This is a genomic window from Hirschia sp. (genome assembly GCF_058892565.1).
Genome location: NZ_JBZXVU010000008.1, coordinates 1 through 57,671, shown reverse-complemented (window position 1 = coordinate 57,671; position 57,671 = coordinate 1). Strand labels below are relative to the sequence as shown.

Annotated in this window: 47 protein-coding genes and 1 tRNA gene (1 of these 48 running past the window's edge); 24 read left to right on the top strand and 24 right to left on the bottom strand. The window is 45.3% G+C overall.

Features of this window, described 5'->3' with window-relative positions:
* Nucleotides 1-817, top strand: partial view of a DMT family transporter gene (locus AC5EF3_RS03035; protein ID WP_493546980.1) — the 3' portion only. The gene continues 80 nt to the left of window position 1, outside the view; 817 of the gene's 897 nt are visible here — the last part of the coding sequence; its start codon lies beyond the left edge, outside the window; the stop codon is at nt 815-817.
* Between the two features lie 10 nt (nt 818-827).
* Here AC5EF3_RS03035 and AC5EF3_RS03030 read toward each other — a convergent pair whose 3' ends face one another.
* Nucleotides 828-2,810, bottom strand: a complete 1,983-nt coding sequence (locus AC5EF3_RS03030) for a methylmalonyl-CoA mutase family protein (RefSeq protein ID WP_493546979.1) — start codon at nt 2,808-2,810, stop codon at nt 828-830.
* 201 nt (nt 2,811-3,011) lie between these two features.
* Between AC5EF3_RS03030 and AC5EF3_RS03025 the strand changes: the two genes are divergently transcribed.
* The gene (locus AC5EF3_RS03025) at nt 3,012-3,335 is read left to right on the top strand and encodes a SemiSWEET transporter (RefSeq protein ID WP_012778150.1); all 324 of its coding nucleotides are present in this window, start codon (nt 3,012-3,014) and stop codon (nt 3,333-3,335) included.
* Between the two features lies 1 nt (nt 3,336).
* Here the strand turns inward: AC5EF3_RS03025 and AC5EF3_RS03020 are convergent, their stop codons facing one another.
* Nucleotides 3,337-3,930 carry a hypothetical protein gene (locus AC5EF3_RS03020; RefSeq protein ID WP_493546978.1) on the bottom strand — a complete coding sequence of 198 codons (594 nt, stop codon included), beginning with the start codon at nt 3,928-3,930 and terminating at the stop codon, nt 3,337-3,339.
* A gap of 231 nt (nt 3,931-4,161) precedes the next feature.
* Here AC5EF3_RS03020 and ccrA point away from each other — a divergent pair, with 231 nt between their 5' ends.
* Nucleotides 4,162-5,403, top strand: coding sequence for a crotonyl-CoA carboxylase/reductase (gene ccrA, locus AC5EF3_RS03015; RefSeq protein ID WP_493546977.1), 1,242 nt, complete (start codon nt 4,162-4,164; stop codon nt 5,401-5,403).
* A 121-nt stretch (nt 5,404-5,524) separates the two neighbouring features.
* Nucleotides 5,525-6,649 carry an aromatic ring-hydroxylating oxygenase subunit alpha gene (locus AC5EF3_RS03010; RefSeq protein ID WP_493546976.1) on the top strand — a complete coding sequence of 375 codons (1,125 nt, stop codon included), beginning with the start codon at nt 5,525-5,527 and terminating at the stop codon, nt 6,647-6,649.
* 26 nt (nt 6,650-6,675) lie between these two features.
* Here AC5EF3_RS03010 and AC5EF3_RS03005 read toward each other — a convergent pair whose 3' ends face one another.
* Together AC5EF3_RS03005 and AC5EF3_RS03000 are read right to left on the bottom strand one after the other, a co-directional pair.
* Nucleotides 6,676-9,054 (bottom strand): TonB-dependent receptor, encoded by a 2,379-nt coding sequence (locus tag AC5EF3_RS03005; protein WP_493546975.1) that lies wholly within the window; start codon nt 9,052-9,054, stop codon nt 6,676-6,678.
* 163 nt (nt 9,055-9,217) lie between these two features.
* Nucleotides 9,218-9,583 (bottom strand): Mpo1-like protein, encoded by a 366-nt coding sequence (locus AC5EF3_RS03000; RefSeq protein WP_493546974.1) that lies wholly within the window; start codon nt 9,581-9,583, stop codon nt 9,218-9,220.
* 221 nt (nt 9,584-9,804) lie between these two features.
* On the opposite strand from AC5EF3_RS03000, the gene AC5EF3_RS02995 reads away from it, so the two are divergent.
* The 4 genes from AC5EF3_RS02995 to AC5EF3_RS02980 all read left to right on the top strand — a co-directional run bounded on the left by AC5EF3_RS02995 (nt 9,805) and on the right by AC5EF3_RS02980 (nt 14,362).
* The gene (locus AC5EF3_RS02995; protein ID WP_493546973.1) at nt 9,805-12,039 is read left to right on the top strand and encodes a TonB-dependent siderophore receptor; all 2,235 of its coding nucleotides are present in this window, start codon (nt 9,805-9,807) and stop codon (nt 12,037-12,039) included.
* A gap of 3 nt (nt 12,040-12,042) precedes the next feature.
* On the top strand, nt 12,043-12,618 hold the full coding sequence (locus tag AC5EF3_RS02990; RefSeq protein WP_493546972.1) for a hypothetical protein: 576 nt from the start codon (nt 12,043-12,045) through the stop codon (nt 12,616-12,618).
* Between the two features lie 3 nt (nt 12,619-12,621).
* Nucleotides 12,622-14,085 (top strand): PepSY-associated TM helix domain-containing protein, encoded by a 1,464-nt coding sequence (locus tag AC5EF3_RS02985; RefSeq protein ID WP_493546971.1) that lies wholly within the window; start codon nt 12,622-12,624, stop codon nt 14,083-14,085.
* A 200-nt stretch (nt 14,086-14,285) separates the two neighbouring features.
* Nucleotides 14,286-14,362: transfer RNA gene (locus tag AC5EF3_RS02980), tRNA-Arg, on the top strand.
* Between the two features lie 28 nt (nt 14,363-14,390).
* Here the strand turns inward: AC5EF3_RS02980 and AC5EF3_RS02975 are convergent.
* From AC5EF3_RS02975 to AC5EF3_RS02955, 5 genes are all read right to left on the bottom strand, one after another.
* Nucleotides 14,391-16,493, bottom strand: coding sequence for a putative bifunctional diguanylate cyclase/phosphodiesterase (locus tag AC5EF3_RS02975; RefSeq protein WP_493546970.1), 2,103 nt, complete (start codon nt 16,491-16,493; stop codon nt 14,391-14,393).
* 199 nt (nt 16,494-16,692) lie between these two features.
* Nucleotides 16,693-17,646, bottom strand: coding sequence for a Gfo/Idh/MocA family protein (locus AC5EF3_RS02970; protein ID WP_493546969.1), 954 nt, complete (start codon nt 17,644-17,646; stop codon nt 16,693-16,695).
* Between the two features lie 73 nt (nt 17,647-17,719).
* Complete coding sequence (locus AC5EF3_RS02965) at nt 17,720-20,632, bottom strand: patatin-like phospholipase family protein (protein WP_493546968.1); 2,913 nt, start codon at nt 20,630-20,632, stop codon at nt 17,720-17,722.
* A complete protein-coding gene (locus AC5EF3_RS02960) occupies nt 20,632-21,972 on the bottom strand; it encodes a hypothetical protein (protein ID WP_493546967.1) in 1,341 nt (446 codons plus the stop codon). Before AC5EF3_RS02960 ends, AC5EF3_RS02965 begins: the two co-directional genes overlap by 1 nt.
* Nucleotides 21,973-22,086: 114 nt before the next feature.
* Nucleotides 22,087-22,515, bottom strand: coding sequence for a VanZ family protein (locus AC5EF3_RS02955; RefSeq protein ID WP_493546966.1), 429 nt, complete (start codon nt 22,513-22,515; stop codon nt 22,087-22,089).
* Between the two features lie 180 nt (nt 22,516-22,695).
* Here AC5EF3_RS02955 and AC5EF3_RS02950 point away from each other — a divergent pair, with 180 nt between their 5' ends.
* Both AC5EF3_RS02950 and AC5EF3_RS02945 read left to right on the top strand, forming a co-directional pair.
* Nucleotides 22,696-23,607 carry a tetratricopeptide repeat protein gene (locus AC5EF3_RS02950; protein ID WP_493546965.1) on the top strand — a complete coding sequence of 304 codons (912 nt, stop codon included), beginning with the start codon at nt 22,696-22,698 and terminating at the stop codon, nt 23,605-23,607.
* 16 nt (nt 23,608-23,623) lie between these two features.
* Entirely contained in the window at nt 23,624-24,286 is a 663-nt protein-coding gene (locus tag AC5EF3_RS02945; protein ID WP_493546964.1) for a hypothetical protein, read from the top strand.
* 2 nt (nt 24,287-24,288) lie between these two features.
* Here AC5EF3_RS02945 and AC5EF3_RS02940 read toward each other — a convergent pair whose 3' ends face one another.
* Nucleotides 24,289-24,867: a thymidine kinase gene (locus AC5EF3_RS02940; protein ID WP_493546963.1), complete on the bottom strand. Its 579-nt coding sequence runs from the start codon at nt 24,865-24,867 to the stop codon at nt 24,289-24,291.
* 152 nt (nt 24,868-25,019) lie between these two features.
* Here AC5EF3_RS02940 and AC5EF3_RS02935 point away from each other — a divergent pair, with 152 nt between their 5' ends.
* A complete protein-coding gene (locus tag AC5EF3_RS02935; protein WP_493546962.1) occupies nt 25,020-26,018 on the top strand; it encodes a hypothetical protein in 999 nt (332 codons plus the stop codon).
* Here AC5EF3_RS02935 and AC5EF3_RS02930 read toward each other — a convergent pair.
* From AC5EF3_RS02930 to AC5EF3_RS02915, 4 genes are all read right to left on the bottom strand, one after another.
* Nucleotides 26,015-26,434 (bottom strand): hypothetical protein, encoded by a 420-nt coding sequence (locus AC5EF3_RS02930; protein WP_493546961.1) that lies wholly within the window; start codon nt 26,432-26,434, stop codon nt 26,015-26,017. The two genes, AC5EF3_RS02935 and AC5EF3_RS02930, sit on opposite strands and share 4 nt — an antisense overlap.
* Nucleotides 26,435-26,528: 94 nt before the next feature.
* Entirely contained in the window at nt 26,529-27,626 is a 1,098-nt protein-coding gene (locus AC5EF3_RS02925) for a MaoC family dehydratase (RefSeq protein ID WP_493547091.1), read from the bottom strand.
* 78 nt (nt 27,627-27,704) lie between these two features.
* Complete coding sequence (locus AC5EF3_RS02920) at nt 27,705-28,052, bottom strand: ArsC/Spx/MgsR family protein (RefSeq protein WP_493546960.1); 348 nt, start codon at nt 28,050-28,052, stop codon at nt 27,705-27,707.
* Between the two features lie 76 nt (nt 28,053-28,128).
* Nucleotides 28,129-29,022, bottom strand: a complete 894-nt coding sequence (locus AC5EF3_RS02915) for an HpcH/HpaI aldolase/citrate lyase family protein (RefSeq protein WP_493546959.1) — start codon at nt 29,020-29,022, stop codon at nt 28,129-28,131.
* A 161-nt stretch (nt 29,023-29,183) separates the two neighbouring features.
* On the opposite strand from AC5EF3_RS02915, the gene AC5EF3_RS02910 reads away from it, so the two are divergent.
* The 3 genes from AC5EF3_RS02910 (at nt 29,184) to AC5EF3_RS02900 (ending at nt 31,791) form a co-directional block, all read left to right on the top strand.
* Complete coding sequence (locus tag AC5EF3_RS02910; RefSeq protein WP_493546958.1) at nt 29,184-29,660, top strand: GNAT family N-acetyltransferase; 477 nt, start codon at nt 29,184-29,186, stop codon at nt 29,658-29,660.
* Complete coding sequence (locus AC5EF3_RS02905) at nt 29,657-30,532, top strand: bifunctional hydroxymethylpyrimidine kinase/phosphomethylpyrimidine kinase (RefSeq protein ID WP_012778127.1); 876 nt, start codon at nt 29,657-29,659, stop codon at nt 30,530-30,532. Before AC5EF3_RS02910 ends, AC5EF3_RS02905 begins: the two co-directional genes overlap by 4 nt.
* A gap of 86 nt (nt 30,533-30,618) precedes the next feature.
* Nucleotides 30,619-31,791 carry a serine hydrolase domain-containing protein gene (locus AC5EF3_RS02900; RefSeq protein WP_493546957.1) on the top strand — a complete coding sequence of 391 codons (1,173 nt, stop codon included), beginning with the start codon at nt 30,619-30,621 and terminating at the stop codon, nt 31,789-31,791.
* Nucleotides 31,792-32,029: 238 nt separating this feature from the next.
* On the opposite strand, the gene rarD (AC5EF3_RS02895) is transcribed toward AC5EF3_RS02900, so the two are convergent.
* The 3 genes from rarD (AC5EF3_RS02895) to AC5EF3_RS02885 form a co-directional block, all read right to left on the bottom strand.
* On the bottom strand, nt 32,030-33,001 hold the full coding sequence (gene rarD / locus AC5EF3_RS02895; RefSeq protein WP_493546956.1) for an EamA family transporter RarD: 972 nt from the start codon (nt 32,999-33,001) through the stop codon (nt 32,030-32,032).
* Between the two features lie 29 nt (nt 33,002-33,030).
* On the bottom strand, nt 33,031-33,945 hold the full coding sequence (rarD, locus tag AC5EF3_RS02890; RefSeq protein WP_012778124.1) for an EamA family transporter RarD: 915 nt from the start codon (nt 33,943-33,945) through the stop codon (nt 33,031-33,033).
* A gap of 158 nt (nt 33,946-34,103) precedes the next feature.
* Complete coding sequence (locus AC5EF3_RS02885) at nt 34,104-35,165, bottom strand: aspartate-semialdehyde dehydrogenase (RefSeq protein ID WP_493546955.1); 1,062 nt, start codon at nt 35,163-35,165, stop codon at nt 34,104-34,106.
* 142 nt (nt 35,166-35,307) lie between these two features.
* Between AC5EF3_RS02885 and AC5EF3_RS02880 the strand changes: the two genes are divergently transcribed.
* From AC5EF3_RS02880 to AC5EF3_RS02870, 3 genes are read left to right on the top strand one after another with little or no spacing between them, the layout of a single operon-like run.
* The gene (locus AC5EF3_RS02880; RefSeq protein WP_012778122.1) at nt 35,308-35,685 is read left to right on the top strand and encodes a nuclear transport factor 2 family protein; all 378 of its coding nucleotides are present in this window, start codon (nt 35,308-35,310) and stop codon (nt 35,683-35,685) included.
* 21 nt (nt 35,686-35,706) lie between these two features.
* Entirely contained in the window at nt 35,707-36,633 is a 927-nt protein-coding gene (locus tag AC5EF3_RS02875; RefSeq protein ID WP_493546954.1) for a class I SAM-dependent methyltransferase, read from the top strand.
* Complete coding sequence (locus tag AC5EF3_RS02870) at nt 36,630-37,373, top strand: pseudouridine synthase (RefSeq protein WP_493546953.1); 744 nt, start codon at nt 36,630-36,632, stop codon at nt 37,371-37,373. Before AC5EF3_RS02875 ends, AC5EF3_RS02870 begins: the two co-directional genes overlap by 4 nt.
* On the opposite strand, the gene alaS is transcribed toward AC5EF3_RS02870, so the two are convergent.
* The 6 genes from alaS to fliQ form a co-directional block, all read right to left on the bottom strand.
* Nucleotides 37,370-40,063, bottom strand: coding sequence for an alanine--tRNA ligase (gene alaS, locus AC5EF3_RS02865; protein WP_493546952.1), 2,694 nt, complete (start codon nt 40,061-40,063; stop codon nt 37,370-37,372). The two genes, AC5EF3_RS02870 and alaS, sit on opposite strands and share 4 nt — an antisense overlap.
* Nucleotides 40,064-40,274: 211 nt before the next feature.
* On the bottom strand, nt 40,275-41,369 hold the full coding sequence (gene recA / locus AC5EF3_RS02860; RefSeq protein WP_012778118.1) for a recombinase RecA: 1,095 nt from the start codon (nt 41,367-41,369) through the stop codon (nt 40,275-40,277).
* Nucleotides 41,370-41,599: 230 nt separating this feature from the next.
* Complete coding sequence (locus tag AC5EF3_RS02855; RefSeq protein WP_012778117.1) at nt 41,600-44,218, bottom strand: PAS domain-containing hybrid sensor histidine kinase/response regulator; 2,619 nt, start codon at nt 44,216-44,218, stop codon at nt 41,600-41,602.
* A gap of 96 nt (nt 44,219-44,314) precedes the next feature.
* Nucleotides 44,315-45,379: a flagellar biosynthesis protein FlhB gene (gene flhB / locus AC5EF3_RS02850; RefSeq protein ID WP_493546951.1), complete on the bottom strand. Its 1,065-nt coding sequence runs from the start codon at nt 45,377-45,379 to the stop codon at nt 44,315-44,317.
* Between the two features lie 10 nt (nt 45,380-45,389).
* The gene (gene fliR, locus AC5EF3_RS02845; RefSeq protein WP_012778115.1) at nt 45,390-46,133 is read right to left on the bottom strand and encodes a flagellar biosynthetic protein FliR; all 744 of its coding nucleotides are present in this window, start codon (nt 46,131-46,133) and stop codon (nt 45,390-45,392) included.
* 17 nt (nt 46,134-46,150) lie between these two features.
* Nucleotides 46,151-46,414, bottom strand: coding sequence for a flagellar biosynthesis protein FliQ (fliQ, locus tag AC5EF3_RS02840; RefSeq protein WP_012778114.1), 264 nt, complete (start codon nt 46,412-46,414; stop codon nt 46,151-46,153).
* Nucleotides 46,415-46,610: 196 nt separating this feature from the next.
* Between fliQ and AC5EF3_RS02835 the strand changes: the two genes are divergently transcribed.
* From AC5EF3_RS02835 to AC5EF3_RS02815, 5 genes are all read left to right on the top strand, one after another.
* Nucleotides 46,611-48,509, top strand: a complete 1,899-nt coding sequence (locus AC5EF3_RS02835; RefSeq protein WP_493546950.1) for a DUF885 domain-containing protein — start codon at nt 46,611-46,613, stop codon at nt 48,507-48,509.
* Nucleotides 48,510-48,755: 246 nt separating this feature from the next.
* The gene (locus AC5EF3_RS02830) at nt 48,756-51,380 is read left to right on the top strand and encodes a hypothetical protein (RefSeq protein WP_493546949.1); all 2,625 of its coding nucleotides are present in this window, start codon (nt 48,756-48,758) and stop codon (nt 51,378-51,380) included.
* Nucleotides 51,381-51,525: 145 nt separating this feature from the next.
* Nucleotides 51,526-52,386 (top strand): TerC family protein, encoded by an 861-nt coding sequence (locus AC5EF3_RS02825; RefSeq protein WP_012778111.1) that lies wholly within the window; start codon nt 51,526-51,528, stop codon nt 52,384-52,386.
* 193 nt (nt 52,387-52,579) lie between these two features.
* Complete coding sequence (locus AC5EF3_RS02820; RefSeq protein WP_149037344.1) at nt 52,580-52,873, top strand: hypothetical protein; 294 nt, start codon at nt 52,580-52,582, stop codon at nt 52,871-52,873.
* 131 nt (nt 52,874-53,004) lie between these two features.
* Nucleotides 53,005-54,735, top strand: a complete 1,731-nt coding sequence (locus AC5EF3_RS02815) for an acyl-CoA dehydrogenase family protein (RefSeq protein ID WP_493546948.1) — start codon at nt 53,005-53,007, stop codon at nt 54,733-54,735.
* Between the two features lie 26 nt (nt 54,736-54,761).
* On the opposite strand, the gene AC5EF3_RS02810 is transcribed toward AC5EF3_RS02815, so the two are convergent.
* Nucleotides 54,762-56,495 (bottom strand): PQQ-dependent sugar dehydrogenase, encoded by a 1,734-nt coding sequence (locus AC5EF3_RS02810; RefSeq protein ID WP_493546947.1) that lies wholly within the window; start codon nt 56,493-56,495, stop codon nt 54,762-54,764.
* 296 nt (nt 56,496-56,791) lie between these two features.
* Between AC5EF3_RS02810 and AC5EF3_RS02805 the strand changes: the two genes are divergently transcribed.
* Nucleotides 56,792-56,995: a twin transmembrane helix small protein gene (locus tag AC5EF3_RS02805; protein ID WP_012778107.1), complete on the top strand. Its 204-nt coding sequence runs from the start codon at nt 56,792-56,794 to the stop codon at nt 56,993-56,995.
* 59 nt (nt 56,996-57,054) lie between these two features.
* The gene (locus AC5EF3_RS02800) at nt 57,055-57,645 is read left to right on the top strand and encodes a cob(I)yrinic acid a,c-diamide adenosyltransferase (protein WP_012778106.1); all 591 of its coding nucleotides are present in this window, start codon (nt 57,055-57,057) and stop codon (nt 57,643-57,645) included.
* Nucleotides 57,646-57,671: the final 26 nt, after the last annotated feature.

The window sequence follows — 57,671 nt, the reverse complement described above, 5'->3', positions numbered from 1 at the left end:
TATATTGGCCGCCATGTGTATTGGTCTTGCTCCTATCGGGCTACGTTTTTCCCAAATGGAGCCAAGCGTTACAGGCATGTGGCGCTTCACATTTGCGCTACCAATATTATTTGCTTTTGGAATCATATTCAAACAAACCATAGGCCGTCCTTCTCCTGCAATCATTGCATCAGGTGCTTTTTTTGGATTGGATATCTGCCTTTGGCATACAGCCCTCACACACACATCTGTGGCAAATGCGACATTTTTCGTCAATTTAGGTTCGGTAGGGGTTGGTCTACTTGCGTGGGTCTTTTTACAGCAAAAGCCAAGTAAAATATGGCCAATAGCCGCCATTTTGGCCTTATCGGGCGCTGCTGCAATGGCAATAGGTGCGCCTACAGATCAACAAAGTGGCCTACTTGGTGATGGGTTAGCATTATTGGCGTCATTCTGTGTTGCCGGATATCTATTATGTGCCACGATTGCCCGTAATAAAGCCTCAGGCTTCCAGGCTGCATTCTGGCTAACCGCAAGCGCAATCCCCGTGACATTTATTTTTGCACTCTTTACAGGAGAGCAATTAATTCCATCAGATGTCAGCCATTTTGGCGCTCCACTATTTCTCGCCGTTATGGCGCAATGCATAGGACAAGGGCTACTCATCTACGGCGTAGGTCTTACCAAGCCAGCCATAAGCGGCGTTATTTTGCTTATTCAGCCCGTTGTCGCTGGTGTCTTAGCTTGGCCTTTATTTGATGAAGCTTTAGCACCCATTCAAATTGCTGGTGCTGGAATAATCTTATGCGGCGTCTGGCTAGCAGGCCGCAGCCGCTAGCCAAACACAATTATGCTAAGTGGGCTTTTTCAACCAACTCCACAATATCTCCCATTAGGTCTGTTATCTGAAAATCTTTCGGTGTGTAGACACGCTTAATGCCCATTTGTTTAAGCGCTAAAGCATCTTCATTTGGGATAATACCGCCCACAACCAATGGGATATTCTCTAACCCGCGTTCACGCATCAAGCGCGCTGTTTCTCGGGCGAGATCCAGATGAGAACCTGATAGAATAGACAGACCCACAACATGCGCATCATTATCTATGGCCTGCTGCACGATTTCTTCCGGTGTGAAACGAATGCCTTCATAAATCACTTTCATCCCGCATGCGCGCCCACGCGTCGCTATCTGTTCAGCACCATTTGAATGCCCATCAAGGCCCGGTTTACCCAATACATATGTCAATGTGCGACCAAGAAGATCAGACACGCGTTCCACATTAGCTTTTACCGCCTCAATATCTTCATCACCTTCAGTCGAAATGACAATCGAAACGCCTGTTGGTCCGCGATATTCCCCAAATACACCCCGTAGAGTTTCTCCCCATTCACCAATCGTAACGCCCGCTTTGACCGCTTCAATAGCGGACGGCATAAGGTTTCGTCCTTCAGAAGCCGCCGCGCGCAATTCTTCCACAGCCCTATCACACCCAGCATTGTCGCGATCTTTGCGCCACTGCTTTAAACGTTCAATCTGGGCGTATTCTTCGGCTGGATCGACTGTCATTATCGCATCATCACCTGTCGCCAACGGGCTAGGTTCAGTTGATGTAAATGCATTCACACCGATGACTTTCTGATCCCCGCCTTCAATTCCCATAACGCGATTTTTCTGAGACACAACAAGCTCACCCTTCATAAACTCAACCGCATTGACCGCCCCGCCCATCGCATCAATCTCAGCAAGCTGTTTGCGAGCACCGTCTTTTAGTTCATCCGTTTTACCTTCAACAACATGGGAGCCATCAAAGAGATCTTCATATTCTAAAAGGTCTGTTTCAAACGCCATTATCTGCTGCATACGCAATGACCATTGCTGATCCCAAGGTCTAGGCAAGCCCAGTGCTTCATTCCAAGCTGGCAATTGCAAAGCGCGACACCGCGCACGTTTTGAAAGCGTCACAGCCATAGCTTCTAACAAAATACGATAAACATTATTTTCAGGCTGCTGCTCAGTTAAACCCAACGAATTAACCTGAACCCCATAACGAAAACGCAGCGCTTTTTCAGATTTGACACCATAGCGTTCTCTGCCAATCTCTTCCCATAAATCAACAAACGCCCGCATTTTACAAAGCTCAGTCACAAAGCGCACACCCGCATTTACGAAGAAGGATATCCGCGCAAACACGGTTTCAAAATCTTCATCAGGCACCTGACCACCCGCTTTGACTGCATCAAGCACAGCACAAGCAGTCGCTAAGGCATAAGCAAGCTCTTGCTGAGGCGTCGCACCTGCTTCTTGTAAATGGTAAGAACACACATTCAGCGGATTCCATTTGGGTGTTTCTGTATAACACCAAGACACCATGTCAGAAATCAAACGCATGGAAGGCTCTGGCGGGAAGACATAAGTTCCCCGTGAAAGATATTCTTTGATAATATCGTTTTGTGTTGTCCCCATCAGAACGGAGCGATCAGCCCCCTGCTCATCAGCAAGCGCAACGTAAAGCGCCAACATGTAACTTGCCGGCGCATTAATCGTCATGGAGGTATTCATCTGAGCAACAGAGATACCATCAAACAATGTTCGCATATCACCAAGATGACCGACCGGAACGCCAACTTTACCGACTTCGCCTTTCGCCAGAATATGATCAGAATCATAAGCAGTCTGAGTTGGTAGATCAAAAGCAATAGAAAGACCTGTCTGGCCCTTTTCTAAATTGCTGCGATATAAAGCATTCGACTTAGCTGCCGTTGAGTGTCCCGAATAAGTGCGGAAGATCCACGGTCTATCTGCGGCATGTTGATAGGTTTTATTACCCATTCTCATTTCCTCCATGTTGCATTGCAGCATGACAGAATTTATAAAAACAACAAGCCCTTATGCCTAAAAGTAGAGATATGCATTTTTAGCGATTATGTATGCACAATTATTCACTTTCGCATATCTTATGCTTATGATATGATTGCGCTATCATCTCGGATGCAAATTGAGCATCCGTTACAAAAATGAGAAGAGAAAAGTATGCCAATTTCAGAAATCATTGGTCTAATCGCCGCCAGCTTAACAACAGGGTCCTTCCTACCGCAAGCCATATTGGCGCTAAAGACAAGAAACACTGACGGTATATCATTAGCGATGTATGCTCTGTTTACTCTTGGTGTCGCTCTATGGTTTGTTTATGGCCTAATGGTGATAAGCTTACCAGTGATCATTGCAAACCTGATTACATTCCTTCTGGCCGCAAGCATTCTCACCATGAAAGTTTTGAACACTAAATCAGGCAAAAAGAATGAAAGTCATACAATTGATTTTGACGTTCAATCTGTCCTGCCCTCGGCGCATTAAATTACTTTATGCGTGTAACGCGGATCAATCGACCGCCTCCAATACTCATCATGTGACTGCCCATCAATTTCTTTTTGATGATGGCTTCTTTTCCGAGTGATGATTTCTCTCGAATTTTATATGTATCAGAGTCCAGCTGCCGCCAAATCTGACCATTGTCTAAATACACAATCGCCTTCTTAAGGGGCGTAAACTCTACAGTTTTGACCATAGAGGCAATCTCCTTCAATTCATCTATTGTCGCAACTGCATTTTCGTTAATTTGAGCACTAGAAACCTCATCTTTGGACTGGTCTTCCAGAGTCTTTCCAAACACAGCTTCGGCGGCGGCCTTCTGTTGAATTTCACTGCGGATCATTGCTTGAGCAATTTCTTCTGCCGACAATGCCGAACGGGGAAACGCCGCTGATAAAGCTGGAATAGCTGCATCAAAACAGCTTAATCTCTCAACACCATGCACAAGCGCCTGACAGGCTAAGACGTCTTGAATTGCAGTGTCACTCTCGACAGAATCTTGAGCACTCGCCGCACCATCCACGACCAGTATCGCGGCAAAACAACAAACGACTTTGGCATTCAGCTTAGCTAATTTCATACGCAAGTTTCCTTATATTCAGTGTTGAAACCAACGGGCAATTGTCAGCCAACACCCCCTTTTACACGATAAGATTATTTTATGCACGCCGCTCATTTTGCTGCATCACAACAATCACCCTTGATATTTTTGCTGCATCGCAATATAGTGTTGGAAACGAGGAAACAAATTCGGCTCTGACCGCATAAAAACAAACAAAATCAGTGCGGCCAAATCTTAGGACACAATTTCATGCTAGATACACCAAAGAAAGATCTGTACGATTTAGGTGAGCTTCCGCCGCCTTATCATGTGCCAAAACAAATGCACGCTTGGGCAATCCGTCGCGAACGCCACGGCCGCCCTAACCAATCCATGCAGCTGGAAGTCGTTGATACACCAGAACTGGGTGAACATGATGTCCTTGTTTATGTTATGGCGGCAGGTGTAAATTATAATGGTGTTTGGGCAGGCCTTGGTGAACCTATCTCCCCTTTTGATGTACACAATCAAGACTACCACATTGCCGGTTCTGATGCCTCAGGTATCGTTTGGGCTGTTGGTAAAAGCGTAAAACGCTGGAAGCCCGGCGATGAAGTTGTCATCCACTGTAATCAGGATGATGGCGATGATGAAGAGTGCAATGGCGGCGACCCAATGTACTCCGATTCCCAACGTATCTGGGGATATGAAACACCAGATGGCTCGTTTGCTCAGTTTTGCCGCGTACAAGACAGACAACTAATGAAGCGCCCAACCCATCTTTCTTGGGAAGAGGCCGCCTGTTATACGCTTACCTTAGCAACAGCTTACCGCATGCTATTTGGACATGCACCACATGAAATCAAACCAGGCCAACACGTACTTGTATGGGGAGCTTCAGGTGGTCTTGGGTCATTTGCTGTTCAGCTTGCTACAATTGCTGGAGCCAAAGCAATCGGTGTTGTTTCATCAGAAGATAAGAAACAATTCGTGCTCGATCAGGGGGCTGTGGCCGTTCTCAACCGCAAAGACTTTAATTGTTGGGGCCAATTGCCAACAGTGAACGGTCCTGAATTTGGGGATTATATGAAGGAATGCCGCAAATTCGGCAAAGCCATTCGTGAAATCACAGGCGGCAAAGACCTAGACATGGTGTTTGAACACCCAGGCGAATCAACAATGCCGGTTTCAGTTTTCCTTGTAAAACGCGGCGGCATGGTTGTCATATGTGCAGGAACAACAGGCTTTAACCTAACAATGGATGCTCGCTTCCTGTGGATGCGCCAAAAACGCGTTCAGGGTTCTCACTTCGCCAATCTAAAACAGGCAGCCGCAGCAAACGAACTTGTGTGTCAGGAACGCATCGACCCATGTATGTCAGAAGTCTTCCCTTGGGCAGAAATTCCAGCAGCGCATGAAAAAATGCTCGATAACAAACACCTTCCAGGAAATATGGCTGTTTTGGTGAACGCACCCAAAGCCGGAATGAAAACCCTTGAAGGCATGAACTGACATTAGAAACGACATGCTCGCGCTTTTCGTTATTGTGCATCTTGCCTTGATCAGCACAAAAGCGCATGGAAGACTACGCACACCCAAACTTACCCATTAGCGTAGTTTAAAGAGCGCGAGCATGCCAGCAGACACAACAGATATTCCACCTTCACCTTCTCCGGCCAAAAAGAAAATTGGCATGACAGAAGAGGGCTGGCTGACCGATTGTTGGTATTTTGCAGCCACATCCAAAGAACTACTCGCAGGAAAGCACATAAACCGTGAAATTCTCGGCCAACCCGTCCTGCTAGGGCGATCTGGCGATGGCAGGGCATTTGCACTGCGAGATATCTGCCCACACCGCCTTGTGCCGCTATCTTCTGGTAAACAGATAGATACTGAAGGCACTCCAACAATAGAATGCCCCTATCATGGCTGGCGCTTTGGCACGAATGATGGCGTGTGCAAACACATGCCCTCGCTCACGCCCGAAGACAAAACAGAACCATCTCGCGTGAAGGTACGCAAATATCCGCTGCATGAAGCCAATGGCGTTGTATATATCTATGTGTCGCATAATCCGCGTTTTGATGGCGAACCTGTTATTGCTCCACCCGAATTTGGCAAACTTCCAGATGCGCCCAGTTTCATAATTGAAGAGGACTTTAACGCACATATGGATGACGCCGTCGTTGGATTGATGGATCCAGCACACGTGCCGTTTGTGCATAATCAATGGTGGTGGCGTCCGCCGTCTTCCGGTTTCAAAATCAAACAAAAACCCTTTGAACCCCGCACACGTGGCTGGGCCATTGCACGCCACAAACCATCAGGCAACTCCAAACTATACTCCATGGTTTTTGGTGACGAAGTAACAACAGAAATCGTTTTTCAATTGCCGGGCATGCGTTGGGAAGTTGTTGAAAATGAAAAAGCCCGTTTTTTCACACTTACCTGCCTAACGCCGCAACAGGAAAAGCTAACCAAAGTGACGCAAATCACTTGGATAGAAAATGCACCTTTGTTGAAATTAGCCTCACCAATTGTGAAACGCATGGGTCGCACTTTCTTACTGCAAGATAAGGAAATGGTGAATCTTCAAAACAGAGGTATGAAATATCAAAAAGCCATGCTGTGGATTGACGACATAGACATTCAGGCCAAATGGTATCAACAGCTTAAACGCGAATGGGCCACTGCACGCACAGAAAGTCGTGAGTTCAGCAACCCTATCGAACCAAAAACCCTAAGCTGGCGCAGCTAAACCAAAGCCGCTGGCCAGCTATTTATTTAAAATATCAATTTTCGAAACTTTATTTCAATAACTCGGCCCAACGGATCGAGAATATCAGGTTGATAGCTGATAGGTACACTTCCATCAGCACTTGTGACATTACGCTTTTCATTGAAAATATTATCAACACTTAATGAAATACTCGTCGCACTTAGCAATGGATATTTCGCAATCAACTTAGGTTTATTGTCAAAATCATAGCGTATCCGCGCATCTATTGTCAGTAATGGATCAAAATCTAGCGTCCCTAACTGACTTCCATTTACCTGCGTGCCACTTTCCCAATTCATGCGCGTATTCAAACCAATTGCACCTTTGGAATACCCGCCTCGCGCTGAAAATGTGTGCTCGGATGTACCACCAGCAGAACTAATCGTATTTCCATTTAACAAATCTAGTTTTGTGCCACCTTCAGAGATTAACAGCGTGTCCTCTAAGGCAAGATCATAAGATGCTGAGAAATAAATACGTCCTTGACCGCGCCCTCCTGGACCGGGGCCACGACCTCTACCAGGAGGTCCGCCTCGTCCTACCCCACCGCGCGCCGAAGCAGCCTGTTTAGGAGGAGCCCCACTCGCGTCTGGACTACCCTCCTCTGGCGGCCCCTCGCTTGGTGGTGCCTCATCTTTACTGCGGCGCTTACTCATTACCGCACGTAATTTCTGGCGCTCTTCAGTTGATAATTCAGGACGCTCATTTGCCTTTAATGATTTGGACCAATTTAAACTAAGGCTCAGCTTTTTCTCAATTTTTTCGGCAAAATTCAAAGCACGTGTATCGATAGATACGAGCTGTCCATCATCATCGCGCACGACACGGTCAGCATATGCCTCTTCTATAATGGGGGTTAAATCAGGAAAGGAAGAGATAACATTCTCAATGCGCTCATCAGTATATGTCGCAACAATATTGACGCGTCGCTCAGAAAATGGCTCCCACGATGCATTCAAACGTAGAAGCTGGCTTTCTTCATTTTGCAAATCAGCATTTCCACCAGTTATTTTCTCTACATTTTCAATAGTCTGCCCGGTTGAGAAATCAAATACACGCGAATTGGGTGTCACCTGATAGGCTGCTCCCAATTGTGAAACAGTTGGTGCATTCTCTGAATATGTCGACGAAGCCATAAGCTGCAACTGGCTAAAGGGTTGCCATGTCAGCCCATAACCATACGACAGCAATTCACCGGCATCAGAGACGTCACTCAATTGACCATTAAAGTTTGTTGAAATGGCTCCCAAAACAAACTCTTCAGTTAGAACCGGCACATCGAGACTAATCTGAGCATTTAAATTGTCTCTCGATAATTCCGTTTGCTCCTCTTCCCCACCAGACATGGATGAACTTGAAAGCTCAGTTTTGCTATACCCACTTTGAATCGTCGTGCCGACAAATCCTGCTGGCAATGAAAACAAATTGCGGAAATATACAGCGTCAACCGACAGGCCATCCGTCGTCGTCTGGGACGTAGAATCATCTTCTGGAGAAGTGGCTATTCCTGTGACCCGATCTACATTTTCATAGGAATACGCGCCATTCACCGTCCAGTTTCCAGTATCAAGCATTTTGTTCAGAACGAAGCTGGCCTCACCAGTTAAAGTGTCTTGTTCCCGAACATTTAGATTACCGTCATTATCCGCACCCAACACACTATTGGCATTTTCATTCACAATAGAGCCAAGATATGTTGCGCTTATTTCACCGGGAAGCATGTGTGAGAAGCTGCCAACCAGATCAAGCGTATCTTGTTCTGGTTCCAATGTACGCATTGTTCCATCTTCACCATCAGCATATACAATATCGCGATCACTTTCAAAAAGTGCATCCTGAGTATTGTATTCAAAATCAGTATTCCATCGCCGGTTTTCACCTGAAAGCTGAAGATTATTTAGCTCAATTTCTGTTATAAACTGCCCACCATCAGAGGGAGCTTCAACACCTGCTTCTGCTGTTAAAGAATGAAAATTTTCTTTTAAAATGAAATTGATAACTTTTTTATCTGGACGAAACCCATAGCGAAGAGCAGCATCTTCTGAAAGAACTTCAACGCGCTCCAAAGCTTCAGGCGGATATTTACGGATCTCTCTAAATCCTGAAATACGTTTGCCGTTCAGCAACATTTCTGGGCGCCCGCTTCCTCCACCTGTCACTGTCGAGATTTCAGTAAGAAGGTCCTCTAAACTAGTTACCCCATACGCACTGATATCCGAAGAATCCAAAGTGAGTTCAGGTTTGATAATACCCAATTCAGGATTTAATATTCTTGAGCTTTCAATTACAATCGTATCTAAATTTAATTCATCCTGCGCCACTGCTATGCCAGTCAAACCTACTGAACCAGCACACAAACTCACAACAACAAGTGATTTCTTCATAAACGCAATTCTCTACATCAAACGGACTAAACAAACAGGCTTTAAAACTTAAACGTCTGTATTAGCCTGCATCCGTCGTTCAATGTAAAAAATAGTCATGTAAAATTTGTGTCTAACTCATTTTTTTCAGGCTTTTAAATCCAAAAACAGCAATTAATAATTCCTAAGTTTCAGAAACGTTATCTGCAGGCGCATCAACAATGCCAGCAGCCATTAATTGTGCCGGTAATTTACCAGTCAACCAACTAAAAAACATCTTGTAATCCCCCATCAAGGACCATACCGGATATGTAAATGTCGCTGGCCTGTTTTTCTCGATTTTAAAATGAGCAAACCAAGCAAAGCCATATCCGCCTAGCGGGGCTGCAATCAACCAAAAGGGATTTATAAAAATTGCCGCTATTACAGCAAGGATAGAGAAAAACGTACCGACATAATGCAGTTTACGGCAATCAGGATCTGAATGCTCAGTGAGGTAATATGGATAGAAATCTGCAAAGCTAGAAATACGCACATCTGGTTTTGGCATATCAAACCCTCCCTTATTTTTTTCATTCTAACCTGTCTCAATTACATAGGATGTCAACTTTGGGATAATCTGGAAGCTCCAACCACCGACCGTATACAAGGATGATGGAGCAAAAAATCCGTTATTCACCACAATTTTACCAGTTGGTTCTCGAACTTTCCGCGCTCATCACGACAGTAAATTTCCAGCATAAATAAATTACCCACCAGATGAGAATGAGAATGCTTTACAAGTTCAGTGAGCAAGTGTACGAACTCCTCGAAATTAAGAATGCTTATCATTGTCAAGGTTACATTATGCTCAAATACGGACTTTTAATCACTTCAGCACTTGTCGCTATCAGCCCAGTGTGTGCGCAAACGACAAAAGCAGATGAAACGTCTGTGCAAGAAACAGTTGTTGTTACCGGTACGCCTTCAATTTTTGGTGCGACTAAATCTGAAATACCCCTTCTAGAAACACCTCGCTCACTATCCATTATTACGGCAGAGGAATTTCTTGATCGCGGTGCTTTGTCTTTAAGCAATACGCTAAACTACACAGCCGGTGTGACTGGGAATGCATTTGGATATGCAACACGCGGCGATTTTACCAGTATTCGCGGCCTTGACGCACCAGAATACCAAGACAACCTTCAAGTTCTATTTGGTAACTATAACAATGCACGCGCAGACATATACACATTAGATCAGGTCGAAGTTCTTAAAGGACCAGCATCTGTTCTTTATGGTCAAGCGGCTCCCGGTGGTATTGTGAGTACTATATCTAAAGTCGCCGGTGCCGATAAACTCGGTAAAGAAGTCGTGCTGACTGCTGGAACAGATAATCGTCTACAAGCATCAACTGATCTTGGCTTTGATCTATCTGGCGATGGCAAATGGACTGCGCGCTTTGTAGGTCTTGTGCGTGATAGTGAAACACCAATTGATTTTGTCGAAGACAATGCAATCGTGCTCGCGCCATCTCTAACTTACACAAATGATAAAACCACGCTTACGGCACTGATCAACTACACTGACCGTGAAAGTGATACATCTTCACAATTCCTACCTTTGGCCGCGACAGCGTGCGGAAGTAGCGACGTGACAATTTCACTGGCGGATGTGTGTGCGGGATCAACGGGCCAGGAGGTTGACCCATCTGTGTATGTAGGCGACCCAAACTTCAACAAATACAACACTGAAGCGACAACGATTAGTCTAATCGGAACACACCAGATCAACGATATTTTCACGTTTGAAGGCACAGCACGCTACCGTGACAATGAAGCAGATTATGATCAAACTTGGATTTCTTTCCTGGGTGCCGGCACGCCAAGGGTTTCCCCTGATGGAGTTGCATTCGGACGCACTTGGTCAAGTTCTGACGCTGGTTCAACACAATATGCGTTCGACGCGCGTTTGCGGGCTAAATTCCAAACCGGTGCAATTGCGCACGAAATTCTTACAGGTGTGAACTATCAAGATGTTGAATCATTCAACAACTCAGCTTCTTTCTACGCTCGTCCAACAACATTCAACATATTTGATCCAGTGTATGATGGTTCAGAAGTACCAACAATGGCCGAGTTTGATGCCGCAAGAACGCTGGCAGAAGATGCAACAAAGGCAACAGATGTTTATCTGACAGACTATATGTCTGTTGGTAATCTTATTGTGAATGCTGGTGTGCGTTTCTCCGCTGTTGAATCCAATGACGCAGCGAGCACCCAAGATGACAATGAAACACCGCTTACATTAGGTGCATTATACAAAACGAACATTGGGCTAAACCCATATATTAGTTATGCAGAATCATTTCGTGCGACAATCGGAACTGATATCGTAACAGGTACATCCTTGAAGCCAAGAAAAGGAAAGCAATCTGAAATTGGTTTAAAATACCAACCAATTGGCAGCGCAAGCTATGTGACAATTGCTTATTTTGATCTTGAAGAAGACAATTTGGTGGAGTACGTCGCGGGTGGTCGCACACAACCAGGACTAAGCATTGAAACAACAGGTTTCGAATTAGAAGCCCTGCTAAAAGTGAATGCATTCGCTTTCGACTTAGATCTACAAAAACTTGATTCGGAAAATGTGGATGCAAATGGCGTCGGCACAACACGTCCAAGTTTGCCGGACACAACTGGATCAATCTGGGCAAGTTGGGAACCTGAAGATGGTGCCCTTGAAGGGCTCCGCATTGGTTTAGGTGCGCGATATGCTAACGAAAATGAAAGCAATGGAATTGCTTATCCAGCATCTGCTGGATTTGCGCCAACACCAATTCGCGTCGAAACCGATGGATATACAGTGTTTGATGCCCTTATCGGGTATGAATACAATGATCTGGACTTTACCCTCAATGTTCGTAACCTGACAGACGAAGAGTATTATGCAACATGTCTGGCGCGTGGTGATTGCTTCGTCGGTGAAACTCGTTCTGTTGTGGCAAGTGTAAAAAAACGGTTCTAATTTATGATCCAAGGTTTGGCATTGAGCGGATTTGCGCTCATTTCTCTGGCCTGCGGCATTTTCATGCTGCAGGCCGCTTGGCGTTCGAAAGAAAGCCGAGCAAAAGAAATTCTCGTCGGATGGGGGCTTGTTTTAGCAGGACTTGTCTTCTTTTCATTTAAGAATGGACCAGAAAAAGGCATAGCGCTGGGCTTGGTCGGAATGGCGATATTCGCGCTAGCTTTCTTAGCGTGGCAATACATTCAGGCAACACCCAAAGCGGCCAAAAGTACATCTGAGCGAATAGCCGAAGTAGATAGGGTCAATTGGACAGTCATTTTACGACGCTCGCTTGTGTTTGTGATGATCGCATTTGTGGCAGGTCTTGCAGCATTGTCTTTATCAACTGGCATATTTTCATTGTTGAATTCTGTTGGTGCAGAGCACACTGCCAACCTCGTAACGGTAATGATTTTATTCCCCCTGCTATGGGCTGGATTGGCCGTTATTATTGGTGCGGACAAGCTGTTATGGCGGAAGAGTCTGATCACATTGGGAACAGGTCTAATCCCCTTGGCATATATGATGGTGGGAATGTAATTCATGTCTAAAAGTATTTGGCCCAAGGCTTCCAGTGGACGCGTCGCAAGTTCATTGCAAGCCCATATGGTACTCGCATTGGCCGCAGGTGGATTAATTTACATCCTTGCAATAACAGGCACCCTTTCAGTTCTGAACCGCGAGTTTCAGCGCTGGGAGCAACCTTCTGCGCCAGAAATGACACAAATCTCACCAGAAGCAGCAGCAAAAGCTGCAAAAGCAGTTTTCGAAAGTGAGACTCCTTCCACAACGCATCTTTATATCAATTTCCCGCGACCAGATTTACCTCGCACTGTGATCTCCACTGATACACAAGCTTTTTTTGCGACAGAAACAGGAGAAGTTGGCGAAGCTGAAAATTTCCCGTGGACGCAATTTTTACTTGACCTGCACTATTATCTACACTTGCCACATATCTTGGGGCTAACAGTTGTTGGTGCGCTCGGAGCAATCCTTTTAGGTCTGTCTTTATCTGGTTTCTTGGCGCATCCGCGTATATTTCGTGATGCATTTACTTTCAGGCGCGGTGAAAGCCGAATAGCAAAAGCAGATCTACACAATCGCTTAAGCGTATGGACAGCACCATTCCATATTTCCAACGCTTTAACAGGGGCAATATTGGGCTTGGCAAGCGTGCTTGCTTTTGCAATTGCTGCAGTCGACTTTGAAGGCGATACTACAAAAGTATTCTCACCTATTTTTGGCGAAGAAGCGCCCATGGATGAAACATCCAGCAATATTAGCGATATCGCTAAGCCTATCGCTTATGTGCAAGAAAATTATCCAGACTTAACGCCAACTTACTATATCCATCATGATCCCGGCACAGCCGGACAGCATGTCTCTGTGATTGGCTGGCATTCAAATCGTCTGATTTTCGGAGAATATTACAATTTCAATTCCAACGGCGAATTTGAAGGCGTAACCGGCATGTCCAATGGAACACTTGGTCAACAAATAGCAGGCTCCATTTACAATGTACACTTCGGCAATTGGGGCGGTACATGGGTCAAGATTGCATATGTTATATTTGGGTCAGCGCTTAGCATTATCACAGCCACAGGCTTGAGAATTTATTTCTCTCGTAGACGCGACCAAGGCCGCCCAGCACCTATATTAGAAAGTATGTGGTCTGGCTTGGTATGGGGGACACCATCAATCCTAGCCGTGTGTTTAGTGTTCAGCCTGGCACTTGGTTGGGAAGGTTCATCTTTGGTTGCAACATTCTGGCTTGGACTTTGCGCAATTATATCTGTAGCAGGCTTTCGTCCATCTATTGATTGGTCTCGCTTATTGCAAATGAGCCTTACATTCTCATTGGTTTTAATCGTGGTTATTCATGCACTGACCAATAGTGCGCATATAATGAGTGCTGCATCATGGCCGATTTCAGGTGCAATAATTGCAATTGCAATTCTGGTCGGGTTGAAAAGTTTTTCCAAACCTAAACATTCCGTACCTGTTTAGATTTTTAAGGGGACATCGGCCTAATTATTTGGCCATTGTCCCCTTTTGCAAATTTTGCGTTTCTTGCTCAACAATACCAAGAAGTTGACGCAAAGCATTTATAAATCAAACGGTTATTAAATTTATCAGCAGAAGGAAAGATCCGCACATATATACAGCGCTTGCGTCTTTCGACCTTCATCTGATACCAACAATGACTTGGCCCTGTAGCTCAGCTGTATAGAGCAGCCGCCTCCTAAGCGGCAGGTCGCAGGTTAGAGTCCTGCCAGGGTCGCCATTTTGAACAATTAGGGTATGAGACGCCCCTAACCCCGCCTCGTTTCTAATTTGACCATAGAAAAAAGATTATCAGACGGTCCCGCAGCACTTTTTACTGAATGCGTATCTGCAAAATCAAGATTGTGCTCAAACGGAACTTCACGGCTAGGTTTGTGCAACAAGAATCCCTGAATTGCATCACAACCTTCTTCTTGCAGTATTCTCAACTGATTTTCAGTCTCCACACCTTCGGCAAGAACCGGAATGGACAAGTTTCTGCCAAGTGCCAGCACTGACCGAAGAAATGCTTTAGCAACGCTACTTGTTTCAATTTCATCCATGAAAAAACGGTCTAATTTAATCTTATCAAATGGGAATGAACGCAAAACTTCCAAAGACGAATAGCCTGTTCCAAAATCGTCAAGCGCCACTTTAACGCCCAATGCTTTGATCTGACGCAGAACATGAACCGACCGCTCACGATCTTCAAAAATGGCCGTTTCGGTCAATTCAATCTCTAGTCTATTTGCAGATAGGCCCGTGTCTAAAAGTATCTCATGGATACGTTTTGGCAAATTCGGCTGCATTAATTGCATTGGCGATAGATTAACTGCGACTTTATATGGCTTTTCCCAGAGAGCAGCTTCTTTACATGCTTGCTTCAAAACCCAATCACCCAATTGAATAATTAACCCATTCTCTTCTGCAATAGGAATAAAAAGAGCTGGCGATATTGGCCCTTTTTCTGGGTGGGTCCACCGCAATAAAGCTTCAAAGCCTTTCAATTCGCCCGTTTGGACATTTGCCTGCATTTGGTAATATAGCTGCAATTCATTTTTCAAAATTGCCTGTCTAAGGTTTCTTACCATTTCGCGGTGATGACGCACCACATCATCCATGTTGGCGTCATAATAACAAATAGAGTCAGATGCGTTAGACTTCGCACGACGCAGCGCTAATTCAGCATTGCTTGTCAATTCGTCGGCGTAATGTCCATCTGTTGGGCAACAGGCTATGCCTATAGCAAGATCCAATTCAATGGACTCTTCTTCCACTTCAATAGGGATTTCTATTGAATCCTCTACTTTTTGAACGAAAGCTTCCAGTTCATTTGCACTGTTATACACTTTAACCGCAGCAAACTCATCTTTACCTAAACGCGCTATATACTCTCCCGAACTCAATGTCTCTGACATCCTGTCAGCGAACGTTTTGAGCACAACATCTCCAACCGAATAACCCAAAGTGTCATTGACCACTTTAAATCCATTGATGTCGATATATAAAACCGCAAAATTTGATAGCGGATTTGTTTCAAATCCAGCCAGCGTGTTTTCTATGTGCTCACGAAAACTTCTACGGTTTGGCAAGTCCGTTAGTGGGTCAGTCGCCACCAAACGCTCAATTTCTTGATTGTTTGCTTCACGCGTACTGCTATCGATAACAAAACTCACCAACCCAGTTACTAGGACAAGAAACCCACCTGCCGCCGTGGCCATCGCCATACCGTAAAACGCATCCGTCGACATAGGCATGTCACTCAGGTTAAATGGAATGATGTTGATGGCAGTCATAGCAGTGAAATGCAGACCAACAACAGCAACTGTAAAAGCCGCTATCGAGATAAGTCGCTTGCTCATGAATTTATATTTGGGGAAATGACCAAAAGTGGCTGTACAAAATACCACAGGGATAATTATCGATGCAATCACATAAGTCGTATTCCATTCTACGACACCATCAACGCGATATGCCGCCATTCCAAGATAGTGAATACTAGAAACGACCAGTCCAATTGCTCCACCTATGACAATAGAAACATTCTGCTTTCTCATTTTCGTCGCTAAATATATCAGCGGGCTCATCAATGTCATAGGAATAAGCAGCGAAACCATTGTCAGTATAACGTCGAATCTTACTGGTATCTCGGCCTGGTATGCCAACATTGAGATAAAATGCGTACTCCAAATAGAAGCACCAGTCGCTATTGAGGTCAGAATACTCCACGCAATGCGCGCGTGCGCAACAGAAGCACAGCTTCTTCTGAACAAATTAACAACAGTAATAGCGCCGACCACACACATAATTGCAGCCATTAAAACCAGACGCAAATCATGCTCAAAAATAATACAAGAAACAACACTAATCATGTGAACAACGAAGCCTGAAAATAAAATTACTTTACTTCCCGTAATACATTAATATTAAAGCCTCATTTAATAACGTATTGAATTTAATGGGTTTCGTTAAGGACTGTATACCATTTTGCTTATTTTGGCAGGAATCAGGGCCTACATTGACTACCTAAAAATCCTCACCTCAAAAAAATAAATTATCTGATCTAGACTGTTATTGACCCAATATCTGATCACACACCCAAGCAGTGCGGCACCCACTTTGAGCTAATGACGGATGCGTAGCTTGGCCCTTCATGTGTAAGACCATCTGCTCTACATAGTGTTTCTGAATGTGATCGGGATGAGAAATATCATATGTTTTGACGCCTTCACGCGTGACGATCCGTACAGGTTTATCTTCAAAAACAGACACGCAAATCTTTCCGTCAACACAGATGATTTCGATATCATCATCTTGCTCAAACCCAGCAAAATTCCAGTACCCACTGCCTGTTACTCCACTTTCGTGAATCCAGCTCGCTGCCACTGAATCTGTAATCGTGCTATTTAACTGCTGACTGGCTATGACACCGCTGGCGATGTTAATTTTCCCAAGATAATGATCGAGCAAATCTAAGCCATGACACGCCAAATCATCAAACAAGCCACCTGGAGCTTGGCTTGGTTCAATTCTCCACCCCGCATCCAGCCCAAACCCTTCAGGCCGCGTTAGTGACCATTGAACATGGCGAACTTTACCCAATTCTTGGCGCTCTAAAAGCTCTTTTACTAGATCAAACCGAGGCAAAGTTCGGCGATAATACGCCACGAATAAAGGTTGATTTACAGCTTCAAATGCTTTTGCCATTTCTAAGGATTGCGAATAATTTAAAGCCAACGGCTTTTCGACAGAACACGGCTTGCCACTTTCCGCAATTTTCATCGCAAGTTCAAAGTGCGTTGCAGGTGGAGTCGCAATGTATACCGCATCAATGTCTGGAGAATTTATCAATTCTTCAGCTGAGTTGAACACAGTTTCAATGCCGTGTCGCTTGGCATAATCTTCAGCCCGAGACAATGTGCGCGATGTCACCCCGTGGATAACAGACTCATTCTCTATACGATAAGCAGGACCACTTTTCTTTTCGGTAACATCCCCGCACCCAATCATACCCCATCTGATCATCTTCCAGTCCTCCATCTATGCTGATGCATGGAACTAGCTGATGACACCGCTAGACACAATGACGAATACCTACTTAGTTTGAAGCTTGGAATTTACACTTGCCGAAATTTTCTGAAGAATAATCGTCACGCACATAACATTGCAGGCCTGTACGCATTCTCTCAACATGAGCATCCACACGCTTCAAGATTGTCGGCCCTGTTTCTCCAAGCAACCAGCCAAGAGGCAAACGCACACCTACATCTTCAACATCAGCTGCGAATTGTAAAGGCGAGCGCACCCATAGCAAACGCGGCGTGTTTGTTTGCTCGTCAATATCAATCCAGTTTTCAAATTCAACGTCTTCATCATAAATAAGTTTTTCGCCATATTCAGCTTCTGTCACGTCCAAACCAACATCTGCCAGCCAACCATTTAAATATCGACATCCCATTGGTGCCGTGACGCGCCCTGCACCGCTTTCACATAGACGTTGAATAGGTACGTCTCCATGCACGCCGCGTGCAGCCAAGAAAGCTTCCGCGGGTGTTGCAACTTCATAGAATGGACTTAGACGTGTATCTCGGGCCTTACCTGCATGACCTCTGTGTACAACATGCAAGACGATAACCGGGCGCGAACAATTGCGAAACGCACTGACACCGCCATTTCGAGCAGCCTGTACGTCACTTTGACATTGCGCTTGATCTTGCTCTCTCAATAGCTTCAAAGCAGCCTGAGAAGATGCAGCACCTGAATTGTCAAAATATCCCCCATCAACATAAAGTCCAATTCCAGCCTCTTTAGGACTGTCTGCGCTGCCTTGCTCCGCCCTCTCCCCACAGGCATCTAGCTCCAAACGACCGGGCGGGCTGACCAATGGGAAACGTGCTGAAAGGTGCGCTGCACTTGCCAAAGAAAGGCTTTCACCGCCGCACATTTTTTCAAGCAAATTCGTCATGCCATAGATAGTTTCACTGGCTGCCGCTTCACCCTCAAGAGCTTTTAATTTGAGCGACACGTTAGAAACAACAGCAGGACGACCTGACTTTGCATCGAATGTATTGAGAAACACAATCGGCCCAGCTTCAGCAACATTGGCTTGTTGATTAGCTGCTTCAACGACATTTAAAAACGGTGCCGCAAACCAGTCTCCATCATATCCTGGAGCGAGTGCTTTTTGTGTTTTTTCGTGGCTACGCCGATCTCCCATCATTCGATAAGTCGATATAAATGCATCCTCAAACAATTTTGCGCGGTCAGCTATTCCGCAATCAAACACGACACAGATAATTGAAATATCTTGCGGTAAATCTCTAAAGACAAGTCCCGCCAATGCTGGAGAGAAAAAGTCTGCTTGTAAAAACTCGGAGAGGTTACGAGCTGTCATATTCTCACTTGCTTTAAATTCTCCCTGTCGTTTAGAAAATTCAAAACCACATCGCTTATCTAACCACTCGTCTTGTGAAATGAATTCAGAATTTCTGGCCATTCCATCTGCACGAGCTGCCAGATAACTACCAACACCGACAGCTCCGCCCGACACACCAGACATCGAAAATACATTGTCGTATAATTCACCGCCCAGTGTTTCATCCAAACAGGATAAAAGACTTGCTGTATGTAATGCCGCGCGTATTCCGCCCCCTTCCGCTAAAACAACAATAGCGGGTGCATCACTTGGTCGACTTTCTCGCCACAGCCTTACTGCATCTGCCATGCTTGGCAGGTCAGCATGCGTTGGAAATTGCATGTCGACTTTGCTCGCCAACAAAGCTTCAGGCTCTGTCACAGCTACGTTATGAAATTTCACTGGCCCAAGAACGGGTCCCAAGCCCATCAAAAACACAACAGCAACAATCGTTGGAAACCCATGATAGTGAGATGCCAATATAGCGAGAAAAGTGAAAATGCCCGCGAGTAGACCAACGCTTGCTAAAAGCGTAAACACTGGCCCGAACATTGATGCCATCGTGCCGGGAATAATTAGAAAAAGTGCTGCCATTCCCAAAGACACCAGCAGCAGCACCGCCATCACCCAATTATGCCACCGCCGAAACACAATGAATTGATGGAAATTCGCATAATGTCGACGCACGCTCACACGATGCACAAATTTGATCACACAAACCGCAGACCCTAGAGAAAGTGCTGTTAATATTGTACCCGTTCGTGCTGCCTGACGTCCCGCTGCTTCTTCAATCATGCCACCAGATTGTATGATGGCAATGATCAACCAAACTATTGGGGCCAATACATAATTCCACAACAGCATGATCAAAAATAGAGATAACAAAACTGGGAAAAGATTGAGAGCAAACCTCTCAATAGGTCTGGAAAAATTTATAATTCGATGACGAAAAAAATACCCAAACCCATCATATGTCGCTGAAATCACAATCGCAATTACGAGCGTGACAAGCGCCATATCCAAGTATTTTCCAGCAATGAGGAATCCATCAAACGGCATGCTATACATAATTGACGGATCACGACCTGCGACATCAACAAGCGTATTCACATAGAAAATAAAGAAAACAAGAGGCGTAAGTAACGCGACAATAAAAGCTATAATAAACCGGAGCTTAAGCAGAGGGTTAGCCCGCGTCGAAAAAGGGTAATCACGCGTAATCGCTCTTAAACACACTTCATGCAGCGATATGGCAAACCAAGTTAGGGCCAAAGCTGTAGCCATCGGCCGTAAAAAAGCAATTTGCCCAGAATAGGTCATAGCAAATTTCGCCGCTTCACGCCCTTGATCGGTACCAAATGCGACAGCACACACAAAAAGGTTGGCGACAAAGAGCGGCCAGATTGGTCGAATAATATTCCAGACTGTTAGCCAACGGCTCCAATATGTAGAACGCTCTTGATCAAACCCCAAATCTCGTGATGCTTTTAGCTTTGCACGTAATTTCAATGCCAGCCTACGCCTTTGGCGCACATCGACCGACGAAATTTGGTCGGTCTTCCCGGAACTTAATGTCTTTTCAAACTCAACGGCCATCAAATACCACCCGAAGAGTAATCATCCGCTTCATGTGTGTGAGTATCGACACCGGAAACCGCGACATTGTTTAATTGTGGTATCCTTTTCAGCGCCTTTTTGATTAAACGCCGATCTTCAACTGAGTATGCCAGCAGTACAAAGCGATCGATAAGGCAATCAGGGTTTGAGTCAAAAAACTGCACAGCATGCAATAATAATGAATACACATTTTTTTGCGCGACTTCTGGATTAGACCCCACACCGAGGAGAGGTGTAATAACACTCGCAAGACGGTTGTGTCCCCGCCCCATCCAACTCAGATTATAGTCTTGTATTTTATAAAGCGCTTGCGTCAGGCACACACCAACATCATTAACTGGAACATAGCCACACCCGGGATCATCTCCATTGACCTTAACTGCCGCCACGTGAACAACCTTTTTGACGAAATGCTCACTGCGCAATTGCCCCTTGCATGATGTCATCAAGGCAGCACCGGGTGGCACATCCTCACCTGTCATCGCCTCGGCGAGTTTACGTCGAATATAATCATCAGACCGCTTGCCGCCATGAGACCATTGTGAAGACATATGACGGATCGTACCTGATATTGACGTATCAAAAACACGCGCCATTTCCATATGGGTATTTTCTGGATTGATCCACACATCAATATTCTTGACGAGTCTTAAATCTCCGACTGCCACGTTAAACCTTGGTGGACGAACATCAGGCCGGTTATGCAATGGCTTATAGCTAATTTCTTCATATACTGGCTCTTTCCCTGCACTATTGGGAGAGCCTCGCAGGTCAGTGCGCAATGCACTCAAACTAGCATAGACATCGCTGACATATTTTCGGCTAGGATTACCTTCAACTGCGGCCAAAACTTCTGCATACAAAATAGCCTGAGCATTCACGCGCCCATGGTCTGATCCTGCATTTATCACCATAGATCCGATATTAAAGGGATAGTTTACCGACTTCTCATCAAGTGTAACAGCAATGGCTGGGTTTGGTGTCAGTGACTGACGAATAGAAAAAGCTGATACTACTTTAGCATCCAAAACGCCTTCCAATGTGCTCACATCAGCAATGACAATATCAGCAAGGTGCAACATTCGGTAAATCGCTTCATGCTCTACCAATTCATCTTCAAGAAGATCGTTGAGAAGAACAACTTCCACATGTCTTTGGGTGCGCTCTTCAACACGCAGGATCGCTGGCCCAACGGTATCAACGAGAAATTCGTCAAAGCGCGCGCGACCTTCTGGTGAAAAAGGAGCAATCAGAACAACATCGATATTATCGGTATCAAGGTTCAACAACCCAGATTTCGCCTGCTTGTCGTCGGCCATGCGTCCCACCAGCCTTACTAGTTTACACGATACTGAGTACCATATTAACCATCAAAGCGTGTCACACAAGAATTTAAATTGCTTGCAATCAGGTGAAACACCGGCGCACTCAAATTATTCTGCCGCAAACGCCTCATTCTTGGACTGTTTTTGACGATAGCGACCATATGCACGCCGTGAATAAAGCACTAGCAATCCTGCTAGACCTGCCCCTAACGAACTCGCTATAAAATCAAACAACGACGCTTGGCGCCCTACTCCGCTGGCATGCTGTGCAAATTCCATCCCGGCAGCCAATGCAATCAAACTCATGCATATAAAGCCAAGATACCGCCGTGGTAAAACAATGCCTGCAGGCAGCGCCATTATCGCAAATGCAACAAAATGAAGGAATTTATCTTGATATGGTATTTCAAATGGCATGAATGCCGAGCTTGGATCACCGGGGGACAACATCCCCCATGTAAAAAATGCCACAAGGCCACCGAAAACTGTTCCGGCGGCAAATAAGATGAACTGAGGAAGTGTGCGTGAAGAAATCATGCCATCTTATGCCACACCAAATTTGATTATTTTGTGAAGATCACTGTGAAAAATAAAACCAATTAAGCTTTAAGAACACATTTTTGCCAGCATAAGCAGACATACGCATATATCTCACCTGAATCAGCAAAATCAGGTGCTATTAAGATGGTTCAACGCCGTCAAAACGGGAGGCCGCTAATGGTTGACACAATACGAACAGCAATGATTGCCCTCAGCATCTCCGCGATGTTGACTGGCTCGACAATAGCGCAAAACGTTACGCCCGTTCCAACAGAAACTGATTCCGACATACCTGAATCTTGCATTCTGGCATTTGATGAACCGCTAAAATGGGTAGATTGTGCTTCCGAAGCAAATCCCGGCAGCGAAGCTTCAATGCTTGCCTATTCCAATCTAGGTGGACAAGCATATTTCAACGAAGATTATCAGTCCGCCGCACGTTTCTTTGATCTAAGTACGCCTGCCGATGGCGGCAAAGAACAGCTTGACGCTTATGCCCATGCCCTGCGAGCCAGCACTTATTGGCGAACGGGACAAGATTCCAAAGCGCGCAATCATGCTGAATTTGCTTATTATTGGATAAAGTCTGGAATTTTAGGTAACGCAAGCCAGATCAAACTGGATGACGAATTGCTTGAACCTGTGCTGGAAATTCTAGTCCCCGTCACGTCACACCTAAACACACCAAACGCCAATGAGATACTAAAAAAATATCAGTCCTTACCCATTAGTTCCCTGATGGATGCAGCGCGTCGCGCAGGCGTTTTATCTAATATCGAAGAATTTGACGCTGCTTTGATATATTCTGCCAAAGTCGTGACCGGACAACCAGACAACCCGCTATTTCTCAGCAGCCATTGCCTATTGCTGACCCGCATGGGGCTTGCTGATAAAGGTTTGCCATTTTGCGATGCCGCCTTGGAAATAGAACCTAAAAATCCAAACACGCATTTCAACAAAGCAATAGCGTTTGCGACACTTGGAAAATGTGACGAAGCATGGGATGCACAAACCAAAGCGCAGAACCTTGCACCCCGCCACCCATTATACGACAATATTTTGGAATGCGACCCAGCGCCAAACGAATAATATGATCTAGGATTCAATGTCAGTATTTAGAGTCATAGGGATTGCCGCAGCCGCCCTGTCGGGTGGGGCAGCCCTAGCGCGCAACCAGCTAGATAAGACCATCGAGAAAAAAATCGATGCCAAGATTGAAGAAGCACAACAAATTGCCCTCGGGGATTTGGAAGCGCAGATCAAAACAATTGTCGGCGAGCAATTATTAGGTTTTGTTCAAAACCTAGCTTTTAAAGCCTGTTTTATTGCCATTCTTGTCGCCCTGTATTTTTTAGGAATTTTCGACCGTACCGCACTAGGCTATGTCATCACTGCCGCGCTTGGTTTATTTCTAATCCGAGATATTTGGGCCCTTTATCCCACTGCTGCACAATTATGGAATTTAAGCCGCCGCCATAAATGGAATTTATTTCAAGCTTTACGCGAAATGGTCGCCGCGAATGTATTCGACCAAGCCTATGAACAAGTAATGGATCAAACCAAAGACGCAAAAGTAAAATATTGGATTGCACTTTCACGCTATTCCCAAGAAGACATTTCACAACACATTGCCGATGCCATATCTCAAATAGCAGCAACGGCCAGCGTTCCAATTGTACGCACCCATGCTGGCCTCGCATTGGGAAAAGCTGCAACGATGCTTGCAGTTTATTCACTCACGCTAACGTGGGTCATCATATATCTATAAAACTATTGAGCAGCCCGCTGCATTTCATCATCCCAATGCTTTCGGCATAGTGAAACATAATGAGATTTCTCAATATCAACTTGCTCGCCGCTATGAAACACCCCGCCCTCTGCATTTTTGCGAACAACCATGGTCGCCTTTGAACCGCAAAAACAAATCGTTCTAATTTCTCTTAAGTGATCTGCAATAGCGAGGAGCTGTGCGGCACCTTCAAACAGCTCACCCTTAAAATCTGTCCTTAACCCATAACACATCACTGGAATATTCAATCGATCCGCAATTCGCGCCAATTGCCAAACCTGCTTAGATGTTAAAAACTGCACTTCATCGACAAACACACAATCGAGTTTTCCTTTTGCATGCTCGATTTTCGTTATCTCAAAAACATCCGAGTCCGCGTCAATAAGTGTGGCATCAGCACTTAGCCCAAGTCGGGATGAAATAGCGCTATCGCCAGCATAAAGCGAAGAAGTAAGAAGCAATGTCCGCATTCCGCGTTCGACATAATTGTGGGATGCTTGCAAAAGCAAGGTGGATTTTCCCGCATTCATAGCGGCGTAGTGAAAATAGAGTTTAGACATTATTTTTTCGCGTAATTTCAGAATCAAACAAGCTTAACCACCTTATGGATTTGATGCTATTGCAATCTTTATTGTCTAACCCTCAAACACAACGTAAGCTTGTCTCTAAGGCTCAAAAAAGTCCTAAATGCATGATGGTGAGGGGAATTAGCATGACTAAAATCTCATTGGATCTAGACCGCCTCCTAAAAGAAGAAAAAATCTCGCAACAAGAGGCAGACCATCTTTTGTCTCTTAGTGATGGCAAAAAAAGAGCTGGCCTTTTTGCCAATTTGTTCATGATTTTAGGCGCGATTGCCGTCTCAACAGGCGTTTTAGCCCTGCAACCCTCCGCTATTGTTGGACTCATACTCGCAACAGCCTCATTAGGGCTGGGCTATCATCTATTCCAGATTAAATCTGAAGAATGGCGCATATTATCCCACGGCCTGATCGTCATTGGCTGTCTAGGTTTAGCGGGGTGGACGGCTTGGCAAAGTCAAGAAGTTTGGCCAGACAAAATGAACTGGCTCCCTCAAATTGTAGCACTTCTACTTTTCACTGGTGGAGCCGCTTTCTTCAAACAACCATTTCTTGCAGCCCTTGTCCCTCTCGCCTTTGGTTCACTTATAGGCTCAGGTACAATGTATTGGCATGCGAGCTACGCCATTTTTGTCCGCGAATGCCTTGTCACAATCATCGTGTTTTCAGCGATTGCAGGTGGATTATATTACTGCCGGGAAAAACTGCATAAAAAATGGCACAGCGTCACAACTATGGCTGCGCGAGTTTCATTTTTCATGATCAATTTTGCTTTCTGGGTCGGCTCGCTTTGGGGAGATTATGTCTTCGAACTATGGGCGAGTGATGATGGATGGCGCGCCGCGCAAGCTTGGCGAGAACAAGCGTTACATGTCCCTGAATCTGTCTTTTCTATTGCTTGGGCAATCTTTCTGGGTGTTTGTATCTGGCTCGGCACAAAAGATTATAGGCGCTTCCTCGCCAACACAGCCGTCACTTTTTTAGCGATACATTTTTACACGCAGCTTTTTGAAACCTTCGGCGCAAATCCGATCGTGTTAGTTACATCAGGACTGACAATGCTTGGAGCCGCTTTTGGCGTGACGCGTTTTGATCGGTGGCAAAAAGAACGGATAGCAAAAACAAACTAGCTTTTGTCTTTCATTAGCATTGTCGTCGCGCCCCAACCCGCCAACTGATACAAAAGCGCAAAAAATAGGAACATATTCAACACATCTCCCACAGAACCGTAGGGCCGCCACAACAGAGATACCACAGAAACTGCTAAGGAAAGTGCATCCAGACGCACATTTCCCATCAAATGACCCGTGAAACGACGCGCCCGAACCACCTCCATACGTGTTACATGGAAGATCCCATCCAAAGTTGGTGGTCCGAATATATCCTGAAGCCCAGCACGTTTGATAATACCTGTTAAATCTCGAAGATGATCTGCGCCTGCGTAATTTTCATCGACCGCTTTCCACGCCGCATCGGTTCGTATGATACGGACAATGGCCGATAGGAAGATAGCAATCGCTATCGCGGCAACGGAAAAAGAGTCCATAAAACAACCTTGTAGATAAAATGCAAAAAGCGATTGATCAGCCTAACCTTGGGATTAATCGCTTTGCAATCAAGATGTTTAATTTATAGATTGATTAGCCACGTTTGGGAATTGCAGCCCAATAATCAAAATCAAGAATAACATTCTCCTGATATTTCCCGTCTTCATCCTTATACGGAAAGTCAGTACACGGTTGATTTTTTGTCGCCACCAAACGCAATCTCAACGCACCAAAACCTTGAGAAATATCAGCTTTATCAATAACTTCCGACCAAGCATAAACCGTATCACCGGCAAATAGCGGATTAGCATGCGCACCCGCGTTTATAGCTAATATCTGCGCTGCATTCGCCAATCCATTAAACGCAATAGACCGCGCCATAGAAATTGCCACCCCCCCATAAACAAGGCGCTTTCCAAAACGTCCCTGTGCTTGTTCATGCTGGTTAAAGTGCACTTTGGCAGTGTTTTGATACAAACGAGTCGCGATCTGGTGTTCAGCTTCTTCCACGGTAAAGGCGTCATAGTGGTCAATTTTTTCGCCGATAGTGTACTCTTCATACGCATGCGGGCTGCCAGCTAGCTCATAGTCCCAATCTTCTGCATCCATCATTGGAGCCACAAGATTTTCCGCATCCACACTAGCTGGCAACTCTGGAATAACGGCTTCAGGAGCGGGTGCATCAAGATCACGTTTCTTGACCATCACCCAGCGCACATATGTCAGCACCAATTCATCATTCTGGTTCACGCCAGATGTGCGCACATACACAACACCGGTTTTACCATTGGAATTTCCTTTAATACCGATGACTTCCGATACGGAACGTAGTGTATCACCTGGATAAACAGGCGCGACAAACATTCCGTCCGCATATCCAAGATTTGCAACTGCATTTAATGAAATATCAGTGACAGTTTTCCCAAAGATGACATGGAAGGCTAAGAGCGGATCTATCGGTGCAGACTCGAGCCCGCAATCCTGCGCAAACCTATCGGCTGAAAAAAGCGCATAACGACTACCTGTTAGCCCTGTGTAGAGTGCGACATCGCCTTCCGTGACCGTTTTTGGTGTGGCGTGCACGATCTGCATACCAACGAAAAAATCCTCAAAGAAATTACCTGCATTCGCTTTCACTTTGGATTTAGCTTCAACCTTATCGGCGACTTCTTTTCCAAAAGCACCTGCCATGGCATCTTTGAGTGATTGGTTCATATCTCTTCTCCTGACGCATTACCCGCTTTATAGCGAACAGCGTTTTTTAATATTTTAGATCAATTCCAGCATTTTTTCGATCGGACGCCCTAGGCGAGCTTCGTCACCTTTGATCAAAATTGGACGCTGAATAAATTTTGGGTTTTCAGCCATAGCCGCAAACATAGCATCATCATCCATGTCAGGATCGAGGCCCTCTGCCTGAATATTTTTGGGACGCGCAAATGCCTTGGGGGAAACATTGCCAAGCTTTTTGGCAATATCTCGTAATTCTTCCACTGATAATTGCTCGGAAACATTCATATATTTCCGCAATTTTGGCTCGATTCCGTTTTCCTGCAGAAGAGCGAGACCGTTGCGACAAGTTGAACAAGCTGGATTGATCAGAAGAATATAGGTCATTTCATTCGTCTTTCTTATACACGGCGTAAAGCCAACCAAAGATTTGGCTGCAAACTAACGCCGCTTTCGCAACTTGCTAGTCCTGTGCAAGCAATTGAATCGCTTTATCTACTTCAATGAGGCGCTCAGCTTCAACCAAATGAAGAATTTCTGTCATTTTTCCATTTACCTTAAGCACACCCTTGCCCGCATTTTCTGGATCAGCAAAAGCAGCGATAACATCTTTGGCCTGAGTTATATCTGCTTGGGAAGGCGAAAACACACTATTACATGCCTCAACTTGAGCTGGATGGATCAACGTCTTTCCATCAAATCCCATAACGCGCCCCTGCTGACATTCAGCCTCAAAACCCTCAGCATTTTTGATGTCATTATAAACACCATCGATCGCAGTGACGCCATATGCTCTGGCAGCGGTAACAGCTAAAGTCAGATGTGTTTGAAAAGCCAATCGGTCAGGCGTCATTAATGCCCGCATATCCTTGGCAAGATCATTCGTTCCCATGACAAATGTTTTGAGACGCGTTGTTTCAGCGCAAGCAGCGATTTCCTTTAGATTGAGAATAGATAACGGCGTCTCAATCATAATCCAAAGCGCGAAATCATCACTTGCCCCAGCTTCCGTCAAAGCATCATTCAACGCATGGACTTCGACAGCAGATGAAACTTTAGGTGCTAAAATACCATTGGGACCAGCAGCCACACCCGCAACCAAATCATCACCGCCCCATATCGTATCAAGGCCGTTCATACGGATGATAATTTCGCGCTTGCCATATCCACCTGATTTCACGGCTGTGCATACACGATCGCGTGCTTCAACTTTAGCATCTGGCGCAACGGCATCTTCAAGATCGAGCAGCAATGTATCGGCTGCAATGGTTTTAGCTTTTTCTAAAGCGCGTTCATTCGCGCCCGGCATGTAAAGGCAAGACCGGCGCGGTCGTGAAGTCGTGAATGGTGCTGACATTGTTTTTATCCCTTTAGAGGGTCCCGTATATTTTTTTCTACAAACTAGCAGAAAATTGTGCGGTGCAGCAAGAGGTGATTTTCAGCTTATCATATTCACCCTATCAAGATGCCATTTTTTTCAATATTATCACCCATCAAAATTCAACCAAGAGATAATAAATGGCATACACCATAGAAATTTTGCCAGCCCCAAAAGCAGACCTCGATGCTGTGGGTCAACTAATCTATGACAGCATCCATGCACTAGCCGGCACCCATTATTCTCCAGAACAGCTAAACGCATGGGCACCCAATCCATATGCAGGAGAGCGTGCACGCAAACGATTTGGTGATCAGCTTTTCTTTATTGCGTCTGATGATGACGGCATAGCTGCTTTAATGACACTCACGCCCGAGCACCATTTAGATTTTGCATACGCACACCCGCGCAGCGCTGGAAAAGGTGCTGCCGCACAAGCCTATTCATCGTTAGAAACATATGCACGCTGGCAGAATATCAATGCCATCACATCTGATGTGAGTCTGGTTGCTCGTCCATTTTTTGAAAAGCGAGGTTATAAGACGCTTGCCAAGCAACACCCGATCGCAAATGGTGTAGCATTAATCAATTTCAAAATGCGCAAGGAATTTTCATGACACAAATTCTGGTCATCTCGTCATTTGTTGCGGCTTCTAGTGTTGGTGGCTCTATTGCACCAGCAACTTTGGCGCATTTGGGAATTGATTGCGCCCTTGCGCCAACAACACTCCTTGGTCGTCACCCTGGATTAGGTTCGCCCGGCGGTAGCGCAGTTCCAGCCGATAGGCTCGCCTCTATGCTGGAAGGCGTGGAGGCACATGGCGAATTTGCACGCTGCCGAGGCGTCATCACTGGCTATTTTGCTTCTCCAGATCAAGTGCATGTGGCTGCGGCAACAATTGATAAAGTACGCGCGACGACTCGCCCCGAATCAAAAGCGTGGCTTCCCCCTACCGATGCGAGGATTGTTGTGGACCCTATTATGGGAGATTCGCATAAAGGGCTGTATATTCGCGAAGACACAGCCAACGCGATTAAATCTGAGCTAATACAGCGCGCGGATTTGATTACACCCAATCTATGGGAATTTGCTTATCTTACGCGCACCGACATTAATGTCTTACGTACACCTGAAGATGTCTGGAAAGCCTGCCAAGGCCTGCCATGTGATGTCATGGTAACATCTATTCCAACTGAAATCGGTCTTGGTAATCTACTGATAGAGCGAAAGCACAATTCAGCTTGGCTTTGTGAAACTCCCAGACAAACTGGCTATATTCCTAGCGGAACGGGTGATTTAGCAACTTTGCTTTTATCTGCCTATCTATGTGAAAACCATGAACCTAAAGAATCCCTCGCACGCGCAATCGGCGGCACGGCTGCAATAATTGAATCCGCTGTCACGCAACAACTAAAAGACCTGCCAATCGCGGCATCTGGCGATGTTGTTCGAATGCCGCCCAAAGTTCAAATCAAGCGCCTACACTAGTTACTCAAACATCACATCAACGCTTGTTGTTTGATACTTGATGAAAAATACTTGACGCAGCCTGCAATGCATTGAACGAAGCAGATATGACAGATAACATCACTGGATATGTCGCGCCCGGCTTTGAAGCCGTTCAGGACGCGTTTGAGCTGAACTTTGCGGATGCGAGAGAAAGATCTCCATCAGATCTGCAAGATTTAGGTGCTGGGTTCGCCGCTTATATCGGAAATGAATTGGTTGTAAATTTAACGGGCGGATGGAAAGATCGTCGCAAGAGCATTGCTTGGACACAGGACACACTTGTTCCCGTATATTCAACAACAAAACCTATTTCCGCGCTGACAGCTTGTATGGAATTATTCGACAAGCTGGAAAACCCCTATGAAACTCCAGTTGCTCAAGTCTGGCCAGAATTTGCTGCCCAAGGGAAACAAGACGTCACGATTGGCCAGATGCTGTCTCACCAAGCGGGCCTTCCCGGGTTCGTCAATGAGATAAATCCCGATCTATGGTTTGATAGCCATGCACTTGCAAATGAACTTGCTAATACAGCACCGATGTGGACACCCGGAGATGGGTCTGGATATCACCCGTTGACGTGGGGATACCTGATTGCAGAACTCGTCTGGCGCGTATCAGGTAAAACGCTAGGCACGCAATTAAAGAACAAGATCACAAACGCTGATGGTGCTGATCCAAATAAAGAAATCATTGATTTTTGGATCGGAACACCTGTCAGCGAGCATGAACGCGTTTCTGAGATTGTGCGCCCGACCAAAGCACCCGAATTGGGCGAGCTAAATGAATTTCGCAAAACGGCCTTTTTGACCAAATGGGCCTCGCCTAATCGCGGCGGATCTGAATGGCGTACAATGGAAATTCCATCAGCCAATGGTCACGGAACTGCTAAAGCGGTAGCACGGCTTTATTCTGCATTCGCGAATGAAGGCAATATTGGCGATAATCATATCATTAGTTCTGAGGGGCAGTTTGAAGCTTTCAAACAACGTCGTTCATTCGGCCAAGACCGCATTCTTCCCTACACTATGGAATTTGCGGCCGGTGTGATGCGCAATAATAATCGCATTTATGGACCAAACATTGATACACTCGGCCATGCTGGATGGGGTGGATCTATGGGCTTTGGTGATCCAGACCGCAATTTGTCAGCGGCTTATGTGATGAACCGACAATCCAACCAATTGCAAACGGATGAACGTTCACAACGCTTGATCAGCGCACTGTATGGGTGCTTGTAAAACACTTTTGTTGAACTTCCCAATTAGGACCAGACCTTAAAGTCTGCCATTGGAGTGCAAGTGAATTAGAGGAAACGCTAAATCTGTACCGATTAGAGACACCTCTTTTCAAATTGGTATGGAAATTTCGATTTACACGTTTATTTCGCTCAAAAACACGCAATTTCCAACTCCCCAACAGCGCGAAAACTGGCACGGGACTTGAAACCTATAAAGGGAATTCGCTCCGCAGCGAACTTCATGGTAACTCTTTGTCCCCCGTCCCTCCTTGCATAGCGAGGCACGGGGGATTTTTTTTGCTTTTAATGCGGATTTTTTTCACCTGTCGATTTTGCCTCAATGCCGCGCCAGCATACAATGCAACACCTATCCAAATAAAAATAAAAGTGGCCGCATAGGATATTGAGAAATGCTCTCCCAATAACAATCCGACCAAAAATTGAATCGAAGGTGCAATATATTGCATGACTGCCAAACTCGATAATCGTAACCGCGTGGCTGCCATTGTGAAGAGTATTAATGGCCCTGCTGTCACTACTCCTGACAGCGAAATAAGAGCGGAATCACGAACCGTATCTGCGATTAATGGCGCTCCGTGTATCCAAGAATAAATCAGAAATGCCATCGCAAACGGAAAAAGCACCAATACCTCGAGCAAAAATCCGACTCGGCCATCCACAACAATTTTCTTGCGAATGGCCCCATAGGAGCCAAACAACAAACAAAGAGAAAGCGCGATCCACGGAAGTTTCCCGACAAATATCGCCTGATTCAGCACACCAAGTGTTGTGAAAAAGATAGCTATAAATTGCAAAACCGAAAAGCGTTCTTTAAAAAACACTGCCGCCAAGGAAAAGCTAAAAAGCGGTGTTATAAAAGCTCCAAGACTAGCTTCTAGCACATGGCCATTTTGCGCTGCCCAAATAAAAATCAACCAGTTTAATCCCATTAACCCAGCAGAAAGACACAACCATGCCAACTGCTTGGGCGCACGAAACACAGCGCGAAATTCTGAGCTCCTGTGTCCAAACCACACGAGTGCTATACCCGCAGGTAGAGACCAGACAATGCGCTCCGCCAAGACGTGCAAGGCAGGAAGGTTTTCAAGGATTTTAAAATATAGAGGCAAAAACCCCCATAATAAAAATGCGCCCAACGCACATATTAGACCAGCCTGAACAGGGGTATTTCCATCTTGAAATTTTCGCATCAAACCCTCTATTCGAAAAAATATTAAGTCTATGTCGGTTTGGTGGCCAATAATTTTTTAGCACGACGTTCATTTTGTAAGGCACCAAAAGAAAACAAAATCACGCCTAACCATATGAAACCAAAAGTAATTGCATGTTCAGGTGTAAAGGCCTCACCAAGATAGATACCCACACAAAACTGAATTGTCGGACCGATATATTGCATCATGGCCAGTGAAGATAAACGAAGCCGTTTTGCCGCTAAACCAAACATTATTAAAGGAGCTGCAGTGACCACACCAGCAAGCGTTATCAATATGCTGTCGGTGGGATCAGTCGCAAGAAAAGGCCGACCGTTTAACCACCCGTAAGTTAAAAAAGCTAAAGCTATCGGAAGTAAGATAATGACTTCGAACAAAAAACCAGCCCGACTATCAACTTGAACTTTTTTTCGGATGGCACCATACACCCCAAAAGTCACACACAGAGAAATCGCAACCCATGGAAATTGCCCCACGACAAGTGCTTGGTTCAATACACCCGCCGCTGCCAACAAGATTGCGATGATCTGAAATTTAGTGAAGCGTTCTCCAAAAAAGATGGCGGCCAAACCAAAGCTGAAAAGCGGGTTGATAAAATATCCCAAACTTCCCTCAAGTACACGTCCGTTTTGAACAGCCCAGATATAGATCAGCCAATTTGCTCCCATAAGAATCCCAGAAAGCGTGAGCCAGAACAAATTTTTCTTATTCTTGAAAGCTGCATAAATGACATCAAATTTACCCGCAAAAAACACAAGCAAAATGCCAGTAGGGACTGACCATAAAATCCGATGGCTCAACATTTCCAGAGCAGGAACTTTTTCCAGAATTTTAAAATAAAGCGGCAGCCCTCCCCAAAGAAAATAGCAGCCGAGGGCATATAAAAATCCATTGTCAGATAATTGTGCGGGTTTCGTGTTCATCTTCTTTCCCCATATCCATAGAGGAGCACATATGCCCCTAGCCGCAATTCGACCAGTTGCGTACTGGTAATGTTGATTATTCATCCGGGTGATTAAATACAAAAAGGCCGGACATTTCTGCCCGGCCTTTCAAACCATTCTGCAATGATTAAATCGGTTTAAGCAGTTATCTCGTCATTGAGAGCGCCAGGCTTCAAGCTGTCTGGTTTCAATGCGCCGCGCTCAATCAGCAATTCCGCGATCTGAACAGCATTCAGTGCAGCACCTTTGCGTAAATTGTCAGAAACACACCAAAAAGCCAGTCCATTTTCAACGGTCACATCTTCACGGATACGAGAAATGAATGTTGCCCATTCACCCACACATTCCACAGGTGTGATGTAACCATCATCTTCTGGGCTATCTACAACAACGATACCGTCAGCTTCTTTCAAAATAGCACGTGCTTTTTTTGCAGATAACGGCTTGGATGTCTCAATGTTCACAGCTTCAGCGTGACCGACAAACGTTGGCACCCGTACACAAGTTGCTGTGAGTTTGATTTTTGAATCAAGAATTTTCTTAGTTTCAGAAGACATTTTCCACTCTTCTTTCGTGAAACCATCTTCCATAAACACATCAATATGCGGAATCACGTTAAACGCGATTTGCTTTGTGTATTGGTCAGGTGTCGGCGCATCATTGACATAAATCCCTTTGGTTTGGTTCCAAAGTTCATCCATACCAGCTTTACCAGAACCAGAAACTGATTGGTAAGTTGATACCACAACACGCTCAATACCAGCAGCATCGTGCAATGGCTTTAAAGCCACAACCAGTTGCGCTGTTGAACAGTTCGGGTTCGCGATAATATTTCTTTTTGTATAACCCTCAATTGCATCAGCATTCACTTCAGGAACGATCAAAGGCACATCTGGGTCCATGCGGAAATGTGATGAATTATCCACCACAATACAGCCAGCCTTAGCAATCTTAGGTGCCCACTCTTTGGCGACAGATCCACCAGCGGACATCAGACACAAATCAAACTGAGACCAGTCAACTTGTTCAATATCCACACATTTGAGAATCTTATCGCCATAGCTTACTTCAGAACCTTTAGAACGACGCGATGCAACAGCAGTAACGCTGTCCGCAGGAAATTTGCGTTCATCAAGGATATTCATCATTTCGCGACCGACATTGCCGGTTGCGCCTAAAACGGCGACACGAAGAGCCATGGGGGTCTCCAATAGACTACTATAATTGTAACAGAGGAGGCGATCTAGCGCACTTTTAGCATATATGCAAAGGTTGATGTATTATATATGAAGAAGATATACGCTGTGATATAAAATGAACACAGTTTTTTCAGGAGTTAAGATGACTAACATAGCAGACCTAGTTGAACGTTACGTCACATTAAGCAACCAAGACGACATTGACGGCGTACTAGCCTGCTGCTCAGACAATGTTTTGTTTGAAACGGTTATGAACCCTCGTGGCTCTATGAGATTACAAGGAAAAACTCAACTACGCGAAGTGCTCTCTGGCACAATGGCAGCCTTTAAAGATCGTTCCCATCGTTTAGCTTCTATAATTGTGCAAGGTGACCGCGTTGCGGCCGAAACAGTCTTTACCGGCACCGCACTTGCTGAACTTGGCGACGGCGTCAAACCCGGCGATCAAGTTGCTATTCGTGGCGCAACTATTTTTGAAATCGAAAACAATCTTATCGCACGTATTTGCGACTACTCTTAAATAACTGAATTTATACAGTATATGACAAACAGCACTTCCAAACTATCCGGCGTTTACGGAACACCGGACAAAGAACTTGTTTTAATTCCTGACGGCGCAAAACAATGCTCACCGCTTATTCCAGAAAGCGCTGATATAGCCGAAAGTCCTGATGCTGCTCTTGATTATTTCGCCATAGCTGCGCCAGCAGGCACACAGGAAAGACGCTTCGTACTTGCTCACGCCCTACGTGCTCTAAAACCAAGCGGTGAAATTTCCGTCATTGCGGGCAAGAAAAAAGGCGGGCAGCGTCTCAAAGCCGATCTGGAATTGCTTGGGTGCACAAATATTCGTTTAGATTCTAAAAAACACCAGAAAATCGCTTCATGCGCGCCGCCTGCTGATCTCTCTCAGGTTCACAAAGCAATTGAAGAAAATGGCCCCCAACTTGATGAAGAACTCGGCCTATGGAGCCAACCAGGCATTTTTTCATGGAATCGCCCTGACCCCGGCTCGCTGTTATTGATGGAACATTTGCCTGAATTATCCGGTCGCGGTGCTGACCTTGGGTGCGGTCTTGGCCTGCTTTCTCACCATGTCCTGCTATCCGAGGCAGTTAAATCACTTCTCCTGATTGACATTGATCGCCGCGCCATTGAAATGGCACACCGTAATGTGTCTGATGAACGTATCTCATTCCTATGGCAAGATGCGCGCAAAGGCCCCAAAGACATTACCGACCTCGATTTCATTGTTATGAACCCACCATTCCACGATGCTGGTGAGGAAGATCATGGCTTGGGAAAAGCTTTTATGGCACGCGCCAGCTCAATGCTTCGCAAGGGCGGCATTTGCTGGCTCGTGGCGAACCGCCATTTGCCCTATGAACGCGCCATCAATGAACACTTCAAATCCTTCACTCCCAAAGCAGACTCACATGGCTTTAAGGTAATCGAGGCCATTAAATGAGCGGAAATGCCAAGCCGGTAAGGCTCGACAAGCTTCTCTCAAATATGGGCTATGGCACGCGCAAAGAAATAGATGCTTTAGCGCGATATCAACGCATTTTATTGGGCGATAAAGGTTTTAAAAGCGGTAGTGATAAAGTCACACCAAACGAAGATCTGCAAAACAGACTAACGATTGACGACAAACCTGTTGACCCGCTTCCCGGATTTGCCGTGATGCTCAACAAACCTGCTGGTGTCACATGCAGTCGCAAAGATAGTGGCACATTGATAACTGAACTTTTTCCATCAAGATGGGATAAACGCGACCCGCTACTTTCACCAATTGGCAGATTAGATAAGGAAACGTCCGGTCTTTTATTGCTAACAGATGACGGACAACTCAATCACCGCGTCTCATCCCCCAAAACTCAAACCCCAAAACGCTATCACGTCATTCTTGATCGAGATTTAAATGGCGATGAAGATTCTATTTTTGCTGCCGGCGAATTAATGTTGGAAAGTGAAACCAAGCCGCTTTTGCCTGCAGAACTAAATGCGCTTGGTAAACGCGAAGCCATATTGACGCTACATGAGGGCAGATATCACCAAGTACGCCGCATGTTTGCTGCGGTTGGAAACCACGTAAATGCCCTCCACCGCGAGAGCATTGGCGCACTAACACTTCCAGAAGATTTACAACCGGGCCAATGGCGCATCATGTCTGAAACAGACATTAGCGCCATTTTCAATACCGACTAACTTTTAAGAAACGCGCGGACTGCCTCAACAGCATCATTTGCTTTTGAACCATCAGGACCACCTGCTTGCGCCATGTCAGGGCGACCACCACCGCCTTTACCGCCAACAGCTGCCGCAGCGACTTTCACAAGATCAACAGCACTGATCTTGTCTTTCAAATCATCTGTTACACCTGTTGCAACAGCAGCTTTGCCGTCATTAACTGCCACAAAGACAGTTACACCTGATCCAAGCTGTTTCTTGGCATCATCAATCAAACCACGCAAATCTTTGGCCGGCACACCATCAGCCACACGCGCCAAAAGTTTGATACCATTGATCTCTTCTGGACCAGCAGCCGCTCCGCCAGCACTCGCTCCCATGGCAAGCTTCTTTTTCGCGTCAGAAAGCTCATTTTCTAGGGCTCGCTTTTGATCTTGCAAAGCCGCGACCCGCTCAGGCGCTTTTTCAATTGTTGACTTCAATTGATCCGCAATCGACCGCGCAATTGCAACCTTACTTTTTAGATACTCAAGCGCAGCAGCACCAGTCACCGCTTCAATACGGCGCACACCCGCAGAAACACCTGACTCACTCGTAATTGCAAACACAGCAATGTCACCCGTACGTCTTACGTGAATTCCGCCGCAAAGCTCGACAGAATAGGCTTTATCGCCACCTTCAAGCGCCTCACCCATAGCCAACACACGGACACTGTCCCCATATTTTTCACCAAAAAGCGCCATTGCACCCGCTTCAATCGCCGCATCTGGAGCCATTTCTTTTGTGGACACTTCGCTATTTTGACGAATAACAGCGTTCACTTCTGCTTCAATTTTATCTAGCTCAACTTGGGAGAGCGTCCCTGAATGCGCAAAGTCAAAACGCAATTTATCTTCTTCAACAAGCGACCCTTTTTGGGTTACATGATCACCAAGATTATTACGCAATGCCGCATGTAAAATGTGCGTAGCTGAGTGATTCGAACGTATATTTGAACGCCGCACGCTATCAACCTCTAACAAGGCTTTCACACCTGCTTTGATATCGCCCGTTACCATCTCACCAATGTGAGAAAATACATCGCCTGCGCGCTTTTGTGTATCAAGCACACGGAAAACAGCCCCACCAGCAAAACGCACTTCACCACGGTCGCCAGCCTGACCACCAGATTCGCCATAAAATGGTGTTTTATCAAAAACAAGCTCTGCTTTCTGGCCTTCATTCGCTGTTGTCGCCAATTCACCATCAATGATGATTGATTTTAATTCAGCTTCAGAGGCTTCTTCACTATACCCTATAAATTCGGTTGCTCCGTGTGCATCCCGCGTCTGGAACCAGACTTTAACAGCATCACCTTCAGCAGCGCCCTGCCAGCTGGCTTGTGAACTTTCTCGTTGAACTTTCATTGCTTTTTCAAAGCCAACTTCATCAACTTCGATGCCTTTAGCCCGCAAAACATCTTGCGTCAGATCAACTGGAAAACCAAAAGTATCATAAAGTTTGAAGGCCGTTTCTCCGGGAAGTACATCTCCCTTCCCCATAGAAGAGGTTGCATCTTCAAGGAGAGCAAGTCCACGCCCTAAAGTGCGTTGGAAGCGTCCCTCTTCTTGTTCAAGCGTACTCACGATAGAGGCTTGCGCACGACCAAGTTCAGGAAAGGCCACTCCCATTTCTGCAACAAGCGCCGGCACAAGTTTGTGCATTTGTGGTTCTTTAGATCCAAGCAAATGACCATGACGCATGGCACGGCGCATAATACGGCGCAATACATACCCACGCCCTTCATTTGAAGGCGTCACACCGTCTGCAATCAAAAATGCTGAAGAACGCAAATGATCGGAAATAACACGTAGCGAACCCAAAGTTTTTTCAGACTGCTTGAGACCGTAAACATCTTCTTCAGCTGCAATCAAATTTTGAAATAAATCAATTTCATAATTATTGTGCACACCTTGCAAAACGGCAGCTATCCGCTCTAACCCCATCCCAGTATCAATAGATGGCTTTGGCAAACTTACGCGTGATCCATCTTTAGATTGATCAAATTGCATAAACACGAGATTCCAAATTTCAATGAAACGGTCACCATCTTCTTCGGGCGATCCAGGAGGGCCACCCCAAACATCTGGACCATGATCGTAAAAAATCTCAGAACAAGGTCCGCAAGGGCCAGTATCACCCATGGACCAGAAGTTATCTGAGGTAGAGATCCGAATTATCTTATCATCAGAAAGGCCAGCAATTTTTTTCCAAAGCATTGCCGCTTCATCGTCTTCAGAGAAAACTGTGACCACGAGCTTGTCGACGGGAAGGCCGAATACTTTCGTAACAACATTCCAAGCATGAACAATCGCTTGCTCTTTAAAATAATCTCCAAAAGAGAAATTTCCAAGCATCTCAAAGAAAGTATGGTGGCGCGCTGTATATCCCACATTATCTAGATCATTATGCTTACCACCTGCACGCACACATTTTTGCGATGACGTCGCCTTCAAGAATGCCGGTGTTTCAGCACCCGTAAACAAGTTTTTAAACGGAACCATGCCGGCATTGACGAACAAGAGAGTTGAATCACCACCTTGAGGCACCAAAGGCGCAGACTGAACGACTTCATGCCCATTGGAATTAAAATACTCTAAAAACTGAGACCGCACACCGTTTACGCTATTGGACGGATTGGCTTTAAAGCTTGCGGTAGTATCAGACATATAGAGCATTCCTATTTCGTGCGTGGGCACTCCGCTATCAATGTTCAGAAATGACTAGAGTCAGTCATGAGCTTTCAGAGAGCGGAGCAAATCAATTCCATACCGCGATATATAGTGCTGATATCATTTGGCCAAGTGATTTGGCCAAATGACGCTTAATCTAATTGATAAAACCACGTATTTCGACGCGGTTTTATCAATTCAGCTTGCTCTATTCGTTTACTGCTACGTCAGGATCTTCTTCATCTGTAATATTTGCTTGGCCTGCTGCTAACATTTCTTCAGAAATCAAACCTGCATCAGCTCTGATTTTTTCTTCAATTTCAGCAGCAATTGATGGGTTTGCTTTCAAGAAAGTACGTGCGTTTTCACGACCCTGACCAATGCGTTCTGATCCGTATGAATACCAAGACCCTGCTTTATCAACAACGCCGGCCTTCACGCCAAGATCAATCAACTCACCTGTTTTAGATATACCCTCACCATAGATGATATCAAACTCAACCTGACGGAATGGAGGTGCGACTTTATTCTTAACGACTTTGACACGCGTCTGGTTACCAATAACTTCATCGCGATCTTTCAAAGCACCAATACGGCGAATATCCAGACGCACTGAAGAATAAAATTTCAGCGCATTTCCGCCTGTTGTTGTTTCAGGGGACCCAAACATCACACCAATCTTCATACGGATTTGGTTGATAAAAATGACCATACATTTAGATTTGGAAATAGATCCAGTCAGTTTACGCAAAGCTTGGCTCATCAAACGTGCCTGAAGCCCTGGAAGACTATCCCCCATTTCACCTTCTAGCTCTGCACGTGGTGTCAAAGCTGCCACGGAGTCAATCACAAGCACATCCACAGCACCAGAGCGCACGAGTGTGTCAGCAATTTCTAAAGATTGCTCCCCCGTATCTGGCTGAGACACAAGAAGATCACCAAGATCTACACCCAGCTTACCTGCATAAATAGGGTCAAGCGCATGCTCTGCATCAACAAAAGCAGCCACGCCACCATTTTTCTGAGCTTCCGCGATACAATGTAGCGCCAATGTTGTTTTACCGGAACTTTCAGGTCCGTAAATTTCAATAATGCGCCCTTTAGGCAGACCACCTATGCCTAGTGCAATATCCAAGCTGAGAGAACCAGTTGATACCGCCTCAACATCCATTGATGCGTTATCGCCCAACCGCATGATGGAGCCTTTACCGAAATTACGTTCGATCTGACCAAGAGCCGTTTCGAGGGCTTTTTGCTTATCCATTCCGTTATTTTCCACAACTTGCAAAGACGCACGCGCCATATTTGATTCTCCATCATATGTTGCACACTGCCAGTGACTATTCAACGGCTTTGCACAACGGTTTCCATCGCCTGTTGGATAAGTTTGTACCACAAATGTTCCAAAAGAACAAATAGAGAATGTGATTTTGTTCTCGTTTTATTTCCACACACAAAATATGGGCTAAAAAGAAAATCCACCACCTAGATATAAGTGATGGATTGGGTTTTTCTTATAATATCGAGCAGGGCTTATGCAGCCTCAACGATATTAAGTTCGTCTTTCACGCGTTCCGCTAGCTGACGCAATGTGAACGGTTTAGGCAAGAATGATATCTCACGTTCCTCATCTAGCGTTTTGGCCAAATCACGTTCTGCATATCCAGATATGAACATCACACGAGCACCTGTAAGATATTGCTTGGCCTCTTTAAGCAATGCCGGCCCATCCATTCCCGGAAGCACCACATCTGAAATCAACAGGTCGATCTGACCCGCATTTTCCTTAATGAGCTCAAGCGCCTCTTCTCCATCTGCCGCCTCGATGACCTGATAGCCGAATGTTGAAAGCAAGTGAGATGCAAGTCCGCGAACAGAATCCTCATCTTCAACAAGCATGATACGACCGCGCCCCGCTAAATCTTTCGGGCGGTTTTTCTCGGCAATTTCATTCACCTGCGCCGCTGTTTCGGCTTCACTTGCCGCACGTTCAGCTGCTTTATCAGCTGCTGCTTTTTCTTCAGGGCGCGCTACATAGGCTGGCATAAAGATCTTAAACGTTGTTCCGCGTCCAACTTTTGAAACAGGGTAAACATATCCACCAGACTGTTTCACAATCCCGTAAACAGAGGCAAGACCAAGACCTGTTCCTTCACCTTGTTTTTTCGTTGTAAAGAAAGGTTGGAAGATTTCTTCAACAAGCTCCGGAGGAATACCAGTCCCATTATCTATGACTTCTATAAGAAGATAATCACCTTCTTGAACATGATTGAAGCCATCTTTCCGGGCCATAGCCGCATCTGCGCGCGATGTTTTGACAATTAGTTCACCACTACCATTTTTCTCCAGCATCGCATCACGTGCATTCGTACAAAGATTTGTCAGCGCTGTTTCAAGCTGTCCACGATCCGCGCGGATTTGCGGAAGGTCACGCCCATGCACAATGTCAAGTTTAATCCGCTCGTCGATAATCTGACGTAGCAATACATAATAGCTCGATAGCATTTCTGATGGATCAAGCACTTCCTGACGGAATGTCTGTTTGCGTGACCACGCCAGCAACATGGAGATCATCTCCGCACCACGCGCCGCAAGCTCATACATTTGCTTCAAGTCAAAGAAGGATGGATCGCCCGGCGGGTGACGAATAAGAAGTTTATCTGTGTTGAGCATAATACCTTGAAGAAGGTTATTAAAGTCGTGTGCGATACCACCAGCCAATTGGCCAATCGCCTGCATCTTCTCACCTTGCGCAAGACGCAGTTCAAGCGTCTTCTTCTCAGTGGTATCAATAACATATGCCGCCGCTGGGCGTCCGCGCCGATCAAGCGCAATAAAGACATCCACAGTCTTGGCATCTTTTGGGTCTTTAACAGTATCTGATGCAAGCTTAAGCTCAACAGCACCGTCGAGCGCCTTGGCTAGCATTGAAGCTAAACCTTCTTCTCCATCTTCTGCGATGAACAGATCGGCAAATCTCGCTCCCGGTTGCGCCCGCGCCTCTGTCATGTCGCGCAAAGCACGATTTAGGTCCATCATGACAGCAGTTTCGACACCGTCACCCTCAAGCCGCACAACACCAAATGGTGCGTCAGTAAACATTGTGTCGTCACTAACTTGACCGGGGGACACTAACCCATGTGCTTTATCTTCTTTTTCCTGTTGGGGTGGATTTTCAGCACGATATCCCAAATGCACAACAGAACGAGAAAGCGCATCTGGCCCTTTGCCAGTCCACGATGTCGTCAACAAAGCAGGAAGCTCGACACCATTTCGCGAACGAAGCACAACATCAGCACGTTGACTCGCGCCGCCGCGTGTTTCTTTACGCATCAATTTCAACCCTTCAGGACGCATCAAATCATCCATACGAAGGCCGCCGAGTTCATCAGGCAAGCTCAACATTTTACGCAAACTTGCATTCACATAAACCACTCGCCCATCCCTACGCGCCGAGAAGAACCCAACAGGCGCATCTTCAACATACAAAGCGCGCGGATCAACAGCAGAATTATCAACCCCTCCACCATCGGTTTTACGCAAACGCCAAAGTGCGCGTGTTGCTCCAACCGGAGATACATTCGCTGTAAACTGGACAGGTGAATCACTATCACCAAACATCAAAGCCGGAAGTGTTTCTTCGCGTGCACCACCTGCTTTAATTGCCTTTGCCAAACGGAAAATCGGGGCCGCCAAACCCGGATTTGCTCCAAACAAACGATCAACAGTTGGAATCGGGCCGCTTTCGCCCATTTCGTGAGCTTCTTCCGCCAATTTACGATAAGCGCTATTGGCAGTTACAACAGCACCGCCGCGCTCGGTTACCAATGCCGGCTCGCTCAAACTTTCAAGCCAAGCAAAACCTTTAACGGCTTTTTGCGCCGCCTCTTCCGCAGCGCCGCGTTCAGGAAATACACCTAGCTTTCGTCCCGCACCGCGCGTCACCCACAGAAGCAGCACCATCGCCAAACTACCGAGCGCGATCAGAAGCACTATCGATGCAAAGCCAATTTCTTCCCCCCACATAAGCGCAACACCCGCCGCCGCCCCTGCAACAGCAACACTCAGCCAGAAAAAAGTCTGAAGAAAATCAATCTTCTTTTTTTCTGTGTACGGTTCATTGGTCATTTGAGTATCGTTAAAATCTGACATGGCGGCTCGATTCATTGTTCAACGTGACATTACGGTCATGCATTAAGCGTGTACTTAGGTAGTATATAAGGCATTTCTGCGTGCGGTTAACCATAATTATTTCTTTTTACCAGTTCTCATAACGAAACTGATCACTTTTGCCACCGCTTCGAAGTGTTCTCTGGGGACAACGTGTTCTAATTCAGCTGTTGCAAAGAGCGCTCTCGCTAAAGGCGGGCTTTCCACAAGCGGCACATCTGATTCTTTTGCAATTTCGCGAATACGTAACGCTACTTCATCAACACCTTTAGCCACACATATAGGTGCAGCATCGACTTCTGGATCAAATTTCAATGCAATCGAATAATGGGTTGGGTTTGTAACCACAACAGTCGCTTCGGGAACCGCCGCCATCATTCGTCCTTGTGACCGTTGACGACGCAAAGCAGCCAATTTTGCTTTGACCATCGGGTCACCATCGCTTTGTTTGTTTTCCTGCTTGATATCTTCGCGCGACATCCGCATTTTTTTTGCGTGGCTTTGTTTTTGAAAAACGTAATCTATGGCGGCAATAAAACCAACCACAATAAGCGCAGCTAAAAACAAACGACTAGCTTTATCTTGAATCATCAGAGGCAAAGCCGAGATATCCATCTCACCAACTTTGATCAACTCATGGCGACTTGGCCATACCGCAAAAGCAACTGCCACAGTTGCCGCGATCAGTTTCAAAATAGCCTTAAAAAGGTTCATCCACCCCTGAGGCCCAAACATCCGCTTCAGACCACCTATTGGAGACAATTTACTTAGCTTCGGCTTCATTTTTTCTGCGGTCCATAAAGGCATATGTTGAACCACATGCCCTGATATCGCGAAAACAATGATAATGGAAAAAACAATGGCCATCGGCCCCAATAATTCACCCAATATAGCGGTCATCAACCGCTGAGCACCGCCGCCCGAAAGCTGAAAATCATGCGGATGGTCAAGCAACATTGTGAGCGGACCACCTATGCTACTCGCTAAAGGCTGAGCACCCGCTATTAGAGCTGCACCTGCTAGAAGTATAAACCAGACGGGTACGTCCTGACTTTTAGCGATATCACCTTTTTTACGTGCATCATCGAGACGTTTCTGGGTTGGTTCTTCGGTTTTCTGCGAATCATCTTGGTCTTCAGCCATTCATCCCTCCCTAAAATGGCCCTTCCAGACGCGCATAGCGGCCCAAGGCATCTAACCAAACAAGTAACCCACCTCCCAAAATAAAAGTCATAATACTCAAACCAAGCATGACCTGAATTGGCATAGCTATAAAGAACACTTGCACTTGAGGGATAAGCCGCGCGACCAAACCAATTGAGAGATTAAAAACCAAAGCTACAACGAGGATGGGGGCAGCAATCTGCAACCCCAGTTTAAATGCTGACGACATTGCTCCTAATTCCCATTGAGCAGCATCTCCAATTGGTAAAGGCTCTCCGGGTTTGAATAATTGATAACTATCAACAGCAGCTTGAAGCATATCTCTGTGAATGCCTGCGATCATAATGAGCACAATCGCTGTCATGGACATGAACACCCCAATAATTGCGCTCGAGGACCCAATTGTCGGATCAAATTGGGTTGCCATCGCTAAACCAGACGAGATACCGATAATTTGTCCACCAACTTGCAAAGCGCTCATCAAAATTCGTGCGCCTGCCCCCATCATGATCCCAATAAGAATCTCACTGATAATTAACAAAGCACTTTGACTAACCAATTCAGGAACAGGCGGCATCTGATCTATTAAATTGGGTACAAGGGCCATTGTTGCCAGCAATGCGGCAGACAAACGGAACTGCGCTGGGACAGAACTTTCACCCCAACCAGGAGCCAGCATCAAAACACTTCCAATCCGACAGAAAAGAAGAGAACCAGCCCATGCATATGGCATCAGCGCTTCCATTCAATTCAATACCCCGCAATTCTAGCAAATATTGAATCGGAAAAACCGGCCAAAGTTGCACCCATCATAGGCAAAAAAAGCAATAAAGTCAGAAATATAGCTAAAATTTTAGGCACAAAAACAAGTGTCATTTCTTGAACTTGTGTCAACGCTTGCATAAGCGCAATGACAACACCAACGACCAAACCAGCCACCATGACAGGAGTCGCCATAGCCACGGTCGCCCATAGCGCATCTCTCCCCAAATCAAGTACCTCAGCGCCCGTCATTTTTATGCCCTAGCTTACCAATCCAATCGCCCCACGGTCACAAAGCATTACAAATAAAGAAACCTTGAACCCTTGGGAAAAATTAAACACGTTTTGTTAACTCTTGGTTCAAAAAGGTTAATAAAGTCCTGCGATTGACGAATACGTTACAGTAGGCATTGTATGTCTGCACAAATATTCTGGAGTCCTGATCAATATGCGCAATACCGTTTCCATTTTTGCACTTTTATTTGCCGCAGCCTGCGTGAGTAATACCGAAACAGCAGAAACTCCCCCAAGCACAATATCTCCAGCCGGCATTAAAAAATCCGCAGCTTCTGCGCATGTGAAAGAAGAGGCTCTAACTTCAACCGAAGAAATCATGGACTTTGCCTCCGAAGCCGAAAAGCTAAATGCATTTTTTCAAGAACAATTTGATGCTCGGGTTTCCAGATCCCCAATGTTTCAAACCAGCTTGGGAATGAAAACCAACTATGACAAATGGGACGACACATCTGACGCAGCCAAAATTGCTGAATATAAATTAGAGCAAGCAGCTGTTGGTCTCATGGAAAATCTCGTTGATTACGACAAACTTCCGTCCAACGCTCAACTATCATACCGTTTGTTCAAATTGCGTGCAAAACAACAAGCCGATATGTTCCCATATCGCAATCATGGATATGTTTTTGATCAAATGTACGGCCAACAAAGCCGCATCCCTGCTTTCCTCATAAACCAGCACCGTGTGACCTCAGTTGAAGATGCCAAAGCTTATATTGGACGTCTAAACGGAATAAGAAATTATCTCAATGGCCATCTTTCAAACGCACAAAGCCGCGCGAAAGATGGAATCCGCCCTCCCAAATTTGTCTATGAATATGTGCTTTCAGATATCAAAAATGTCTTGACTGGTGCTCCATTTACTCAAGGAGAGGACAGTCCTCTATTTGAAGATTTCAAAACAAAAATAAATGCACTTGATATTTCCGGTGACGAAAAGCTAACGCTCATCATGGAGGCAAATGCCGCATTATTAACAAATGTGCAGCCAGCCTATGAGGAAGTGGAGGCATGGGTAAAGGAAGACATAAATAACGCAGACACTGATGATGGTGCTTGGAAACTTCCTGACGGAGCCGATTATTATAAAAAACGCCTCGCATTAATGACCACAACAGACATGGATGCCAATGAAATCCATGAGTTGGGGCTGTCTGAAGTCGATCGTATTCATAATGAAATGAAAACGATTATGGCGAAGGTCGGGTTTGAAGGCGACCTTTCTGAGTTCTTCGAATTTATGCGCTTTGACCCACAATTTTACTACAGTGAAGACGAAGCTGGACGTAGCCGCTATCTGGCAGAAGCCACCGAACTCATTGACGTGATGAAAAAAGCACTCCCCTCTGCTTTCAATACATTTCCTAAGGCTGATTTGATCGTAAAACGCGTTGAACCATTCCGCGAAAAAAGCGCCGGAAAAGCTTTCTACCAACGTCCTGCTCCAGACGGTTCACGTCCGGGGACATATTATGCCAATTTGTACAAAATGAGCAGCATGCCAACCTACCAAATGGAAGCTCTTGCTTATCATGAAGGCATTCCGGGGCATCACATGCAATTGGCGATTGCTCAAGAGCTTAAAGACGTACCAAAATTTCGAAAATATGGGCGCTATACTGCTTATACTGAAGGATGGGGGCTCTACACCGAATACCTGCCTAAGGAAATGGGTTTCTACCGAGATCCATATTCAGATTTTGGACGCTTGGCCATGGAATTATGGCGTGCAGCACGTCTAGTCGTCGATACAGGGTTACATGAGAAAAAATGGACTCGTGAGCAAGCGACACAATATCTGATGACCAATACACCCAACCCTGAAGGTGATTGTATCAAAGCAATCGACCGATATATCGTCATGCCAGGGCAAGCGACCGCTTATAAAATTGGTATGCTCAAAATACTGGAGCTACGCGAGAAAGCAAAATCTGAACTTGGTGAACAATTCAGCCTAGCAGATTTCCATGATATCCTTCTGGCAAGCGGTCCAATCCCTCTTAGTGAATTGGAAATCGCGATTAACCAGTGGATAAAGATGGACGCAAGCTAGGAATTTTGTGTACGCAATAGTTCAAAAGCACCCCAATCGCAGGCTTCACTGTCAAATTATGTGAAAGAAAGCTGGGCTTTCTAGTGAAAGACTGTGTTTAAATGCTGCTTTGCCTTTGAACTATTGCAAGAATTAGGTATTGAATTAACCAACCGTTTATCTTTCTAGGTGTGAGCAGTATAATAGCCGGAAGGCGAGATATCGGGTGTGAAGTAGTGTAAATGATTACAAGGACGCAGATTCAAAATGATTAGAGCGCTGCAACTGCTATCGGGCCTTCTTTTGGCAATTGGTGGAGGCTGGTTCATTTGGTTACGAAAGGATTCGCCGGGCGGCGTCTTCAATGTCACCGACACTGAAACGCTATGGTTAGTTGCTGTCGGCCTTGTCCTCACATTGCTAGGGCTTGTTCTCTTCCTAATGGGGTTATCTCCTCGCGCCAAAATTGAGCAAATTAACTGGCGTTATCCTGAACCTGCTCCTGAAATTGATTTATCCGGTCCTGCTTTTGCGGATCAAGACACTCAAAATGAACCACATCCACATGAACGCCCAAGCTGGTTACAAGAAGCCGCCGAAGACCTCGACAGACCTCGCGCAACTGAACAAGACAATGCAAACTCAACAGATAGCATAATTGGGGCCACAGCGCTTGGTGTCGCCGGAGGAGTTGCGGCCAATACTCTACGTTCCAAGGAAGATGAACAAGAAGATTATTCCGAAGGCCCAGCCTACCCAAGAGATGAATTACCTTTTGAACGCCCTAGATTTGGCGCGAGCGACCTTGAAGACACGTCTGATATAAAGCTTGTCGAAGAACCTATGGATTTTCACAATACATCAGGACAAAGTCCTGATTCAGAAGATACATCTTCGAGCACAACATTCGATACGCCCAGCAATGTCTCGCAAGAGGAACAGGTCATTGAAGAGTTTGCCTCGGAAATGGACGCCGAATTCAACGATGACGATATCGAAACGCTTGCACTAGAAGCTGCAAATGCTGCGATGGACGAAGCCGATACCGATGCAGACACCATCATCGAAGAAAATGAAAATCACTCTTCTGATGAAGACGAAGCAGAAGTTATCGACGAAGATGATGCTTTTGAAAAGCAACTCGGCGCGTTAACAGCAAAAGCAGTCGCATCAACTGGCGGAAGCGCAGCTATATTCGCGTTAAACGAAAAACCTGAACATGAGACTGAGCCAGTCGAAATAGAGGGATTCGAGACTGATTTTGATCTAGATGTAGATGAAAAAGAACCAGACGTAGAACACGAAAACCTTGATATCGAAACTCTAGAAACAAGAGCAGACGAATTAGGATCAAACTCACCTATTTCCGACCTTGAACCGATTGAACATCTAGATCTGGAGTCAATTAAAGAACTTGAACCAGTCACTATCACTGATGACGCAGAGATTAGCGAAGAACCACTAGATATTGTTGAAGAATCAGCCCTAGAATCAGATGTGATTGAAGAATTAGAACCAGTTGAAACATTGGATGAAGTTGAATTAGATATCGAGGATCAATCTACTGAAACGACGACATCAGAAGACCTCTCCGAGAATGACGAAATAAGTGCAACTATTGAAGAGTTTAACTCAGAAATAGAAGCACTAAGCCCAACTCAAGATTTAGCGTCATTTACAGCGGATGATTTGCCCGAACTTGATACGGCTGAAATAGATGCATTTGAACTTGAATCTGAACTTCCCGACATAGAGGTAAGTGAAGTTGAGCCATTGTCCATAACGGAGGCTCAAGCGAACGAAGAGGGCATCAATTCAGAAGAAGAGACAATATCTGAAGTTTCTTTGGAAGAAGCAGATGAGACACCTCTGGAAGCTAGCTTCGAAGATGAAGAAGCACTAGAAACTGAAACACTTGAAGAGCCTTTGGAAATAGCTGACGTTGAGCTACCAGAACTCGAAGAGGAAGCTGAACTCGACGTTTCCGGCCTAAATGAGGATGAACCTCTATTAGAGAATTCAACCCCGGAAAACTCAGACGAAGATCTAGATACTTTAAATCTGTCCGAAACCTCTTTGGAGGGGGAAACAGATGCGTCACCATTGGAAGATGTGGAACTAGAAGAGTTATCAGATATTGAAGAACTCGATGCCAATATTGATGAACAGACGGAACTAGAAACTGACGAAGTATCGGACATTTCTGATGTATCAGATCTAAATGTTTTAGAAGAAATTGAGCTAGAAGAACTGCCAGAAGAAGCATCAGAAGACGAAGCGACAATTCAAAACATAGATATAAAAGACGTTGATATTGAAGAGCCTGATGACTTACCTGAAGACGACTTACCAGAAATAGAAGACGTTGAAGCACTTGACAAATTGGAAACCATAGATTCTCTGGCGGAGCTAGAAATCATGGAAGACAGTGAAACAGCCCCTGAGCTTGCCGCATCTTCCAGCAAACCCATGGACATTCAAACTCTCGCTGAAACAACTATGTCTGGTCCCCATCACGAAATGAGTGACGAAGACCATACATCGTCAGAATTACCACCCCCTGCCCCTATTTCAGATTCTAGCGTTGATTTTGAATCCGGCACCTACCCAAGACTTCAACCAATTAGAGATGCATTAGATTCTGGACAACTCGAAAATGCTGACACTCTACTTGCCGATATTCGTAGAAGCTTGGTGCAAGAGGGAGACGAAAACACACCTGAACTCGCCGAGCTGACTGCCCTCGCTGGCGATCACGCCGCAGCATCTGGTCGCCCAGGTGGGGCAAAATGGTTATGGCGACTTGCTTTGCAACGTTTTGGTGAAGCAGATGCAATTGAATCGGCCGCTGCCAAGGCAGTTTCAGAAAGACTACGCCAATTTGAACATTAAACTATGGTTTCCAGCCTTAAATCATCACCCATAAAATTCAGCGAACACGCTGATCACCTTCACAAATCAGTATTGGTGCGTTTAAGCTCCGATAACATCGATTTATGCGACATTAACTAAATACTCCTGCGGAGATGACACCAGAATGGCCGAATTATTATCAGTCTCAGGCTTTTTCACCCTATTAATGCTATTGGCCCTACAAGTCGTACTCGGGTTTGATAACTTGTTATACATCTCCATTGAATCCAAACGTGTGGGCGAAGAAAAAGCCTCGATGGTTCGGAAATGGGGAATAGGTTTGGCAATGCTGTTTCGTATTGTTCTTCTTATTGTGATCGTTTCACTATTTAGTGCGCTTGAAGCACCTTTGTTTCACATTCCCTTTGAAGGCATCATAGAAGGCCATTTCAACCTACAAGCTCTTGTCACACTCGCTGGGGGCGGTTTCATCATCTACACAGCCATCAAAGAAATTTCTCACCTTATGGTCGTTGATCATATTGAGAGTTCCGAAGGCGAAAAGAAAAAATCAGTCACTCAGGCGATCTCAATGATCGTTGCCATGAATCTTGTTTTTTCTTTTGATTCTATTCTTTCCGCTATGGCAATCGCCAATACAAAGACAGCCGATGGAACAACAGAATACCAAGTTGTCATCATGGCGATCGCGATTATCGCTTCTGGTATTTTGATGATAGTCATGGCTGATTATGTAGCCGATTTCTTGAAGAAAAATAGAATGTATGAGGTGTTAGGTCTGTTCATCCTATTCCTCGTAGGTGTACTTCTTGTGTCAGAAGGGGGGCATCTCGCACACTTATCTTTCTTCGGATACGAAATTGAAGCCCTTTCAAAATCAACTTTCTACCTCGTTATTGGTGTGCTTGTTATCACCGATATTATTCAAACAAGTTATCAAAAACGTCTCTGGGCAATGCGAGAAAAGGAATTGTTAGGTGAAAACCCTGCTGATATTGTAGATGCTCCTCATCATGAAGTGTAGAAGCCACCTCCCCTCTCTTTTTAAAAGATAAAAAGGCTTAGTTTCCTACTTTTGTCTTTCCCAATATTATGAAACGCTCAGTTAACTTAGTCGTGTTATTGAATTAACTGAGTAATTTTGGGAAATGAACATCCAAGACCGAGGGGCGCAATCTATAATTGCAAACTACCGATCGTTTTTGAGGGGAATCATCGTGAAGAAATATCTATTGGGGGCAGTTATCTGCATAGCTACAGCTTTGACTAGCGCATGCAATAGTGGGTATGAATCTCCTACTAATTCAAAAGTAAAAGCAGCTATATCTGAATGGTCGGACGGCGCACCACTTGAATCTATAAATGATTTGAGTTGCCAAGATCTTGGACGCGGAAAATTCTACTGCTCATTTGAGGTAACTTACATCGGTGCCAAACCTGAACAGATGGAGAAATGCTTTTTCTCATCAGCTTCGGAACTTACGATCCGCCCAAATTCAAGCTGCTACTAACACTAAAAGCAGGCGTTTAGTTCGCCGAAACAGCGCCTAAGCTTATTTTGTAATCCTCCTCTCCTAAAGGTAGGGGCGACAAATCATTTATTTCTGCTATATTGCACTGCAGCATAATAGGGAAATAAGTGATGACAGCGAATACAACATCTTCACAGAATACAGAAAATACAGATAAAACAGCACTTAGCCGAGACAAACTTCCTAAGTTGTTTGCTGACGCAGCAAAAGCTGCCAACATTTTTTACACCTGTGCTCTTAATTCTGTTGTGCCAAAGATAGCACCTGACGGAAAAATCAACCGCTCACTCATGGATGCAGAACAGCGCTCTACACACGGCCTAGGGTGGATGTGTGCTTATGCTGAAACATTGACCCAAACATCAAATTGGGCAAACCGCTTATCTGAAGCAGGAGAATTTGGTGAGGCTGACGCCCTGCTAAGCCAGATTTTATTTTCAGAATATCTCAAACAATTATCCAGCGGTATTCCAATGACGCAGTGCGAAATGGCGCGCCCGTCTGATCTGGGTATTTCTCAAAACACTATCGCAAATTTCGTGACAACCTCGGCAGTTGAGACATTGATACAACTTGGCGACACGCCAACAATAAGACTGCGCGCTGCCGAATGTATTAAAAATGCTAAGGGCCAAGCTACAGTTGAAAATTCCGGTCTTGATGAAACCATGTCTATGGTGCGTGATCAATTTCGAAAATTTGCAGACGAAAAAGTCGTCCCCTATGCTCATGAATGGCACTTGAAAGACGAACTCATTCCCATGAGTGTTGTCAATGAAATGTCAGAATTGGGTGTTTTTGGACTAACCATTCCTGAAGAATTTGGCGGTTTTGGCATGGGCAAACTCGCCATGTGTGTCGTGTCTGAAGAATTATCACGCGGCTATATTGGCGTAGGCTCCCTTGGAACTCGCTCCGAAATTGCAGCCGAACTCATTCTCAATGGCGGCACCCAAGCTCAAAAAGAAGCATTTCTGCCTAAAATAGCATCCGGTGAAATACTGCCAACTGCAGTGTTCACAGAACCAAATACAGGCTCTGATTTAGGTGCCCTTCGAACTCGAGCCACGCTTAATGGTGAATATTGGAATATCACTGGCAATAAAACTTGGATAACCCATGCTTCAAGATCAGACTTGATGACCGTCATGGCACGTACAAAACCAGACACGACCGACTTTAGAGGTCTATCCATGTTCCTCGCCGAAAAACCTCGCGGCTCAGAAGACACCCCCTTTCCTGCAGATGGTATGATAGGTGGTGAAATCGAAGTTCTCGGATATCGCGGGATGAAAGAATACGAATTAGGTTTTGATGGTTTTGAGGTCCCTAAAGAAAACCTTCTTGGCGGTGAAGCAGGCGATGGCATGGGATTTAAATACCTGATGGCCACGTTTGAAGGTGCACGCATTCAAACCGCTGCTCGTGCCATCGGTACTGCTCAAGCTGCTTTAGAACTTGGCTTGCAATACGCGCTAGATCGGCAACAATTTGGCGGCCCAATATTTAATTTTCCTCGCGTTCAAGACAAGCTTGTCATGATGGCAGCAGAACTCGTCGGTGTACGCCAGCTCACCTATTACTCTGCGAAACAAAAAGACAGTGGCAAGCGCTGTGACCTGGAAGCAGGCATGGCCAAACTCATTGGGGCCCGCGTCGCATGGGCAGCAGCCGACAATGCTCTTCAAATTCATGGCGGCAACGGATTTGCCTTGGAATATGCCATTAGCCGAGTCTTATGCGATGCACGTATTCTCAACATTTTCGAAGGTGCCGGCGAAGTCCAAGCAATGGTGATTGCCCGACGTTCGATAGAAGAATACCTCAAAGCCAAGACATAAAGCCCTGACTTTGAGATCATCGCTGGTTATTCTAATTCAGCAAGATATTCGACTAGCGCTTTGCGTTCGTACTTATCCATTCCAACTCCCGGCATGGATGTACCTTCGGCAAAAGCATTTGGATCAGCTAGGAATGCATTCAATTTGGAGGCATTCCATTTCCCAGATGCATTTGCCAACGCATCTGTATAGGGAAAGCCTTCTTGGCCTCCAATTTTACGGCCAACAATACCTTTTAACCCTGGTCCGACTTTGCTTGATTCATCGACTTCATGACAACTCGCACATTTCCCAGTGAAAAGCATTTGTCCCCAACTGAACTCTCGTTCAAAATCAGCAGCCTTTTGTTCAAGGGGCAAAATTGAGTCATAGCCTGAAATTGAAAGGGCTTTTGTAGAGTTTTCATTGCCCTTAACAGTCCGAATAAAAATCACTGAATTTCGGCCAGTCAATAAAGCTAACCATCCATTCTCCAGCATGAAGCCATCCCTCATACGTCGATCCGTTGCGATAGGCTCGGCATAAACGATACGCCCATCATCTGGTCGCAAGCGGAAAATTGTCTTTTCCTTCAAAGATAGGACTAGAATATCACCATCCCAAAGTTTAAAACCTTTTGCATTCTCAACTGGAATTATATTCGACACAGCAACTGAAGGCACAAAAGAAAATGCGGGTTTGGTATAGCCCTCATGACGTCCTTGCTCAGGATTAAGTTCAAAGGGCTTGCGCGGTCCGCCATAGTCAAATCCGTACGATACATTCGGCCAACCGTAATTAGCATCTTGCGTTACTAAATTAACTTCGTCGCCGCCTTGCGCGCCATGTTCAGCCTCCCACAAACGTCCAGATGCATCAAAGACAAGTCCTTGGGGATTTCTAAATCCAGTGGCGTAAATACTTGTTTCTTTCGTTGTGAGATTGATATTGATAATTTTCCCTAGGTCATTTCCAGAATCCGCTTGAACAGCATCCCATTCGCCTTCAAAATTACCTAATGCATAAGTCCCAACAGAAACGAGCATCTGATCATCACCCAAAAGCGTCATTCGACCGCCGGACATATGACCCGAAAATTTCCACTCTCGCTCTTCCATGTTCAAACAAGCATTGAGCTTGGAAACTTCGTCCCACTCTCCAGATACAAACTCAATTCCATTCGACGTGTTTTCAATTTCTATGCGACTGACATAGAGACATATATTCATGTCATCTGGAGTAAAGCGGTGATGCGAGGCATATAAATAGGCGCGCTGTGTGTTAGGAATTGGCGCAATTAGAATATCCGCGACACGATACCAATTTTGATTAAATGCAGACTGTTCTGAAAAATAGTCTCGGCGCACTTCATCATAGTCCATAGGCACTCGAATATCTGAATATTCTATCGAGCTCTCCGCCATATCCAGAAAGCCAATCAGGCCATTTGCAGCCGCATAAACGAGCGAATTTCCAAAATAATCTATACCTCCACCAGTCGCGCTTCCGTCAACTTCTCCCAAGCTAACTTCTGTTTTCTCTAAGGTCAGGTAAGCTGTTTCAAATTGCGTCCATTCAGACACAACATTATTTCCGCGCACAACTGGCTTGGCGCGAACTTCACTGATTTTATTTTGAATTTTTTGCGAAATATTGAAAGGAACAAATGCCATGGCGAAAAATGCGCCAACCAAAACAGCTCCCGCTAAAACGATAGCAGCGATCGCCGACCATTGCCATTTAGAAATTTTCTTTCGTGATAACAGTGGGTTATTAGACAATTTTAAATCCTCACACATTAAATAACATCAAGTAACCGAGCACCAGTACATTAAATTGTTTAAAAAAAGCGACATCAACACACCCAAAACCCTGCATTCATATTTCATACCACTTTTACCATGAAGGATTGGCATTGCTCCATTCTTAGCCTCACGGTAATTTCTTCAAACTAGCCGAAACACTATGGAAGAAAATGTACACTTCATTCACGCGTGAAAATTGATATGATTTATTATTCTTACAACGCTCAAAATGCGGGTCGCCAGAGTGAAATAAGTAAGTTAGACTGGCACGCATGAATACTCCACTCAGCATTTTGCTATATGTCGCAATGGCGGCCGTGTTTATTATCCTTGTTTTGGGGCTAATAAACCTATTTTCAAAATCAGACAAACAACCTTCGCGTTCTAATAAATTGATGCGGCTACGCGTTCTTGCTCAGTTTATCGCTATTCTTATATTGATCGCGATAGGCTTTTCTTCCGGTGCAATTGGATGAACCCAAGTCCAGAGAATGCGCATTCTCAAAGCAGGAAATGAAACTTAAAGGCGCTTAATATGGTCAAACTCAACAAGATATATACGCGTACCGGTGATGACGGCACCACAGGTTTAGCAACAGGGCAACGCGTTCGCAAATATGACATAAGGGTGCAAGCCTATGGTGCGACGGATGAAGCCAATAGTGCAATTGGTATTGCTAGATTGCACATTGGTCAGCACTCAAAGCTAGCGACTGCTCTTGAGCGTATTCAAAATGATATGTTTGATTTAGGTGCAGATCTCGCAACACCTGAACCTGATCCACAACAAGACAAACCTTTAGAATGGGAACCGTTGCGTATAGTGGAATCTCAAGTAAAATGGCTGGAAGCTGAAATCGACAGAATGAACACGGATATCCCGCCATTGGATAGTTTTGTGTTGCCTGCAGGTACGCCTTTGGCGACCTATCTACATATGGCAAGAACAATTACCCGACGTGCAGAAACACTCATCGCCAAGTTAAATGACACCGAAGGTGAAATTGTTTCCCCTCCAGCCCTTGCCTACATAAATAGATTATCGGATTTTTTATTCGTTGCAGCTCGGTACGCAAATGGAAACGGGAAACAAGATGTAAAATGGATTCCCGGTGCAAATCGATAGTCTCTAAACTGCCCTTAAGTGATCTT

Coding starts and splice junctions, on each gene's coding strand:
- AC5EF3_RS03030 (WP_493546979.1), bottom strand. CDS start 2,810: ATGGGTAATAAAACCTATCAACATGCCGCAGATAGACCGTGGATCTTC.
- AC5EF3_RS03025 (WP_012778150.1), top strand. CDS start 3,012: ATGCCAATTTCAGAAATCATTGGTCTAATCGCCGCCAGCTTAACAACA.
- AC5EF3_RS03020 (WP_493546978.1), bottom strand. CDS start 3,930: ATGAAATTAGCTAAGCTGAATGCCAAAGTCGTTTGTTGTTTTGCCGCG.
- ccrA (WP_493546977.1), top strand. CDS start 4,162: ATGCTAGATACACCAAAGAAAGATCTGTACGATTTAGGTGAGCTTCCG.
- AC5EF3_RS03010 (WP_493546976.1), top strand. CDS start 5,525: ATGCCAGCAGACACAACAGATATTCCACCTTCACCTTCTCCGGCCAAA.
- AC5EF3_RS03005 (WP_493546975.1), bottom strand. CDS start 9,054: ATGAAGAAATCACTTGTTGTTGTGAGTTTGTGTGCTGGTTCAGTAGGT.
- AC5EF3_RS03000 (WP_493546974.1), bottom strand. CDS start 9,583: ATGCCAAAACCAGATGTGCGTATTTCTAGCTTTGCAGATTTCTATCCA.
- AC5EF3_RS02995 (WP_493546973.1), top strand. CDS start 9,805: ATGCTTTACAAGTTCAGTGAGCAAGTGTACGAACTCCTCGAAATTAAG.
- AC5EF3_RS02990 (WP_493546972.1), top strand. CDS start 12,043: ATGATCCAAGGTTTGGCATTGAGCGGATTTGCGCTCATTTCTCTGGCC.
- AC5EF3_RS02985 (WP_493546971.1), top strand. CDS start 12,622: ATGTCTAAAAGTATTTGGCCCAAGGCTTCCAGTGGACGCGTCGCAAGT.
- AC5EF3_RS02975 (WP_493546970.1), bottom strand. CDS start 16,493: ATGATTAGTGTTGTTTCTTGTATTATTTTTGAGCATGATTTGCGTCTG.
- AC5EF3_RS02970 (WP_493546969.1), bottom strand. CDS start 17,646: ATGATCAGATGGGGTATGATTGGGTGCGGGGATGTTACCGAAAAGAAA.
- AC5EF3_RS02965 (WP_493546968.1), bottom strand. CDS start 20,632: ATGGCCGTTGAGTTTGAAAAGACATTAAGTTCCGGGAAGACCGACCAA.
- AC5EF3_RS02960 (WP_493546967.1), bottom strand. CDS start 21,972: ATGGCCGACGACAAGCAGGCGAAATCTGGGTTGTTGAACCTTGATACC.
- AC5EF3_RS02955 (WP_493546966.1), bottom strand. CDS start 22,515: ATGATTTCTTCACGCACACTTCCTCAGTTCATCTTATTTGCCGCCGGA.
- AC5EF3_RS02950 (WP_493546965.1), top strand. CDS start 22,696: ATGGTTGACACAATACGAACAGCAATGATTGCCCTCAGCATCTCCGCG.
- AC5EF3_RS02945 (WP_493546964.1), top strand. CDS start 23,624: ATGTCAGTATTTAGAGTCATAGGGATTGCCGCAGCCGCCCTGTCGGGT.
- AC5EF3_RS02940 (WP_493546963.1), bottom strand. CDS start 24,867: ATGTCTAAACTCTATTTTCACTACGCCGCTATGAATGCGGGAAAATCC.
- AC5EF3_RS02935 (WP_493546962.1), top strand. CDS start 25,020: ATGACTAAAATCTCATTGGATCTAGACCGCCTCCTAAAAGAAGAAAAA.
- AC5EF3_RS02930 (WP_493546961.1), bottom strand. CDS start 26,434: ATGGACTCTTTTTCCGTTGCCGCGATAGCGATTGCTATCTTCCTATCG.
- AC5EF3_RS02925 (WP_493547091.1), bottom strand. CDS start 27,626: ATGGCAGGTGCTTTTGGAAAAGAAGTCGCCGATAAGGTTGAAGCTAAA.
- AC5EF3_RS02920 (WP_493546960.1), bottom strand. CDS start 28,052: ATGACCTATATTCTTCTGATCAATCCAGCTTGTTCAACTTGTCGCAAC.
- AC5EF3_RS02915 (WP_493546959.1), bottom strand. CDS start 29,022: ATGTCAGCACCATTCACGACTTCACGACCGCGCCGGTCTTGCCTTTAC.
- AC5EF3_RS02910 (WP_493546958.1), top strand. CDS start 29,184: ATGGCATACACCATAGAAATTTTGCCAGCCCCAAAAGCAGACCTCGAT.
- AC5EF3_RS02905 (WP_012778127.1), top strand. CDS start 29,657: ATGACACAAATTCTGGTCATCTCGTCATTTGTTGCGGCTTCTAGTGTT.
- AC5EF3_RS02900 (WP_493546957.1), top strand. CDS start 30,619: ATGACAGATAACATCACTGGATATGTCGCGCCCGGCTTTGAAGCCGTT.
- rarD (WP_493546956.1), bottom strand. CDS start 33,001: ATGCGAAAATTTCAAGATGGAAATACCCCTGTTCAGGCTGGTCTAATA.
- rarD (WP_012778124.1), bottom strand. CDS start 33,945: ATGAACACGAAACCCGCACAATTATCTGACAATGGATTTTTATATGCC.
- AC5EF3_RS02885 (WP_493546955.1), bottom strand. CDS start 35,165: ATGGCTCTTCGTGTCGCCGTTTTAGGCGCAACCGGCAATGTCGGTCGC.
- AC5EF3_RS02880 (WP_012778122.1), top strand. CDS start 35,308: ATGACTAACATAGCAGACCTAGTTGAACGTTACGTCACATTAAGCAAC.
- AC5EF3_RS02875 (WP_493546954.1), top strand. CDS start 35,707: ATGACAAACAGCACTTCCAAACTATCCGGCGTTTACGGAACACCGGAC.
- AC5EF3_RS02870 (WP_493546953.1), top strand. CDS start 36,630: ATGAGCGGAAATGCCAAGCCGGTAAGGCTCGACAAGCTTCTCTCAAAT.
- alaS (WP_493546952.1), bottom strand. CDS start 40,063: ATGTCTGATACTACCGCAAGCTTTAAAGCCAATCCGTCCAATAGCGTA.
- recA (WP_012778118.1), bottom strand. CDS start 41,369: ATGGCGCGTGCGTCTTTGCAAGTTGTGGAAAATAACGGAATGGATAAG.
- AC5EF3_RS02855 (WP_012778117.1), bottom strand. CDS start 44,218: ATGTCAGATTTTAACGATACTCAAATGACCAATGAACCGTACACAGAA.
- flhB (WP_493546951.1), bottom strand. CDS start 45,379: ATGGCTGAAGACCAAGATGATTCGCAGAAAACCGAAGAACCAACCCAG.
- fliR (WP_012778115.1), bottom strand. CDS start 46,133: ATGCCATATGCATGGGCTGGTTCTCTTCTTTTCTGTCGGATTGGAAGT.
- fliQ (WP_012778114.1), bottom strand. CDS start 46,414: ATGACGGGCGCTGAGGTACTTGATTTGGGGAGAGATGCGCTATGGGCG.
- AC5EF3_RS02835 (WP_493546950.1), top strand. CDS start 46,611: ATGCGCAATACCGTTTCCATTTTTGCACTTTTATTTGCCGCAGCCTGC.
- AC5EF3_RS02830 (WP_493546949.1), top strand. CDS start 48,756: ATGATTAGAGCGCTGCAACTGCTATCGGGCCTTCTTTTGGCAATTGGT.
- AC5EF3_RS02825 (WP_012778111.1), top strand. CDS start 51,526: ATGGCCGAATTATTATCAGTCTCAGGCTTTTTCACCCTATTAATGCTA.
- AC5EF3_RS02815 (WP_493546948.1), top strand. CDS start 53,005: ATGACAGCGAATACAACATCTTCACAGAATACAGAAAATACAGATAAA.
- AC5EF3_RS02805 (WP_012778107.1), top strand. CDS start 56,792: ATGAATACTCCACTCAGCATTTTGCTATATGTCGCAATGGCGGCCGTG.
- AC5EF3_RS02800 (WP_012778106.1), top strand. CDS start 57,055: ATGGTCAAACTCAACAAGATATATACGCGTACCGGTGATGACGGCACC.